The sequence below is a fragment of the Nonomuraea roseola genome, assembly GCF_039535395.1.
Classification (GTDB): Bacteria; Actinomycetota; Actinomycetes; order Streptosporangiales; family Streptosporangiaceae; genus Nonomuraea; species Nonomuraea roseola.
Genome location: NZ_BAAAXC010000015.1, coordinates 1,689,148 through 1,745,943, shown reverse-complemented (window position 1 = coordinate 1,745,943; position 56,796 = coordinate 1,689,148). Strand labels below are relative to the sequence as shown.

General features: G+C 70.6%; 49 protein-coding genes. 19 read left to right on the top strand and 30 right to left on the bottom strand.

The annotated features are described in order from the left end of the window. Positions 1–115 precede the first annotated feature (115 nt). Positions 116–289 (top strand): hypothetical protein, encoded by a 174-nt coding sequence (locus ABFX55_RS31135; RefSeq protein ID WP_346126278.1) that lies wholly within the window; start codon positions 116–118, stop codon positions 287–289. A 334-nt stretch (positions 290–623) separates the two neighbouring features. On the opposite strand, the gene ABFX55_RS31130 is transcribed toward ABFX55_RS31135, so the two are convergent. Genes ABFX55_RS31130 through ABFX55_RS31115 form a run of 4 tightly spaced genes read right to left on the bottom strand, consistent with a single transcriptional unit; the run spans position 624 to position 4,334 of the window. Continuing rightward, a complete protein-coding gene (locus tag ABFX55_RS31130) occupies positions 624–1,445 on the bottom strand; it encodes a class II fructose-bisphosphate aldolase (RefSeq protein WP_183650732.1) in 822 nt (273 codons plus the stop codon). 8 nt (positions 1,446–1,453) lie between these two features. Continuing rightward, positions 1,454–2,332: a 1-phosphofructokinase family hexose kinase gene (locus ABFX55_RS31125; RefSeq protein WP_346126277.1), complete on the bottom strand. Its 879-nt coding sequence runs from the start codon at positions 2,330–2,332 to the stop codon at positions 1,454–1,456. Continuing rightward, the gene (gene nagA, locus ABFX55_RS31120) at positions 2,332–3,465 is read right to left on the bottom strand and encodes an N-acetylglucosamine-6-phosphate deacetylase (protein WP_346126276.1); all 1,134 of its coding nucleotides are present in this window, start codon (positions 3,463–3,465) and stop codon (positions 2,332–2,334) included. The genes ABFX55_RS31125 and nagA overlap by 1 nt, the downstream gene beginning before the upstream one ends. Beyond that, complete coding sequence (locus tag ABFX55_RS31115; RefSeq protein WP_346126275.1) at positions 3,462–4,334, bottom strand: SIS domain-containing protein; 873 nt, start codon at positions 4,332–4,334, stop codon at positions 3,462–3,464. Before ABFX55_RS31115 ends, nagA begins: the two co-directional genes overlap by 4 nt. A gap of 104 nt (positions 4,335–4,438) precedes the next feature. Here ABFX55_RS31115 and ABFX55_RS31110 point away from each other — a divergent pair, with 104 nt between their 5' ends. Next, a complete protein-coding gene (locus ABFX55_RS31110) occupies positions 4,439–5,209 on the top strand; it encodes a DeoR/GlpR family DNA-binding transcription regulator (RefSeq protein ID WP_344835549.1) in 771 nt (256 codons plus the stop codon). A 34-nt stretch (positions 5,210–5,243) separates the two neighbouring features. After that, positions 5,244–6,974 carry a glycerol-3-phosphate dehydrogenase/oxidase gene (locus ABFX55_RS31105; RefSeq protein ID WP_183650724.1) on the top strand — a complete coding sequence of 577 codons (1,731 nt, stop codon included), beginning with the start codon at positions 5,244–5,246 and terminating at the stop codon, positions 6,972–6,974. A gap of 149 nt (positions 6,975–7,123) precedes the next feature. Here ABFX55_RS31105 and ABFX55_RS31100 read toward each other — a convergent pair whose 3' ends face one another. Both ABFX55_RS31100 and ABFX55_RS31095 read right to left on the bottom strand, forming a co-directional pair. Beyond that, positions 7,124–9,229, bottom strand: coding sequence for a beta-propeller domain-containing protein (locus ABFX55_RS31100; protein ID WP_346126274.1), 2,106 nt, complete (start codon positions 9,227–9,229; stop codon positions 7,124–7,126). 31 nt (positions 9,230–9,260) lie between these two features. Then, positions 9,261–11,189 carry a protein kinase domain-containing protein gene (locus ABFX55_RS31095; RefSeq protein ID WP_346126273.1) on the bottom strand — a complete coding sequence of 643 codons (1,929 nt, stop codon included), beginning with the start codon at positions 11,187–11,189 and terminating at the stop codon, positions 9,261–9,263. A 56-nt stretch (positions 11,190–11,245) separates the two neighbouring features. Between ABFX55_RS31095 and ABFX55_RS31090 the strand changes: the two genes are divergently transcribed. The 4 genes from ABFX55_RS31090 to ABFX55_RS31075 are packed head-to-tail and all read left to right on the top strand — an operon-like array spanning position 11,246 to position 16,019. After that, the gene (locus ABFX55_RS31090; RefSeq protein WP_346126272.1) at positions 11,246–12,766 is read left to right on the top strand and encodes a succinic semialdehyde dehydrogenase; all 1,521 of its coding nucleotides are present in this window, start codon (positions 11,246–11,248) and stop codon (positions 12,764–12,766) included. Next, positions 12,763–14,409 (top strand): GMC oxidoreductase, encoded by a 1,647-nt coding sequence (locus ABFX55_RS31085; RefSeq protein ID WP_346126271.1) that lies wholly within the window; start codon positions 12,763–12,765, stop codon positions 14,407–14,409. The genes ABFX55_RS31090 and ABFX55_RS31085 overlap by 4 nt, the downstream gene beginning before the upstream one ends. Next, positions 14,406–15,260, top strand: a complete 855-nt coding sequence (locus tag ABFX55_RS31080) for a PLP-dependent cysteine synthase family protein (protein ID WP_346126270.1) — start codon at positions 14,406–14,408, stop codon at positions 15,258–15,260. Before ABFX55_RS31085 ends, ABFX55_RS31080 begins: the two co-directional genes overlap by 4 nt. 15 nt (positions 15,261–15,275) lie before the next feature. Beyond that, a complete protein-coding gene (locus tag ABFX55_RS31075) occupies positions 15,276–16,019 on the top strand; it encodes an MBL fold metallo-hydrolase (RefSeq protein ID WP_346126269.1) in 744 nt (247 codons plus the stop codon). On the opposite strand, the gene ABFX55_RS31070 is transcribed toward ABFX55_RS31075, so the two are convergent. From ABFX55_RS31070 to ABFX55_RS31060, 3 genes are read right to left on the bottom strand one after another with little or no spacing between them, the layout of a single operon-like run. Next, complete coding sequence (locus ABFX55_RS31070; protein ID WP_346126268.1) at positions 16,003–16,281, bottom strand: hypothetical protein; 279 nt, start codon at positions 16,279–16,281, stop codon at positions 16,003–16,005. The two genes, ABFX55_RS31075 and ABFX55_RS31070, sit on opposite strands and share 17 nt — an antisense overlap. A 4-nt stretch (positions 16,282–16,285) precedes the next feature. Continuing rightward, complete coding sequence (locus ABFX55_RS31065; protein WP_346126267.1) at positions 16,286–16,984, bottom strand: alpha/beta fold hydrolase; 699 nt, start codon at positions 16,982–16,984, stop codon at positions 16,286–16,288. Further along, positions 16,985–18,214 carry an MFS transporter gene (locus ABFX55_RS31060; protein WP_346126266.1) on the bottom strand — a complete coding sequence of 410 codons (1,230 nt, stop codon included), beginning with the start codon at positions 18,212–18,214 and terminating at the stop codon, positions 16,985–16,987. 92 nt (positions 18,215–18,306) lie between these two features. On the opposite strand from ABFX55_RS31060, the gene ABFX55_RS31055 reads away from it, so the two are divergent. Together ABFX55_RS31055 and ABFX55_RS31050 are read left to right on the top strand one after the other, a co-directional pair. Further along, complete coding sequence (locus tag ABFX55_RS31055) at positions 18,307–19,284, top strand: LacI family DNA-binding transcriptional regulator (protein ID WP_346126265.1); 978 nt, start codon at positions 18,307–18,309, stop codon at positions 19,282–19,284. Continuing rightward, complete coding sequence (locus ABFX55_RS31050; RefSeq protein ID WP_346126264.1) at positions 19,281–20,777, top strand: DUF885 family protein; 1,497 nt, start codon at positions 19,281–19,283, stop codon at positions 20,775–20,777. Before ABFX55_RS31055 ends, ABFX55_RS31050 begins: the two co-directional genes overlap by 4 nt. Positions 20,778–20,959: 182 nt before the next feature. On the opposite strand, the gene ABFX55_RS31045 is transcribed toward ABFX55_RS31050, so the two are convergent. After that, positions 20,960–21,934 (bottom strand): helix-turn-helix transcriptional regulator, encoded by a 975-nt coding sequence (locus ABFX55_RS31045; protein ID WP_346126263.1) that lies wholly within the window; start codon positions 21,932–21,934, stop codon positions 20,960–20,962. 136 nt (positions 21,935–22,070) lie between these two features. Here ABFX55_RS31045 and ABFX55_RS31040 point away from each other — a divergent pair, with 136 nt between their 5' ends. Both ABFX55_RS31040 and ABFX55_RS31035 read left to right on the top strand, forming a co-directional pair. Continuing rightward, positions 22,071–22,466 carry a RidA family protein gene (locus ABFX55_RS31040; protein WP_346131318.1) on the top strand — a complete coding sequence of 132 codons (396 nt, stop codon included), beginning with the start codon at positions 22,071–22,073 and terminating at the stop codon, positions 22,464–22,466. Between the two features lie 77 nt (positions 22,467–22,543). Beyond that, positions 22,544–23,017 carry a DUF488 family protein, N3 subclade gene (locus ABFX55_RS31035; protein WP_346131316.1) on the top strand — a complete coding sequence of 158 codons (474 nt, stop codon included), beginning with the start codon at positions 22,544–22,546 and terminating at the stop codon, positions 23,015–23,017. 32 nt (positions 23,018–23,049) lie between these two features. On the opposite strand, the gene ABFX55_RS31030 is transcribed toward ABFX55_RS31035, so the two are convergent. After that, complete coding sequence (locus tag ABFX55_RS31030) at positions 23,050–23,772, bottom strand: SDR family NAD(P)-dependent oxidoreductase (RefSeq protein ID WP_346126262.1); 723 nt, start codon at positions 23,770–23,772, stop codon at positions 23,050–23,052. A gap of 67 nt (positions 23,773–23,839) precedes the next feature. On the opposite strand from ABFX55_RS31030, the gene ABFX55_RS31025 reads away from it, so the two are divergent. Both ABFX55_RS31025 and guaA read left to right on the top strand, forming a co-directional pair. Further along, on the top strand, positions 23,840–24,679 hold the full coding sequence (locus tag ABFX55_RS31025) for an SDR family NAD(P)-dependent oxidoreductase (RefSeq protein ID WP_346126261.1): 840 nt from the start codon (positions 23,840–23,842) through the stop codon (positions 24,677–24,679). Positions 24,680–24,730: 51 nt separating this feature from the next. Beyond that, complete coding sequence (gene guaA, locus ABFX55_RS31020; RefSeq protein ID WP_379478932.1) at positions 24,731–26,281, top strand: glutamine-hydrolyzing GMP synthase; 1,551 nt, start codon at positions 24,731–24,733, stop codon at positions 26,279–26,281. Between the two features lie 72 nt (positions 26,282–26,353). Here guaA and ABFX55_RS31015 read toward each other — a convergent pair whose 3' ends face one another. From ABFX55_RS31015 to ABFX55_RS30995, 5 genes are all read right to left on the bottom strand, one after another. Further along, a complete protein-coding gene (locus ABFX55_RS31015) occupies positions 26,354–26,890 on the bottom strand; it encodes a hypothetical protein (protein ID WP_346126259.1) in 537 nt (178 codons plus the stop codon). A gap of 69 nt (positions 26,891–26,959) precedes the next feature. Further along, the gene (locus ABFX55_RS31010) at positions 26,960–27,685 is read right to left on the bottom strand and encodes a helix-turn-helix transcriptional regulator (protein ID WP_346126258.1); all 726 of its coding nucleotides are present in this window, start codon (positions 27,683–27,685) and stop codon (positions 26,960–26,962) included. Positions 27,686–27,846: 161 nt separating this feature from the next. After that, positions 27,847–29,025, bottom strand: a complete 1,179-nt coding sequence (locus ABFX55_RS31005; RefSeq protein WP_346126257.1) for an acyltransferase family protein — start codon at positions 29,023–29,025, stop codon at positions 27,847–27,849. A 10-nt stretch (positions 29,026–29,035) separates the two neighbouring features. Beyond that, on the bottom strand, positions 29,036–30,415 hold the full coding sequence (locus ABFX55_RS31000) for a hypothetical protein (protein WP_346126256.1): 1,380 nt from the start codon (positions 30,413–30,415) through the stop codon (positions 29,036–29,038). Between the two features lie 20 nt (positions 30,416–30,435). After that, positions 30,436–31,119 carry a polysaccharide deacetylase family protein gene (locus tag ABFX55_RS30995; RefSeq protein ID WP_346126255.1) on the bottom strand — a complete coding sequence of 228 codons (684 nt, stop codon included), beginning with the start codon at positions 31,117–31,119 and terminating at the stop codon, positions 30,436–30,438. Between the two features lie 153 nt (positions 31,120–31,272). Here ABFX55_RS30995 and ABFX55_RS30990 point away from each other — a divergent pair, with 153 nt between their 5' ends. Next, complete coding sequence (locus tag ABFX55_RS30990; protein ID WP_346126254.1) at positions 31,273–31,875, top strand: acyltransferase; 603 nt, start codon at positions 31,273–31,275, stop codon at positions 31,873–31,875. Between the two features lie 2 nt (positions 31,876–31,877). Here ABFX55_RS30990 and ABFX55_RS30985 read toward each other — a convergent pair whose 3' ends face one another. The 5 genes from ABFX55_RS30985 to ABFX55_RS30965 form a co-directional block, all read right to left on the bottom strand. Further along, positions 31,878–33,161: a nucleotide sugar dehydrogenase gene (locus ABFX55_RS30985; RefSeq protein ID WP_346126253.1), complete on the bottom strand. Its 1,284-nt coding sequence runs from the start codon at positions 33,159–33,161 to the stop codon at positions 31,878–31,880. Next, on the bottom strand, positions 33,158–34,741 hold the full coding sequence (locus tag ABFX55_RS30980) for a glycosyltransferase family 2 protein (RefSeq protein ID WP_346126252.1): 1,584 nt from the start codon (positions 34,739–34,741) through the stop codon (positions 33,158–33,160). Before ABFX55_RS30980 ends, ABFX55_RS30985 begins: the two co-directional genes overlap by 4 nt. 344 nt (positions 34,742–35,085) lie before the next feature. Beyond that, entirely contained in the window at positions 35,086–37,671 is a 2,586-nt protein-coding gene (locus ABFX55_RS30975) for a glycosyltransferase (RefSeq protein WP_346126251.1), read from the bottom strand. A gap of 1 nt (position 37,672) precedes the next feature. After that, positions 37,673–38,704, bottom strand: coding sequence for a Gfo/Idh/MocA family oxidoreductase (locus tag ABFX55_RS30970; RefSeq protein ID WP_346126250.1), 1,032 nt, complete (start codon positions 38,702–38,704; stop codon positions 37,673–37,675). Beyond that, positions 38,701–39,759, bottom strand: coding sequence for a DegT/DnrJ/EryC1/StrS family aminotransferase (locus tag ABFX55_RS30965; protein ID WP_346126249.1), 1,059 nt, complete (start codon positions 39,757–39,759; stop codon positions 38,701–38,703). Before ABFX55_RS30965 ends, ABFX55_RS30970 begins: the two co-directional genes overlap by 4 nt. A 293-nt stretch (positions 39,760–40,052) precedes the next feature. Here ABFX55_RS30965 and ABFX55_RS30960 point away from each other — a divergent pair, with 293 nt between their 5' ends. The 5 genes from ABFX55_RS30960 (at position 40,053) to ABFX55_RS30940 (ending at position 46,654) form a co-directional block, all read left to right on the top strand. Further along, the gene (locus ABFX55_RS30960) at positions 40,053–40,748 is read left to right on the top strand and encodes a class I SAM-dependent methyltransferase (protein ID WP_346126248.1); all 696 of its coding nucleotides are present in this window, start codon (positions 40,053–40,055) and stop codon (positions 40,746–40,748) included. Between the two features lie 282 nt (positions 40,749–41,030). Continuing rightward, positions 41,031–41,201, top strand: coding sequence for a hypothetical protein (locus tag ABFX55_RS30955; protein ID WP_346126247.1), 171 nt, complete (start codon positions 41,031–41,033; stop codon positions 41,199–41,201). 28 nt (positions 41,202–41,229) lie between these two features. Continuing rightward, positions 41,230–44,670: a bifunctional glycosyltransferase/CDP-glycerol:glycerophosphate glycerophosphotransferase gene (locus ABFX55_RS30950; protein ID WP_346126246.1), complete on the top strand. Its 3,441-nt coding sequence runs from the start codon at positions 41,230–41,232 to the stop codon at positions 44,668–44,670. A gap of 123 nt (positions 44,671–44,793) precedes the next feature. Beyond that, a complete protein-coding gene (locus tag ABFX55_RS30945) occupies positions 44,794–45,615 on the top strand; it encodes a CDP-alcohol phosphatidyltransferase family protein (RefSeq protein ID WP_346126245.1) in 822 nt (273 codons plus the stop codon). Beyond that, complete coding sequence (locus ABFX55_RS30940; protein ID WP_346126244.1) at positions 45,608–46,654, top strand: sulfotransferase family protein; 1,047 nt, start codon at positions 45,608–45,610, stop codon at positions 46,652–46,654. The genes ABFX55_RS30945 and ABFX55_RS30940 overlap by 8 nt, the downstream gene beginning before the upstream one ends. Here the strand turns inward: ABFX55_RS30940 and ABFX55_RS30935 are convergent. The 9 genes from ABFX55_RS30935 to ABFX55_RS30890 form a co-directional block, all read right to left on the bottom strand. Beyond that, complete coding sequence (locus ABFX55_RS30935; protein ID WP_346126243.1) at positions 46,639–47,688, bottom strand: glycosyltransferase; 1,050 nt, start codon at positions 47,686–47,688, stop codon at positions 46,639–46,641. The two genes, ABFX55_RS30940 and ABFX55_RS30935, sit on opposite strands and share 16 nt — an antisense overlap. Continuing rightward, entirely contained in the window at positions 47,685–48,815 is a 1,131-nt protein-coding gene (locus ABFX55_RS30930; protein ID WP_346126242.1) for a CDP-glycerol glycerophosphotransferase family protein, read from the bottom strand. The genes ABFX55_RS30935 and ABFX55_RS30930 overlap by 4 nt, the downstream gene beginning before the upstream one ends. Beyond that, entirely contained in the window at positions 48,790–50,361 is a 1,572-nt protein-coding gene (locus tag ABFX55_RS30925) for a glycosyltransferase family 2 protein (protein ID WP_346126241.1), read from the bottom strand. Before ABFX55_RS30925 ends, ABFX55_RS30930 begins: the two co-directional genes overlap by 26 nt. A gap of 81 nt (positions 50,362–50,442) precedes the next feature. Next, the gene (locus tag ABFX55_RS30920) at positions 50,443–51,045 is read right to left on the bottom strand and encodes an SRPBCC family protein (RefSeq protein WP_428834793.1); all 603 of its coding nucleotides are present in this window, start codon (positions 51,043–51,045) and stop codon (positions 50,443–50,445) included. Beyond that, positions 50,961–52,055 (bottom strand): FAD binding domain-containing protein, encoded by a 1,095-nt coding sequence (locus tag ABFX55_RS50020; protein ID WP_428834774.1) that lies wholly within the window; start codon positions 52,053–52,055, stop codon positions 50,961–50,963. Before ABFX55_RS50020 ends, ABFX55_RS30920 begins: the two co-directional genes overlap by 85 nt. After that, positions 52,052–54,442, bottom strand: a complete 2,391-nt coding sequence (locus ABFX55_RS30905; protein WP_346126239.1) for a xanthine dehydrogenase family protein molybdopterin-binding subunit — start codon at positions 54,440–54,442, stop codon at positions 52,052–52,054. Before ABFX55_RS30905 ends, ABFX55_RS50020 begins: the two co-directional genes overlap by 4 nt. Then, the gene (locus ABFX55_RS30900; RefSeq protein WP_346126238.1) at positions 54,439–54,921 is read right to left on the bottom strand and encodes a (2Fe-2S)-binding protein; all 483 of its coding nucleotides are present in this window, start codon (positions 54,919–54,921) and stop codon (positions 54,439–54,441) included. Before ABFX55_RS30900 ends, ABFX55_RS30905 begins: the two co-directional genes overlap by 4 nt. Before the next feature lie 54 nt (positions 54,922–54,975). After that, on the bottom strand, positions 54,976–55,185 hold the full coding sequence (locus ABFX55_RS30895; RefSeq protein WP_346126237.1) for a hypothetical protein: 210 nt from the start codon (positions 55,183–55,185) through the stop codon (positions 54,976–54,978). Beyond that, on the bottom strand, positions 55,175–56,686 hold the full coding sequence (locus ABFX55_RS30890) for a PspC domain-containing protein (RefSeq protein WP_346126236.1): 1,512 nt from the start codon (positions 56,684–56,686) through the stop codon (positions 55,175–55,177). Before ABFX55_RS30890 ends, ABFX55_RS30895 begins: the two co-directional genes overlap by 11 nt. Positions 56,687–56,796: the final 110 nt, after the last annotated feature.

Sequence of the window (56,796 nt, the reverse complement as noted above, 5' to 3'; positions counted from 1 at the left end):
ACCGCGGGAGACCCGGCGGGAGACCCGGCGGGAGACACCGCGGGAGATGATGCGGGGGGGCTCGCTGGGCGACACAGCGGGCGCCGGGCGGCCGAGGACGGTGAGCAGCTCCTTCGTGAGCGACTGCTCCGAGCCCTCCGGCGACACGGCCTCGTCACCCCTGCGCAGGGGGCCGCTCCCCGGCCTGAGCGCCACGTTCCCCGAGCAGAGCGAGGAGTGCAGCGTGGTGCCTGGATCTATCGAGAACAGCCCGCTGCCCATCGGCCCGTCGGAGGCGAACACGAGGTAGCGCGCCCCCTGCGCGAACCGGTAGCCGCAGGAGGCCGAGTCGGCGTTGGTCGCCACCTCGACCGTGGCCTGCCGCTCGCCCCTGTAGACCTGGTCCACCGCGAACGTCACCACGAAGGGCGGCCTCGGCCCGAGCGGCGAGCCGGGGAGCTGCCGCAGGCCGGTGACCGTCCCCGTGAACACCGAGGCCGCGTCGCCCACCGCCGCGCGGGGCTCGAAGGGCGCGCAGCTGCAGGCGCAGGCCGCACCCGCGGGGACCAGGAGGAATCCGGCGAGGACGGCCAGGAAGGCGAGCAGGCGCATGCCCCTTCACACGTATGCCGCCGCCTGCGGGTTCAGCCCAGCACGCCGAGCAGGTGGGTGACCTCGCGGGTCACGGCGTCGCGCCCGGCCTTGAGGTACTTGCGGGAGTCGACCACCTTGGGGTCGCCGGCCAGGTACTCGCGGACCGCTCCCGTGAACGCCTTGTTGAGGTGCGTGGCGATGTTGATCTTCTTCATGCCGTGCCGTACGGCGTCGCGCAGGTTGTCGTCGGAGACGCCCGAGGAGCCGTGCAGCACCAGCGGCACCGGCACCGCGGCGGCCAGCTCCGCGATCAGCGCGAGGTCGAGCACGGCGTCCTTGGTGGTCATCGCGTGCGAGGTGCCGACGGCGACCGCCAGGGCGTCCACGCCCGTGCGGGCGACGTAGTCGACGGCCTCGTGCGGCTTGGTGCGGGCCCCCGGGGCGTGCACGCCGTCCTTGCCGCCGACCTCGCCCAGCTCGGCCTCCACCCAGACACCGTGCGCGTGGCAGTGGGCGACGACCTCGGCCGTGGCCGCGACATTCTCCTCGTCGGGCAGCGCGGAGGCGTCGAACATCACCGAGCCGAGGCCCAGCGAGACGGCCTCCTCGACCAGCGCCCTGTCGGTGGCGTGGTCGAGGTGGACGGCGACGGGCACCGCCGCGCGCCTGGCCACGGCGAGCGAGGCGAGCGCGACGGGCTCGAGGGCGCCGTGGTAGCGGACGGCGTTCTCGCTGATCTGGAGCACCACGGGCGCGCCGGCCGCCTCGGCGCCCGCGACGATGGCGGTGGCGTGCTCCAGCTGGATCACGTTGAACGCGCCGACTCCTGCCTTCGCGTGGTGGACGATCTCGGCGATTCCGACGAGAGGCATGGTGCTCCTTAAGCGATGACGATCTGGGGGTGGATGGCGTCGAACACGTCGCGGTCGAACTCGCCCGCCACCGGCGCGGCGACGGCGGCGGCGCCCAGCGCCGCGGCCCTGCGCAGCCGTTCGGGCCAGGGCGAGCCGTCGGCCAGGCCCAGCGCGAGGCCCGCCACCAGCGCGTCGCCCGCGCCGGTCGGGTTGCCCTCGACCCTGTACGGCATGCGCGCCCTGAACGTCCCCTCGGGGGTGATGGCGTGCAGGCCGTCCTCGCCCATGGAGACCACGACCGAGCCCGCGCCCCGGGCGATGAGCGCCTGCGCGCCGCCCTCGGGGAAGGCGCGGGCCAGCTCGTCCTTGTTGGGCTTGACGATCGTGGGGCGGCCCTTCGGCGCGTGGCGCAGCGGCTCGCCGTCGGCGTCGACGATCGTGGGGACCTCGGACAGGTCGGCGAGGGTGGCGTAGAAGTCGGAGGGGACGCCCCTCGGCAGGCTGCCGGAGACCACGACGACCTCGGCGCGCTTCGCCAGTTCCAGGAAGTCGGCCAGGAAGCGGTCGAGCTCGGCGGGGGTGACGTCGGGGCCCGGCTCGTTGAACAGGGCCGTGGTGCCCGAGTGGACCACCAGCGTGGTGCGGGAGTCGCCGCCGATGGGGGTGAGCGCGGACGGCAGGCCCGCCGCGTCGAGGTCGGCCCTGATGGCCTGGCCCGTGGGACCGCCCGCGAGGCCCGCCACCACGACCTCGCGGCCGAGGGCGGCGAGCACCCGCGCGACGTTGACGCCCTTGCCACCGGCACGCCTGTGCACCGCCGAGACGCGGTTCACCCCGTCCCAGTCGGCGTCGGGCACCTGGTAGGTGACGTCGAGGGCGGCGTTGAGCGTGACGGTGAGGATCATCAGGGCTCCGTGATCCAGGCGCCGCGCCGCATGACGCCGGCGACCTCGAGAGAGTCGTTCATGACGACCAGGTCGGCCGCCTTGCCCACGGCGATCGAGCCGATCGTGTCGTCGAGGCCGAGCACGCGGGCGGGCGTGAGTGAGGAGACCTCGACCGCCTCGGCCAGCGAGAGGCCGACCTGCTGGACGGCGCGGCGGAAGGCGACGTCCATGGTGAGCGTGCTGCCGGCGATCGAGCCGCCCTCGACCAGGCGGGCGACGCCGTCCTTGACGCTCACCTCCATCGAGCCGAGCACGTACGTGCCGTCGCCCATGCCGGTGGCCGCCATCGCGTCGGTGATCAGCACCGTGCGCTCGGGGCCTGCCACGGTGTAGGCCAGGCGGAGCATGGCCGGGTGGACGTGCACGCCGTCGTTGATGAGCTCGATCGTGACGCGCTCGTCCTCGAGCAGCGCCGCGATGGGGCCGGGCGTGCGGTGGCCGAGCGGGGGCAGCGCGTTGTACAGGTGGGTGGCCACCCGCGCGCCCGCGTCGATGCCGGCGATCGTCTGCTCGTAGGTGGCGTCGCTGTGACCGAGCGCGGCGATGACGCCCTCGGCCGCCGCCGTACGGATGGTGTCGAGCGCGCCAGGCAGCTCGGCGGCGATGGTCAGCATGCGCACGTGCCCGCGCCCCGCCTTGACCAGCCCGCCGAACTCCTCGGGGTCGGGACGGCGCAGCAACTTGGGGTCGTGGGCGCCGCAGCGCGCCTTGGAGATGTAGGGGCCCTCGAAGTGGATGCCCGCGAGGATCCCGTCGTCGCACAGGTCGGCGAGGGAGGAGGTGGCCGAGGCGATGTCCTCGACCGACCCCGTCACCAGGCTGGCGACCATCGTGGTGGTGCCGTGTCTCTCGTGGAGCGCGACAGCGTCACGCGCCTTGTCCTGCTCACCAGTCGGAAAGGACCCGCCCGCGCCGCCATGGTTGTGGATGTCGACGAAGCCGGGGACGACGAGTCGTCCCGCCAGGCTGTGGCCCGTTCGGGGGGCGGGTCCGTGGCCCACATGCGTGATGCGGCCGTCTTCGATGGTCAGCCACCCGTCGTGAACTCCCTCAGGGGTCGCGATACGGGCGTCGGCGAGAGTAAGGCTCATGAAGAAAGAATCACAGATCGCGTGAGGTGCATCGGCTCGTCGGGGTCGAGTCCGCGGGCGAAGGCGCGCGCGACGGCCACCCGCTGGGCGCGGATCAGCTCGGCCATCGGGTCGAGCGAGGTCTCGAAGAACGTGCCGCCGGTGGCCTCGACCTGCTGGCGCAGGCCCTCGGGCGCGGTGCCGAGCATCCAGGTGACGCGGCCGGGACCCGCGATGCTGATCGGGCCGTGGCGGTACTCCATCGCGGGGTAGGCCTCGGTCCACGACCTGGAGGCCTCGCGCATCTTCAGCGCGGCCTCCTGGGCCAGGCCGACGGACCAGCCCGCGCCGAGGAAGCTGAACTGCTCGGCCTCGACCAGCTCGGCGGCCAGCGGCGAGGCGACGGCCTCGGAGGCGTCGGCGATGGCCTTGGTGAGGTCCTCGCCGAGGCTGGCGCGCAGCAGCGCGAGCTGGGTGGTGGCGAAGCGGGTCTGGACGACCGACCGCTCGTCGGCGTAGTCGAGCACGATGACCTGGTCGGCCAGCGTCATGACGGGGGTGTTCGGGTCCGCGGTGATGGCCGTGGTCTTGGCGTCGACCCTGCCGAGCAGGTCGAGGACCTCGGTGGTCGTGCCCGAGCGCGTCAGCGCGAGCACCCTGTCGTAGGAACGGCCCAGCGGCGCCTCCGACGCGGCGAAGGCGTCGGTCTCGCCCAGCCCCGCCTGCTCGCGCAGCGTGGCGTAGGCCATCGCGATGAACCAGGAGGTGCCACAGCCGACGACGGCGACCCGCTCGCCCGGCTGGGGCAGGGCGTCGGCCGGGATGTTCTCGACGGCGCGTTGCCAGCAGCTGGGCTGGGACGCGATCTCGGCCTCCGTGTGGGTGGTCAAGGCATTCCTCCCGATTGTGTTTGTTTCTGCTCTTTTTATATCAGAATGGAGCACGACTGTGCAGTGCTGGTCGTGCGGTCCTCGGTTGTGTCACGCTTGCCTTCATGAGCCGTTATGACCGATGGAACTCGATTCTCGAACTGCTCGCGCAGGAGGGACGGCTCTCGGTCGAGGACGCTGCCGAAGCGCTCGACGTCTCCACCGCGACGATCCGCCGCGACTTCGATCAACTGGCCCAGCAGCAGATGCTCATGCGCACGCGCGGGGGCGCGGTCGCGCAGAGTGTCAGCTACGACCTGCCGCTGCGCTACAAGACGGCGAGGCACGCCGACGAGAAGCACCGCATCGCCGCCGCGGCGGCCGAGTTGGTCTCTCCCGGCGCCGTGATCGGCATGAACGGCGGCACCACCACCTCCGAGCTCGCGCGCTCCCTCGCCACCCGCTCCACGCTGGAGGCCGGGTTCACGATCGTCACCAACGCGCTGAACATCGCCTCCGAGCTCACCGTCCGCCAGCACGTGAAGATCGTCGTGACCGGCGGGGTGGCCAGGCCGCAGTCCTACGAGCTCATCGGGCCGCTGGCCGGAGGCGTGCTCGAGCAGGTGACGCTCGACGTGGCCTTCCTCGGCGTCGACGCGATCGACGTCGAGCTCGGCGCCTCCGCGCACCACGAGGGTGAGGCCTCGGTCAACAACCTGCTCATCAGCAGGGCCGCCCAGGTCGTCGTCGTGGCCGACTCCTCCAAGGTCGGCAGGCGCGCCTTCGCCAGGATCTGCCCGATCGACAGGATCGACACGCTCGTGACCGACGAGCGGCTCCCGGACGAGCATGTCGGCCGACTCAGCGAGGCGGGCGTGAAGGTGATCCGCGCGTGAGGCGTGCCGTCCGAAAGCGGGTACGTTCGAAGTCATGACGGCGAACATCGGATCCGCCCGGCTCGGCCCCGCCGAGAGATCGGCCGCGCTGGCCGCGATGGCGGAACGAGAGCTGGACGTGGTCGTCGTGGGCGGCGGCGTGGTCGGCGCGGGAGTCGCGCTCGACGCGGTCACCCGCGGCCTGTCCGTCGGGCTGGTCGAGGCGCGCGACTTCGCCTCGGGCACCTCCTCTCGCTCGTCCAAGCTGATCCACGGCGGCCTGCGCTACCTGGAACAGCTCAACTTCGAACTCGTCAGGGAGGCGCTGCAGGAGCGCGCGCTGCTGCTGCAGCGGATCGCCCCCCACCTCGTACGGCCGGTGCCGTTCCTCTTCCCGATGACGCACTTCGGCTGGGAGCGTCCCTATGTCGGGGCAGGGGTGGCGCTCTACGACACGCTCGCCTTCGCCTCGGGGATGTCCAGAGGGGTGCCAGGGCACCGCCACCTGTCGAGGAGCAGGGCGCTGCGCCTTGCCCCCGCGCTGAAGCGCACCGCCTTCACCGGCGCCGTGCAGTACTGGGACGCGCAGGTCGACGACGCCCGCTACGTGATGACCATGCTCCGCACCGCGGCGGCCTACGGCGCCTTCGTGGCGCCGCGCGCCCAGGTGGTCGGCTTCCTGCGCGAGGGCGAGCGGGTCACCGGGGTGCGCGTGCGCGACCTCGAGAACTCCACCGAGGTCGAGATCAGGGCCAGGCAGGTCGTCAACGCCACAGGGGTGTGGACCGACGACATCCAGGAGCTGGTCGGCGGGCGGGGGCAGATCCACGTCCGCGCCTCCAAGGGCATCCATCTGGTGGTGCCGCGCGACCGCATCCACTCGCTCACCGGCATCATCCTGCGCACGGAGAAGTCCGTGCTGTTCGTCATCCCGTGGGGCAGGCACTGGATCATCGGCACCACCGACACCGAGTGGACCCTCGACAAGGCCCATCCCGCCGCCTCCAAAGTCGACATCGACTACCTGCTCGACCACGTCAACGCGGTGCTCTCGGTGCCGCTGACCAGGGACGACGTCGAGGGCGTCTACGCGGGCCTGCGTCCCCTGCTGTCGGGTGAGTCCGAGGAGACCTCCAAGCTGTCGCGTGAGCACGTGGTGGCCCACCCCGTGCCTGGCCTGGTGATGATCGCCGGTGGCAAGTACACGACCTACAGGGTGATGGCCAGGGACGCCGTCGACGCCGTGGCGCACGGGCTGGACCAGCGCGTGCCCCGCTCCTGCACCGACAGGATCCCGCTGGCGGGGGCCGAGGGCTACCAGGCGCTGTGGAACGCCCGTCACCGGCTCGCGCACAACTCGGGTCTGCATGTGGCCCGCATCGAGCACCTGCTCCAGCGCTACGGCTCGCTCATCGAGGAGGTGCTCGAGCTGGTCGAGCACGACCGCTCGCTGGCCCGCCCGCTCAACGGGGCCGACGACTACCTCCGCGCGGAGATCGTCTACGCCGCCAGCCACGAGGGGGCGCGCCACCTCAACGACGTGCTGACCAGGCGCACGCACATCTCCATCGAGACCTTCCACCGCGGGCTCGCCGTGGCGCAGGAGGCCGCCGAACTGCTGGCGGGGCCGCTGGAGTGGGACGGCGACCAGGTGAAGAGGGAGGTCGAGTACTTCACCAAGCGGGTGGAGGCCGAGCGGCTGTCCCAGGAGCAGGACACCGATCATGAGGCCGACGCGATCCGCCTGGGCGCCCCCGAGATCGTCCCCGTCGCGCTGCCGACCTGAGGGTCACGCGTACTGCGGGTCCGCCTTGACGATCTTGCCGTTCGCCCAGGTGAAGTCGTGTGGGCGCGCCGGCCGTGGGTCATGGACAGCATCATGGGAAGCGTGCCCCGATGCTGTCCAAGACCTGCTTCATAACCCCCTGGTTATGGTCAGCTGAGCGGGATCCAGGACTGCTCGTCCAGCGTGTTCAGGTCGTTGACCTTGATGCCCGCCTGCGAGAGCGTCCACAGCGAGTCGCCGATCACCATCGAGCGCTGGATGCCGGGCTGGAAGCTGTGGTCGCCCTCCTTGATCTTCGGGTGCGTGATGGTGCCGACCTTGGTGACCTCGGTGTCGGAGATCTTCAGCACCATCGCCCCCGAGTCGGTCTGGTTCTCGCGGTAGCTGCTCACCGGGATGACGGCGGCGCCGGTCTTGGGCCAGTACAGAAACGCGTGCGGGTCCCATTCGGCCTCGGAGCCCGAGTCCTTCTGGAACAGCTGGGACAGCCTTCGGGGCGCGGCCGGATCGCTGACGTCGAACAGCGAGACCTGGGTGCCGAGCGTCCTGCCCTTCTCGCTGGCCTCCTGCCCGAGCCCGATGAGACGGCCGTCGCCGGCGGGGTGGAGGTAGGCCGAGTACCCGGTGATCTTGAGCTCGCCCGTGACCTTGGGCGCGGCAGGGTCGCGCAGATCGAGGGTGTAGAGGGGGTCCACCTGCCTGAAGGTCACGACGTAGCCGACAGGGCCGATGAAGCGGACGGAGTAGATGCGCTCGTCCTTGCCGAGGCCGCCGACCTCGCCGAGCTTGGCCAGGGTGTCGGCGCGCAGCACGTAGACGGCGCTCGAGCTGGTCTTCTGGTCGGCCAGGGTGGTGGCGATGCGCAGGTTGCCCTCGTGCTCCGACATCGAGTACTGGTTCAGCAGCCTGCCGGGGACCTTGCCCGAGGCGACGTACTTCGGCGCGCCTGGGCGGCTGATGTCGAAGCGGTGGACCTCGGTCTCCTCCGGCGGGATGACGGGGGAGCTGGTGGGCGCCACCGGCTCCGTGGGCGTCACCGGCTCCGTGGGCGCCACCGGCTGCGTGGGCGGGACGGCGGGCGAGGGGTCGGACGAGGTCGGCTCCTCGGCGGGCGCCAGGCCGGAGCCCGAGGAGGTGCCGGAGGTGGAGGTGGAGGCGGGAGGGGCCGAGGCGGTCGCCGAGGGCGCGGGCTCCACGGGGGTGTCCATCACCGGGGGGTCGACAGGGACGGGGAACCACCAGCGGGGGTTGCTGGTCACGTACAGGCTGGTGCCGGTGCCGTAGACGGTGTCGCCGTCGGCCGCGACGCTGATCGGGTTGGCCGCCGAGGCCGCCAGGTCCTGCGTCAGGTCGATCGAGTGGACGGTCAGCAGCGACGTCCCCGTGTAGTTCTCCGGGTGGCTGACCCGCTCGCACGGCACCGTTTCCTCGCGGGACGGGCCCGCCGCGCCGGTGATCGTGAACTTCGGCAGCCACGCGGAGATGGGGGCTCGCCGGACGACGTCCTGGTTGACCTTGAGCCGCTCGGCGCTCGACACGTCCTCGCGGGCCTGGGGGAAGACGATGTCGGGCTGGCTGCGCACGACCAGCCGTACCGTCGAGCCCACCAGGCGGGCGTCCACGTGCATGCCGTTCGGCTCGATGGTGCCGAGCAGCTTGGGCTGCTCGGCCGAGAGGTCCACGAGCGCGTACTGCGGGCCGCCCTGGGGCGCGAAGGCGCGCTTGGCGACCGCGCCGAAGGGGATGCCGCCACCGTTGAACAGCACCAGCGCCCGGTCGCCCGACACCAGCAGGTCGCCCGCCACCCACTTCTCCTTGGCCAGTTCGAGCGTGCCCGTGACCTTCCTGGTCGCGGCGTCGATGACGCGCAGCTTGCCGTTGCTGACCGTGATGACCCTCTTGCCGTCGGTCTTGACCAGGTCGGGCTCGTCGACGCCCTGCTCGTGCACGTTCGTCGTCGAGTGCTCGGCCGCGCCCGCGTTGTCCCGCGTCGCCTCGGGCACGGCCTTGCTCGCCATGTCCGCGCGCTCCATGTACATGATCTGGGGGCCGCCGAGCCCCCACTCCGTGACGCTCTTGGCGGTGTTCTCGCGCAACCCGGAGAGCATGTCGTCGCAGCCGTCGTAGGAGACCAGCTTCACGTCGCTCAGGTCGAGCGGAGCGGCCGCCGGTGGCGCGGTGACGGATGAGGAGCAGGCGGCGGTCGCCGTCGCGAGGGCCGCGGCGGTCAGTGCCGTCCGGATCAACGTCTTCATGCCTCCTACACGCGTGCCCGCTCCGAACGGTTCACGGGGATCTCGTGAAGGTCGGGCTGTATCCGACGCCGTCGGGGATGTCGACCAGCGTGCGGATCTCCTTTCCTGTGAAGTCGATGACCTCGATCCTGTCCTTGGCGGCGTTGTCGAGCTCCCAGCAGTAGAGGTGGGTCTCGTCGTACCAGCCGAGGAGCTTGTCGCAGGAGGTGGAGATCATGTGCCGCCGCTCGCCCGAGCGGCTGTCCCACACGCACAGCTCGCCGTCGGGGCACTCCGTGGCGAAGCTCGCGCCCGAGGGGGAGAAGATGTCCTGGGTCCCGGCCGGCAGGTCGCCGATGTCGCGCACGTCGCGCAGCCTTCTGCCGGAGGCGTCGAAGAACCTGAGGTCCGAGCCGTACTGGTTGACCACGCCCTCGCCGCGGCCGTCCCAGCCGAAGGAGTTCTCCGTGGTGCCGGGCACGTCGGCCATGGCGAGCTTGCCCGTGGCCACGTCGATGATGGCGAAGCCGGGGTAGACCCAGTCGTCGCCCTTGGAGCGCTCGATGTTGAGCAGAATCTTGGAGCCGTCGTTCGACCAGGCGCGGATGCTGCTGATCAGCGGCTCCTTCACGGTCTTGACGGTCGTCTTCCTGCCGGTCCGCCTGTCGGTGATGAAGATGGCGTCGTACTTGTCGGAGGTGTAGTCCTTGCCGCGCTCGGCGAGCAGGCGCCCGTCGGGGGAGAGCAGGGTCTCCCAGTTGTCCTCGTAGCGGGAGAAGCTTCCGGTCAGCGTCTTCCTGGCGTAGTTCACCCACTCCTTGGCCTTCTTGTCGTAGACCTCGTAGCTGGTGAGCCTGATCGGGTCGCCAGGACGCTCGTAGACGGTGGCCTGCGTGCCGAGCAGCCGCTGCCTGGACGGGCTGGCCGTGGGGCTGGGCGTGATCCGGGCGCTCTTCGTGGGGGAGGGCGTGCGCTCACTTGTCCGTACGGCCGGCGAGTCCGCCGCGAGGTCGACCAGCCGCCCCCACGGCACCACCACGGCGGCCACCACGACCAGCAGCGCGGCGACCCCCGCCGACAGCCCGACCACCAGCCCCGTCCTCTTCCGCCGCGGCGGCGGGTGGATCGTGGAGCGGAACTCGGGGGCATGGAACGGCCCCTGCGGCGCTCCGTGGTGGCCGGGCTGCTGCCGCAGCAGCCGCATGATGGCCTGCTCGGCCGTGGGCCGCAGCGAGGGATCCTTCGACAGGCACGCGTGCACCACCTCGCGCAGCGGCTCGTCGAGCTCCGAGACGTCGGGCGGCGCGTTCAGCACCCTGTTGATCACCGCGGGCATCGTGTCGCTGCCGAAAGGGGGACGCCCCGAGGCCGCGTAGGCGATCGTGCACGCCCACGTGAACATGTCGGCGGCAGGGCCCACCTGATGCCCGAGCAACTGCTCGGGAGCCATGAACGACGGCGTGCCCACGGGCGACGAGGTGATCGTCGAAGTGGCGTTCAGCGCCCTGGCGATGCCGAAGTCGATCACTCGGGGGCCGTCGGGCGCGATGATCACGTTGGCCGGCTTGAAGTCGCGGTGCACGATCCCCGCCTGGTGGATCGCGGCCAGGGCGGTGGCGGTCGCGATGGCCAGGCGGTGCAGCGCGGGCCCGGAGCGCGGGCCATGCTCCTGGACGACCCGCTGCAGGGTGGGTCCCTCGATGTACTCGCTGACGATGTAGGGCCTGTCGAGCTCGGAGCCCGTCGCCAGGACCTGCGCCGTGCAGAAGGCGGCCACCCGCCTGGCCACCTCGACCTCCCGCAGGAACCGCTCGGTGCTGACGGCGTCGCCCGGACGCAGCCACTTGATCGCCACGTGGGCGCCCACCGGGTCGGTGGCGAGGTAGACGACGCCCTGGCCGCCCTCGCCCAGCCTGCCCACGAGCGAGTAGCCGCCGAGTCTTGCGGGGTCTCCTGATCTGAGCGGATTGAAGGGCGCCATGACCGGAATTCTCCAGGGCCGCGATAACGGTTGAGCCACCGAATATTCTTCGAGGTATGCCGCACAGCCTGAGCCACGTCGTCTCCAGCGGGAGAACCCAGGAGATCATCGATCCCTTCACCGGCGAACCCATGGCCGCGATGCCGGTCTCCACGGCCGACGACGTGCGCGCGGCGCACGAGCGGGCGCGCGCCGCGCAGGAGGCGTGGGCCGCGCTGCCCGCCGCCGAGCGCGCCAGGCCGTTCCTGCGCCTGCACGACGCGATCCTCGACCGGCGCGCGGAGATCCTCGACATCGTCCAGCGCGAGACGGGCAAGGCCCGCAGGCACGCCTTCGAGGAGGTGCTCGACGTCGCGGGCTGCGCGCTCTACTACGCCCGCCGCGCCGCCGGGCTGCTGGCGCCCAAGGCGCGCAAGGGCATCTTCCCCGTGGCCACGAGGGTGATCGAGCTGCGCCACCCCAAGGGCGTGGTCGCGCTGATCTCGCCGTGGAACTACCCGCTCTCGCTGGGCGTGAGCGACGTCGTGCCCGCGCTGCTGGCGGGCAACGCGGTCGTCCACAAGCCCGACACCCAGACCTCCCAGTCCACGCTGTGGACCATCGACCTGCTGGTCGAGCTCGGGATGCCGCGCGAGATCTGGCAGGTCGTGCTCGGTGAGCCCGCCGACATCAGCGACGCGCTCATGGACGGCGCCGACTACGTCGCCTTCACCGGCTCCACCAAGGCCGGACGCAAGATCGCGGAGGAGGCGGCCAAGCGGCTCATCGGCTGCTCGCTCGAGCTCGGCGGCAAGAACCCGATGATCGTGCTGGACGACGCCGACCTCGACGTGGCCGCCCAGGGCGCCATCCGCGCCTGCTTCACCAACGCGGGCCAGCTGTGCATCTCCATCGAACGGCTCTACGTGCACGCGTCGGTCTTCGACGCCTTCGCCGACCGCCTGGTGCGCCAGGTCGGGGCGATGAAGCTCGGCGCCGGGCGCGACTGGTCGGTCCAGATGGGCTCGCTCACCTCGAGGCGTCAGCTCGACGGCGTCGTCGCGCACGTCACCGAGGCGGTGGACAAGGGCGCGAAGGTGCTGGCGGGCGGCAGGGCCCGTCCCGACCTCGGCCCGCTGTTCTACGAGCCGACCGTGCTGACCGGCGTCACCGAAGACATGGCGCTGTGCCGCAACGAGACCTTCGGCCCCGTGGTCAGCCTCTACCCCTACTCCACGGAGGAGGAGGTCGTCGCGCTGGCCAACGACACCATCTACGGGCTCAACGCCTCGGTGTGGACAGGCGACCCGGCGCGGGGCCGGGCGCTCGCCGCGCGCGTCAAGGCGGGCACCGTCAACATCAACGAGGGGTACGGCGCGGCCTACGCCTCCTACGACGCGCCCATGGGCGGCATGAAGGCCTCGGGCCTCGGCCGCAGGCACGGCGTCGAGGGCCTGCTCAAATTCACCGAGGTGCAGAACATCGCCACCCAGGCGTCATGGCTGGGCTTCGACCCGCCGATGGGCATGCCGTACGAGAAGTACGCCGACGTGCTGGCGGGGCTGCTCAAGACGATGAAGAAGCTGCGGCTCAAGTGAGCTTCGACGTCCTGGTCGTCGGCTCGGGCTTCGGCGGCAGCGTCTCCGCCCTGCGGCTGGCGGAGAAGGGGTACAGGGTCGGCGTCCTGGAGGCCGGCCGCAGGTTCGACGAGTCGACGCTGCCGAAGACCTCGTGGCGGGCGCGCGACTTCCTGTGGGCGCCATGGCTCGGGCTCAAGGGCATCCAGCGCATCCACGTGCTGGGCGGCCCCAAGGGCACCAGGGTCATGGTGCTGGCGGGAGCGGGCGTGGGCGGCGGCTCGCTCGTCTACGCCAACACGCTCTACGAGCCGCTCGAGCCGTTCTTCCTCGACCCGCAGTGGGCGGGCATCACCGACTGGAAGGCCGAGCTCGCGCCCTACTACGACCAGGCCAGGCGCATGCTCGGCGTGGTCGTGAACCCGACGCTGACCCGAGCGGACGAGGTCATGAAGAAGGTCGCCGCGCGCATGGGCGTCGCCGGCACCTTCAGGCCCGCGCCCGTCGGCGTCTACTTCGGCAAGGGCGGCGAGGACCCGTACTTCGGCGGAGCGGGCCCGCTGCGCGACGGCTGCGTCGAGTGCGGCGAGTGCATGACGGGCTGCCGCCACAACGCCAAGAACATGCTGACGAAGAACTACCTCCACCTCGCCGAGCGGGCGGGGGCGAAGGTCTATCCCGAGTGCACGGTCGTCTCGGTCAGGCCCGACGGCGACGGCTACCTGGTCACGGCGCACCGCACGGGGGCGCCGTGGCGGCGCCGTACGTTCAGGGCCGGGCAGGTGGTCTTCGCGGCGGGCACGTACGGCACCCAGCGCCTGCTGCACCGGCTGAAGTCGACCACCCTGCCCGGCCTCTCTCCGCGGCTGGGCGCGATGACCCGCACCAACTCCGAGGCGCTGCTCGGCTTCGAGCGGCTCTCCGCCGAAGGGCCCAAGCTCAACCACGGCGTCGCGATCACCTCCTCGATCCACCCCGACGCGCGGACCCACATCGAGCCCGTCCGTTACGGCGACGGCTCCAACGCCATGGGCCTGCTGCGCACGCTGCTGGTCGACGGCGACGGCTCGCGCCTGCGCGGCTTCGCCCGCCAGGTGGCCCGCGACCCGCTGACCGCGCTGCGCCTGCTGAACCTGCGCCGCTGGTCGGAGCGGACGCTCATCGCCCTGGTCATGCAGGCCAACGGCGACGCCATCACCACCAGGAGATCGCTGCTCGGCCTGCGCAGCGAGGGCGGGACGAACCCGACCTGGATCCCCGCGGGCCACGAGGCCGTACGGCACGCGGCCGAGGAGATCGGCGGAGTGCCCGGCGGGTCGTGGCTCGACCTGTTCGACACCCCCGCCACCGCGCACTTCCTCGGCGGCTGCGCCATCGGCGACTCCCCTGACAGCGGCGTCATCGACCCCTACCACCGGATGTACGGCTACGACGGCCTGCACGTCGTGGACGGATCGGCGGTCTCCGCCAACCTCGGCGTCAACCCCTCGCTCACCATCACCGCGCTGGCCGAGCGGGCGATGTCGTTCTGGCCGAACGCGGGCGAGCCCGATCCCAGGCCCGCCCCCGGCTCGCCGTACGTGACCCTCTCGCCGGTCGCGCCCGTGCGGCCGGCCGTTCCCGAGGCGGCTCCAGGGGCGCTCAGGCTGAAAGTGCTGTCATGAGCTGGAAGGCATGGGCGCTGGCCCTGCTGGACGAGCAGCAGGAGCCGACCCCGCTGGTGGAGTTCCCTGCGGGCGGGCCCGTCACGGTGCTGATGAAGGACGAGTCGGCCCATCCCACCGGCACCATGCGTCACAGGCACGCCAGGGCGCTGTTCCGCCAGGCGATCGCCGAAGGGCTGGTCACCGAGGGGACGACCGTGGTCGAGGCGACGGGAGGCAACGCCGCGGTGGCGCAGGCGTGGTTCGCCAGGCGGCTCGGCCTGGCGTACGTCGTGGTGATGCCGGGACAGCGCAGTGAGGAGCGGGCGCGCAGGGTGGAGGAGCTGGGCGGGGAGTGCAGGTTCGTCACGCCGCCGCTGGCGATCTACGAGGCGGCGCGCGAGATCGAGGGGCACTTCCTCGACCAGTTCGGCCGCGCGGCCGAGCACGATCTCGCCGACGAGCTGCTGGCGCAGGTCGAGCCCGACTGGGTGGTGGTCGGCGCGAACACCGGCGCCACCTCGGCCACGCTCGGCAGGCGCACCAGGGTGGCCGTGGCCGACCCCGAGAACTCCGCGTACTTCCCCGGCTGGACCCTCGACGCCGCCGACTACACGACGGGGATGCCCTCGCGGATCGAGGGGATCGGCAGGCCGCGGGTCGAGCCGGGCTTCAGGGGCGAGCTGGTCGACAGGGTGATCCCGGTGCCCGACGAGGAGAGCAGGGCTGCGGCGCGCACGATCGCCGAGGTGACGGGGCATCCGGTGGGCGACGCCTCGGGCACCGCTCTGGTCGCGGGGCTCAGGCTGGCCGAGCGCATGAAGGGCGGGCTGATCGTGACCGTGATCGGGGGAATACCCGCGAGCCGGTGAATGTCGTAGCACGGCATGGAGATTCGCTACGCGGGCGGTCCGACCGCCGTCATCGAGCTCGGTGGAGTGCGGCTGGTCGTCGATCCGACGTTCGACCCGCCTGGCGACTACCCGGTGGGCACGCGGGTGCTGACCAAGACGGCGGGTCCCGCCTTCGGCCCCGAACCCGCCGACCTGGTGCTGCTCTCGCACGACCAGCACCCCGACAACCTGGACACCTCGGGCAGGGCGTATCTGGAGACCGTCCCGCTGGTGCTGTCCACGGGGCAGGCGGCCGGACGGCTCGGCGGCGCCGTCAGGGCGCTGCCGAACTGGGAGAGCGTCGAGGTCGGCGCGCTGCGGGTGACCGGCGTTCCCGCCCAGCACGGCCCGGACGGCAGCGAGCACCTGACCGGCGAGGTCACCGGCTTCGTGCTGTCGGGCGACGGGCTGCCGACCGTGTACGTCAGCGGCGACAACGCCTCGCTCGAGGTGGTCAGGAGCATCCGCTCGCGCCTCGGCGCCGTCGACGTGGCGGTGCTGTTCGCGGGCGCGGCGCGGACGCCGCTGCTCGGCCCCGTCGATCTCACGCTGTCGAGCGAGGCGGCCGCCGAGGCCGCGCGGATCCTCGAGGCGAGCGAGGTCGTGCCGCTCCACTTCGAGCACTGGGCGCACTTCACCCAGGGCCGCTCGACGCTGGAGGAGGCCTTCGGGCGGGCGGGCCTGTCCGGCAGGCTCCGCCTGCTCAAGCCGGGCGAGCAGATCACAGTGGGTGGCTGACCCACACGTTCGGCTCCACGTAGACGGCGTCCTCCCGCATCGCGGCGAGCATCCTGCCCGACATCCCGCCGCCCAGCAGGTCGGTCCTGATGGTGATGTCGAGCGCCGAGATCGCGGTGGAGCGGGCGCCCCTCCTGCGGGTGTCCGCGCCCCACCGCACCACCGCGTCCCATCCGTCGTCGGGTAGCTCTGCGTGGGGCATCTGCCACAGGGAATCTGCCAGGTCGGGCCGCTCGGCCAGGGTGGTGATGCGGATCGTCATAGGTCTAGACATATCCGTCGAGTCCGCTCAGGAAGTCGTCGAAGAGGTGGCGGTGGATGGTGTGCTCGGCGCCCTTCACGATCCGCACCTCGAACCCCCGCTCCCGCAACTCCTCGGCGAAGGCGGGGGCGACGAGGAAGCTCGGGTCCGCGATCTGCACCAGAGACGGCGTCACGGGCGCGGGCGTGAAGTCGGTCCCGACCACCTTGCCCAGGGCGAGCGCGGTCTGCGGGTCCCAGCCCTTGAGCATCTCCACCTCGACCGCCACCTCCTCGGCGGAGAAGCCCGGGTGCATGGCCGCTATCTGCTCGGCCGTCCAGTCCTTGGCCGCCACGAAGCCGTCGGTCATCGCCACGCCGCCCTCCAGCACGGGCATCCTGAAGGCGGGGTCGGAGTAGACGGCCTTCTCCGGCAGGAGCCTGTCGACGGCGGCGGCCAGCGTGAGGCCGCCGAGGGAGTGGCCGATCGCCAGCGCGGGCGCGGACGGCACCGACTCGAGCACCGACGAGGCCATGAGCTCCACCGGGTAGGTCTCCGCCCTGGGCGAGGCGCCGTGGCCGGGCAGGTCGACGGCGATCACCCGGTAGCCGCGCTCGGCGAGCGCGGGCCCGACCCGCCACCAGCACTCCGAGCTGGCCATGATGCCGTGGATGAGCACCGCGACCCGGTCGCCTGTGCCCCATTCGCGCGTGTGCAGCTGCATTTACCTGACTCCCTTGACCGGCAGTACGGCGACCGCCCCTATGAGTGAGATGACGATGGCCACGAGCCAGAGCGAGGAGTACCCGCCGAGCCCGATGATGGCCGAGGCGATGAACGGGGCGATCATCTGTGGCCCCGCGTTCGCGATGTTGAGGATGCCCATGTCGCGGGCGGCGTCGTCCTTGCTGGGCAGGACGAGGGTCACGATGGCGATGTCCACGGCCCCGTAGGCGCCGAAGGCCGCGCCGTGGATGGCGCTGTAGATCAGCATCGAGGTCCAGCTCGGCCACAGCAGCGGCAGCGCCATCGACACGGCGGTGACGACGCCCGCGACGGTGACGAAGAGCTTGCGCCTGTCGAGCCGGTCCGACAGCGGACCGCACACCACGGTCGCCAGCACGGCGCAGATCGTCGAGACCAGTGTCGCGGTGGCGACGGCCTGTGGCGCCTCGTCCTTCGGGATGCCGATGTGGTCCTGGAAGATGAAGAGCATGAACATCAGGACCATGAAGTAGCCGAGCACCATCAGGCTGCGCCCGATGAAGACCCACAGGAAGTCGCGGTGCCCCAGCGCGGACAGGAAGTCGGCGATCGACCGCTTGGGCTTGACCGCCACCTCGTACTCGCCGGGGCGGGGGTCGTGGGTGAGGGAGACCACCAGGAGGGCGCCGAGCACGACCGCCGAGCCGTACACCAGGTAGCCGAGCGAGACGTCGCCGACGAAGAAGACGGCGACCTGGGTGCCGAACACGATCCCGACGGAGGTGGCGACGCCGAGGACGGCGGAGGCGGTGCCCCTGCGCTGCTCGGGGACGCGGTCGGGGATGATCGCGGTGAGCGCGGCCTGGTAGAGGTTCATCATGGCCTGCGCCAGCGACCAGCCGAGCAGGATCATCGGGACGGTCGAGACCTGGCTCATCAGCAGCATCGTGGCCAGCGCGGCGATCGCGCCGCCGAGGATCCAGGGATTGCGCCTGCCCCAGCGTGAGCGGGTGGTCCGGTCGGAGAGCATGCCGCCGATCGGGTTGAAGACGGTCGCGAAGACGGCGCTGACCCCGGCGACCAGGCCCACGTTGGCGACCTTGTTGGCAGGGTCGATCTCGGCGATCTGAGTCTGCACGAGCAGGCCGCCGACGCCCATGTAGAGCGCGTACATGACGGCGTTGCTCGCGCCGAGGACGGTGAGCAGCTTCGGCATGCCGTCCCGGCGGACGCCAGTGGTGGGGACCATGGCGACTCCTGACTTGATGGGGGGTGGTTATACGTATAAGCACTGGATAGCATCGAGTGACCGCACCTGACAAGAGGAATGTTCTGGATGTGATGAGCGGCAACAGGCCCGCCACGAGCATGGACGTCGCCCGAGCGGCGGGCGTCTCCCAGGCCACCGTCTCCTACGTGCTCAACGACCGGCCGGGCAGCCGGATCAGCGAGGAGACCAGGTCACGCGTCCGCGACGCGGCCGAGCGGCTCGGGTACGTCCCGCACGCGGGAGCGCGCACGCTGCGCACGGGCAGCAGCGGCGTGGTGCTGGTCGCCGTGCCCGACATCCCGCAGGGGCCGCTGGCCACCGGCCTGCTGGAGGAGCTCGACAAGGAACTGGGCGGGCGCGGCTACACCATGGTCCAGTACGGCGCCCGCCGCACGAAGGGCGTCGCGGCGGCCAAGGCGTGGGCCGAGCTCAGGCCCACCGCCGTGGTGGCCGACACCAGCAGGCTGACCAGGGCGGGCATCGAGGTGCTCAGGGCGGCGGGGGTCAAGGCGATCATCGGTATGGGACACGCGCCGGTGGACGACGTCCCTTCGCTGCTCACCGACCACGAGGGGGTGGGCGCGCTGGCCGTACGGCATCTGGTGGAGCGGGGCCGCGACCCGATCGTGGCGGTGGTGCCCCGCGAGGAGGGCATCAGGGAGATGGGGTTGGCCAGGCTGCGCGGAGCGCGGTCGGCCGGCGTCCCCGTCGCGGCGGTCGACCTGGCCTTCGACGAGGCCGAGGCGGCTGCCTTCGTGGCGGGCCTGAAGGGCGGCGAGGGCGTGTTCGCCTACAACGACGAGTACGCGATGCTGCTGCTGGCCGCTCTCCACGACGCGGGGCTGCGCGTGCCGGGCGACGTGGCGGTGATCGGCTGCGACGACCTGCCCCTCGCACGGCTGACCCGGCCGAGGCTGAGCACGGTCAGGCCCGATCTGTCGGCGGCGCCTGCCAGGATGGCCACGCTGATCGACCGGCTCGTTCGCGGCATGGCCTGCGGCGACGTAGACGTCTGGACACTCCAGCTCATCCGAAGGGACTCCACATGATCGACCTCGACGCCAGGCTGCGGGCGGTGCTCGACCTCAACCAGGCCGACGCGAGAGAGAGCGGCGGCAGGCACGAGTACGACGGCAGGGTCCAGGACCTCTCGCCCGAGGGCGTGGCCGCGGCTCTCGCGCGGGTCGGCGAGGGCCCCGCGCCCGCCGACCCCTACGACGCCGCTCACCTGGAGGTCTTCGAGGGCGCGGCGCAGGTCGTGTTCGGCGAGCTCCAGTTGCACAGGCGCAACCCGCTCTTCCACCTGTCCAACCTCGACCTGGCCTGCTACGACCGCGACTACGCGCCCGCGCCCGAGCGCGAGGCGGCCAAGGCGGCGCACCTGGCGCGGTGGCCCGAGGCGGTCGAGCACGCGATCAGCTCGCTCGACGCCGTGGCGGCGCCCGTCGCCACCTCGCTGCTCGGCGCGGTGAAGGGTCTGGCCGCAGGCATCACCGACGACGACGCGCTGAAGGCCCACGCGCGGCTGGTCGCGCACGTCGAGCGGGCCGCCGCGGTCGGCGACCCTGACGCGGCGCTCGGCGGCGAGGCGCTGGCCAGGCTGATGGGCGCCTCGGAGGGGCTGCCCGTCGATCTCGGCAGGCTCGCCGAGCGCGCCGACGCCGAGCGCGACCGCCTCCACTCGCTGCTGGCGCAGGCGTGCGCGAAGCTGGGCGAGGAGGGCAGGCCGCCGCTCGAGGTGGCCCGCGAGCTGGTCAAGCGCCACCCCGACGCCGACGGCGTCATCGAGGCGGCCAGGATCGGCACGGAGAAGGCCATCGCGTTCACCCGCGAGAAGGACCTCGTGCCCTACCACGACGGCGAGTGCCTGGTCGGGCTGGCGCCCGAGTCGCGGCGCTGGGCCATGGCGATGATGGCGTGGAACGCGCCCGGCGAGCCCGAGGGTCCCTCCTGGTACTACATCACCCCGCCGGACACCTCCTGGCCCGCTCCCGAGCAGGAGGAGTGGCTCGAGGTCTTCAGCGACACCACGCTGCCCGCCATCAACGTGCACGAGGTGGCTCCTGGGCACTTCTCCCACGGTCGCGCGCTGCGTCACGTGAGCTCCGACGTCAGGCGGCTGCTGCTGTCGATGTCGTTCGCCGAGGGCTGGGCCCACTACGGCGAGGAGCTGTGCGTCGAGGAGGGCTTCGAGGCCCACGACCCGCGCTTCGAGATCGGCGTGTGGCTCGAGGCGCTGATCAGGGTCACCAGGCTGGCCTGCGCGATCGGCGTGCACACCGGTCAGATGACGGTCGAGGAGGGCGCGCGCCGCTTCGAGAGCGACACCCATCTGGCGGGCCCTGCGGCGCTGTCCGAGGCTCGCAGGGCCACCTTCGACCCCACCTACGGCCGTTACACCTGGGGCAAGCTGCTCATCCAGGACCTGCGCGAGGAGGCGCGTTCGCAGTGGGGAGCGGGCTTCTCCCTGCGCCGTTTCCACCAGGCGATGCTCGGCCTCGGCTCGCCGCCCCTCGGCCTGCTCTCCCGCGCGCTGGGCTAGCGGCAGTGCCGGTTGGTCAAGGCGGGGGTGGTCGTGTCAAGAGGTTGAGGTCCGCTAACTGCCGCGCCGGGCGGTGACAGATGCCCTCGACGCTCCGCCGCGCCGTCCGCGGCGCGCTTGGCGTCTACCAGGATGGAGCGGTTCGAATCGCGTCGGCGGCGGCCCGCAGAAGGCGACAACTCTCAGGATGACACTCCGTAGCGGGCGGCGATCGCGGTGGCGCGGTCGCGCAGGGAGTCGCGCAACCACTGCGGGGCCAGGGCTTCCGCGTTCGTGGCGAGCTGCCACAGCGCCCATTCGGCGTGTCTCGGATCTTGGAAGGACACCTCCAGCCGCAGCCAGCCGTCTGCGTCGGCTTCCTCGGCGCGGACGGCCAGCGCGGTGCCCACCAGGTCCTCCCGCCGCGCCGGGTTCACCCGTACCAGCACGGTGACTTGGTCGCCGCCGGTCCGAAACCGCGTGCTGCGTTCCTGCCAGGCCTGGTCCAGATCGACCCGGTCTGGCCGCTGTGCGGGCTCGGTGAGTTCCTTGGCGGCCAAGATCCGGGACAGCCGGTAGGTGCGGTCCGCGCCAGACCTCGTGGCCAGCAAATAGCCCATCTCGCGTATGGTGACCAGTCCGATCGGGTCCACCGTGCGCCACTTCGGGGTCTGGTTCACAGCCGCGTAGTGGATCTGCAGCTTGTGTCCGGCGAACACCGCGCGCAGGACCTCGGCCGCTATGGCGTCAGGCACCTCCTCAGCGACCAGCCGGCGCGAGAGGAGGTCGGTCTCCGGGTCGATGAGCAGTCGCTCGGCCGCGCCGGCCGCGGTGTCCCGATAGCTTTCGGGTAGCGCGTCAACCACCTTGAGCATCGCCGAAGCGAGCGCCGAGCCGAGGCCGAATGCCTGCGCGCCGCGCCGCGATCCGGCGACCAGCAGGGCAAGGGCCTCGTCGTGGTTCAGTCCGGTGAGCTCGGTCCGGAAACCGGGCAACAACGCGAAACCGCCGTGCCGGCCGCGTTCGGCGTAGACCGGGACGCCGGCTGCGGACAGCGCCTCGATGTCGCGCAGCACGGTGCGGGTGGACACCTCCAGCTCGCGGGCCAGCTCGGACGCGGACAGCCGACCGTGCTGCCGCAGCAGCAGTACCAGCGAGACCAACCGGTCGGCACGCATGCGAAAACTGTACCGAAATACACGACACAGGATGTCGTGATTTGTTGGGAGGCTCATCAACGCGACCAAGAAGATGGCGACTACCGAGCCGACGGTCGTACGTCATGTCGACGAATCGAATGGAGCTGATGTGGCAATGGAGCGAACGGCGGTCAACCCGTGGGCGTGGTCGGTGGAGATGGGGTACAACCAGGGTGAGATCGTCTCCGGGCACACCCGGACCCTGTACTGCGCCGGGCAGACCGCGATGAGTGGCGACGGCAAGCCCCAGCATACCGATGACATGGCGGCGCAGTTGGCGCTGAGCCTCGACAATCTGGAGGCCGTGCTCGGCGAGGCCGGCATGTCCCTTGCGAACCTCGTCCGGCTCAACGTCTACACCACCGACGTCGATCGGCTTTTCCAGCACTACGGCGTGCTGGCGTCGAGGTTGGGCGTCGCAGGGGTGGCGCCGACCACCACGATGCTCGGGGTGACACGGCTGGCGATCCCCGACCTGATGGTCGAGCTCGAGGGGACCGCCGTCGCGTGATGCGACCTCGCCGCCTCCGGCAGGGCTGCCGGAGGCGGCACGAGTAGGAGGCAGGTGGGTGATTTCCGGTGCTCAGAATGGTGACCATCGGCGTCTATGGCTTCGACGGCGAGTCCTTCCTGCAACGACTGCGGCAGGCGGACGTCCGCCTTCTGCTCGACGTACGCCAGCGCCGCGGTGTCCGCGGACCCGAGTACGCCTGGGCGAACTCCCGTCGGCTGCAGGCGGCCCTCGCCCATGCCGGGATCGTCTACGAGCACCACCGCGAGCTCGCCCCGACCACCGAATTACGCCAGCTCCAGTACGCCGAGGATGACCGCCAAGGGGTCGGCAAGCGCTCGCGCCGCGAACTCGCTGCCGAGTACACCCGCCGCTACACCACCGAGATCCTCGACCGCGCCGACCTCACGCCGATCGTGTCGGCGCTGCCGAGCAGTGGGATCGCAGCGCTGCTCTGTGTCGAGCGCGACCCCGAGGCCTGCCACCGCTCGTTGATCGCCCAGCGGCTGACCGAGCAGCACCACGTCACGATCGAGCACCTGCGCCCGTAGTGACACGGCGGCGGTGGTCGCCGCCGCTGCGGCTAGCGGTCGACGGCGGTGGCGCCGCCGTCGACCACCAGGTGGGCGCCGGTGATGAAGGAGGCCTCCTCGCTCATCAGGAAGCGCACCGCGGCGGCCACCTCCTCCGGCCTGCCGAGCCTGTTGGTCAGGGCCCTGCCCTTGAACGTCTCGACGAGCTCCCCTGCCGCCCCGGCGAGCAGGGGAGTGTCGATGTAGCCGGGGCAGACCGCGTTCACCCTGATCGGGGCGAGCTCGTGCGCCATCGACCTGGTCAGGCCGAGCAGCCCCGCCTTCGAGGCGCAGTAGGCGGGGATGAACGCCTGTCCCACCAGGCCCTCGATCGAGGAGATCCCGACGATCGCGGCCGCCTCCACCTCGCGCAGCCGGGGGAGCAGCGCCTTGGTCAGCAGCGCCTGGGCGCGCAGGTTGACGTCGAGCACGAAGTCCCACGCCTGCTCGGTCAGGTCGGACACGGCCATGGGGTGGGCGACGCCCGCCGCGTGGACGAGCCCGCCGATCGGGCCGAGCGCGTCGCGGGTGGCCGCGATCGCCTGGTCGAAGGCGGAGGAGTCGGTGACGTCGACCCGAAGCCCGAGGGCCGTGGAGGCCGCCTCCGTGGCGACCTTGCCGGCCGCGGGGCCGTCGAGATCCCAGATCGCCACCGGGCGGCCGGCCTCCGCCAGCGCGAGCGCGCACGCCCTGCCGATGCCCGAGGCGCCGCCGGTAACGATTACCGCGCTCATTCGTGTCCTTTCCACGCGACGCGGATCACGCTAACGTCAGAATCAAGCGAGCGCTAGGGAGGGGCGGGTGCGAGAGCTCTCCGGCAGGGTCGCGGTGGTGACGGGCGCGGCGAGTGGCATCGGCAGGGCGCTGGCGGTGCGGTTCGCCGCGGAGGGCATGTCGTTGATGCTCGCCGACGTCGATCCGCGCGGCCTGTCCCAGACGGCCGCGATGATCTCGGGGGTCAAGGTGCTCACCCAGATCACCGACGTCTCCGACGCGCCCGCCGTCCAGCATCTGGCCAACAGGGCCTTCGGCGAGCTCGGCGCGGTGCACGTGCTGTGCAACAACGCGGGGGTCTTCCAGGGCGGCAGGATCTGGACCCGCACAGAGGAGGACGTCGCCTGGCTGCTCGGCGTCAACCTCTGGGGCGTGCTGCACGGCATCCGCGAGTTCGTGCCGCGCATGATCGAGCAGGGCACCGAGGGGCACATCGTCAACACCGTCTCCGTCGCGGGGCTGTTCGCGGGCGCCAACACCGGCGGTCACGCGGTCACCAAGTACGCGGCCCTCGCCGCCTCGCAGTCCCTCGCCCTCGACCTGGCGCAGATCGGCTCCAAGCTGCGCGTCACCGCGCTGTGCCCGGGAGGGGTCCGCACCGGCATCAGCCGCTCCGAGCGCGTCAGGCCCGCCGACCTGGTCGTGGCCCGCACCCGCGACGACCTCACCTCCCAGGAGTGGCTCGACGGGATGCTGGAGAAGGGCATGGAGCCGGCCGAGGTGGCCGACGCCACCGTCGAGGCCATCAGGCAGGAGCACTTCCTCGTCCTCACCCATCCCGGCTACGACGACAGCCTGCGCGAGCAGACGACGGCCCTGCTGGCGGGCCTGCTTCCCGAGCCGCCCGACGGCGAGCCTCGCCCCTAGCGGTCCGGATACACTGGGAGCACCGCATTCACCTGCTTGGGGGTTTTCTCGGTGTCTGAATTCGACACAGTGCTCGTGGTCGACTTCGGTGCGCAATACGCACAGCTCATCGCCAGGCGAGTGCGCGAGTGCCACGTCTACTCCGAGATCGTCCCCTCGACGATGCCGGTCGAGGAGATGCTGGCCAAGAAGCCGAAGGCGATCATCCTGTCCGGCGGCCCTTCCTCGGTCTACGCCGAGGGCGCGCCCGCCGTTCCTGTCGGCCTGTTCGAGACCGGGGTGCCGACCTTCGGCATCTGCTACGGCTTCCAGGCCATGGCCCAGACTCTGGGCGGCGAGGTGGCCCGCACCGGCATCGCCGAGTACGGCGGCACCGAGCTGCGCGTCGGCACGGAGGGCGTGCTCTTCTCGGGTCTGCCCGCCAAGCAGACCGTCTGGATGTCCCACGGCGACAGCGTCGCCGCGGCGCCCGAGGGCTTCACCGTCACCGCCGCCACCGACGAGACGCCGGTGGCCGCCTTCGAACACCCGGGCAAGGGCCTGTACGGCGTGCAGTTCCACCCCGAGGTGCTCCACTCCGACCACGGCCAGACCGTGCTGAAGCACTTCCTCGACGCGGCGGGCTGCCGTCCCTCGTGGACGATGCTCAACATCGTCGAGGACGCCGTCGCCGCCGTCCAGCAGCAGATCGGGCCCGAGGGCCGCGCCATCTGCGCCCTGTCGGGAGGCGTCGACTCGGCGGTCGCCGCCGCGATCGTCCAGCGCGCCATCGGCGACCGGCTGACCTGCGTCTTCGTCGACCACGGCCTGCTGCGCAAGGGCGAGGCCGAGCAGGTCGAGCGCGACTTCGTCGCCGTCACCGGGGTCAAGCTCCGCGTCGTCGACGCCGCCGACCGCTTCCTCAAGGCGCTCGACGGGGTCACCGACCCCGAGGAGAAGCGCAAGATCATCGGCCGCGAGTTCATCCGCGTCTTCGAGGACGAGCAGCGCGCCATCATGTCCGAGGGCCCCGTCGACTTCCTCGTCCAGGGCACCCTCTACCCCGACGTGGTCGAGTCGGGCGGCGGCACGGGCACCGCCAACATCAAGTCGCACCACAACGTCGGCGGCCTGCCGGAGGACCTGCAGTTCTCGCTGGTCGAGCCGCTGCGCACGCTGTTCAAGGACGAGGTGCGCAGGGCGGGCGAGGAGCTCGGCCTGCCGGCGGCGATGGTCTGGCGCCAGCCGTTCCCCGGGCCGGGGCTCGGCATCCGCATCATCGGCTCGGTCACCCAGGACCGCCTCGACATCCTGCGTGAGGCCGACGCCATCGCCCGTGAGGAGCTGTCCAGGGCGGGGCTCGACCGCGAGATCTGGCAGTGCCCCGTGGTGCTGCTGGCCGACGTCCGCTCGGTGGGCGTCCAGGGCGACGGCCGCACCTACGGTCACCCGGTGGTGCTGCGCCCGGTGACCTCGGAGGACGCGATGACGGCCGACTGGGCGCGGGTGCCCTACGACGTGCTGTCGCGCATCTCGACCCGCATCACCAACGAGGTGCGAGAGGTCAACAGGGTGGTGGTCGACGTGACCAGCAAGCCGCCCGGCACGATCGAGTGGGAGTAACGATCACGAAAGGGAGAGCCGCGGAATCGCATTCCGCGGCTCTCCCTTTTCGCTTCTCTGCCGGCCGCTCGCCTAGGCCGTCCCCGCCGCCACATTGCGCCAGCCGAAGGTGACGGCCCCGGCCAGGAGCACGGCGCCGGACAGCACGCCGCTGACGATCGGCACCCACGACACGGCGGCCGTCGACGCGAGCACGAGACCGACGGCGCCGAGCAGCGTGAGAACCACGCCGGGTACGGCGATGCCCCAGTCCTTCCAGATCGGCGCCAGCGCGATGAAGTGCACGCCGACCACGAACGCCACCCAGGCCACGTTGGTCTGCTCAGGACGTTCCCAGGCGGCCAGCACCCGGATCCCGCCGAAGAGCAGGATCGCTTCGGCGGCGACGACGATCAGGTAACCGCGGCTGAACATGTTCCGCCGCGAGCCCGCGGCGGGCCGCTCCTTCCTGGCGGTGACCAGCCACATGGCGAGCACGCCGGCGGCCGCCAGGCAGGCGGCCACCCGCAGCAGGTTCACGGTCACGGTGTTCAGCGGGCTCTGCGCGTTGACGACGACGAACACCGCGCCGAAGACCGCGCCGACCAGCAATCCAGTCATTCGTTGCATGGCCTCATTGAAGTCCGCGCCGGCTCGCGGCCGCATGGGGGCTGGGACGAGGCCGAGGTAGGCCTGGCACTACCTCGCCGTGCCGCGCAGGTAGGCCAGCACCGCCAGCACCCGCCGGTTGTCGTCCTCGGTGGCGGGGAGCGCGAGCTTGGCGAACACGCTTGCCACGTGCTTCCCGACGGCCGCCTCGGTGATCGACAGGGAGCGGGCCACGGCGCTGTTGGAGCGCCCCTCGGCGATGAGGGCGAGCACCTCGCGCTCGCGCGGGGTGAGCCGGTGCGCCTGCTCGGTGACCTCTCTGCCCTTGGCCCAGGTCTGCTCGAACAGGTCGATGAGGGTGGCGATCAGACTCTGCTGCCTGATCACCAGGGCGCCGGGCGAGTAGGCGACGGGGGTGATACGGAGGAAGGCCACCGCGCGGTCGAAGATGAGCAGCTGCTGGACCGGCTCGTCGACGACCCTGTGCAGGTCACCGGCGGCGTGCAGCTCTCTGATCCGAGCCGCTTTGCGGGGGTCGTCCAACACGCTCGCGTGGATGATCGTGCGCATCTCCATGCCCTGCTGCAGGGCGTCGAGCACGCTGCGCCTGCTCTGCTGCTCCTGGCGGCCCTTCTCGGGCGAGCCCACCGGGTGCATGGCGCGCAGCTCCCGGGCCGTGCGGGCGGCCTGCGCGATCTGCTGCCGGACGAGCTCGCTGTCCTCCAGGCGCTCGACGTCGACGGGGATGCCGCGTAGCTCGCCCACCACCTCTTCCAGCCGATGGGCAAGCTGGGCCAACGACACGCTCTCGTCCACACGCCTCCTTCGCCGACCGCGCCGGCCACACCGGCGGCGGGATCATGCTTGCCCATTCTGACCTGTCTGATTCGTCCCCTGCCAGCGGACGTGGCCCTGATCGTTGGCGGGGACGCGCCGCCCTGGAGCTGTATGAGGCGACGCTGACGCTCACCGACTGGTCATGACGACACAGTGCGTGTGTCGCGCGGTCGAGAGAGCTCTACGACGCCACCCACTGACCTGCTGACCAGCCGCCTGCCGTACCGCTGGGCGGGCAGTTCGACGAAGCGGTAGGTGAGCCAGCTCGCGCCCAGGATCAGCGCGAACAGCGCGAGGGCGAGGGCGACCTGGACGGGCCACGGCAGCAGCCTGGTGTCGCCGAGCACCAGCAGCGCCAGCTTGAGCAGCGGCACGTGCACGAGGTAGACCGAGTAGCTGACCAGGCCGAGCCAGGCGAGCACGCGCGGCATGGCTCGCTCGCGCAGCGCGAAGAAGAGCGCGAACGTGGCCGCGGCCAGCCCCATCGTGGCCAGGTTCGTGAGGCCGTTGAAGGTCACCGGCTTGAGGAACGGCACCACCACGATCAGCGTCGCCACCCCCGCCACCGGCCACAGGCCCGAGCTCTGGCCGTGCTGCCAGCGGTAGATCGCGGTGCCGGTGAACATCACCGAGAGGATCATCGCGCCCTGCCAGGTCTCCCTGCTGCCGATCCAGATGAGCGCGACGGCCAGGACGGCCAGCGCCACCCCGCCTGCGGTACGCAGGGAGCGGGAGCCGTACAGGACGCAGCCGAGGCCGGCCGCGACCACGGCCAGCACCACCAGGGGCGCCCACGGGCCGTCGAGCAGGTGGCCCTCGCGCGGCATCGTGAAGGCGACCAGGCTCGCCAGCGCCGCGAACGCCAGCGCGAACAGTCCGCTGCGCCGGTGCACCCCCGCCACGAACAGGCCCGTGACCAGCAGGTAGAAGACCATCTCGTAGGAGAGCGTCCACATCGGCTCGACCAGGCCCGCCGAACCCGTGACCTCCATGAGCATCGTGAGGTGGGCGAAGAAGTCGGCGTCGCCGCGCAACGGCAGCAGCGGCGCCAGCGCGAGTGTGATCACGATGACCAGCAGGTAGAGCGGGTAGAGGCGGAACAGCCTGCTGATCCAGAACGCCTTCACCTCGCCCCTGCGCTCCAGCGAGGCGGGGATGATGTAGCCGCTGACGAGGAAGAACACCAGGACCCCGTAGATCCCGAGGTTCATCCAGCGGGGCCGCAGCCCGTCGAGGAAGTGGTAGTTGAGGTGCTCGACGAGGACGGCCGTCGCGCCCACGCCACGAAGGGCGTCGAGCCACGCCAGCCGTCTTGTCATTCCGCGGAGTTTACCCGCGTCCCGCGCGCCAGAAGCGGACGAGCAGGGGAAGCATGAGGAAGCCGATGAAGACGGGCGAGGCCATGTAGCGGAAGTCCTGGGCAGAGATGTTGGCGAGGACCGCCGTCTGCTGGCCGATCATCGCGGCCGCGATCCCGAACACCCACCGGTTGCCCCGCAGCCAGGACGCGACCGCCAGCGCCAGGTAGGAGGCGTAGCACCAGATCGGCCCCCGCCACAGCAGCCAGTCGAGGTCGGGCTCGTAGGAGGCCCGCAGCCACCGGGTGGCGAGGTCGTTGAGCGGCGCCGACAGCGGGCTCAGGTTGAAGCTCTCCAGCTCGGGGTGGCGTTCGATCGCGTAGGGGCCGACGTACTCCCACGTGAACCACCGGTGTGAGAAGTGGTAGGTCTCGCCGCCCTCCGACCACCGGTCGGCCCCAGGACGCCAGGCGATCGCCCCTCTGCACAGCCGGGTCTTGATCACCTGGTCGGGCGCCTCCATCAGGATGCGCTGCCACAGCGCCATCACCTGCGGGGCCAGCTCGTCGGAGCGCCGCCAGTCGAAGTCCTCGCGCCAGATCAGCGGGTTGATCGTGTTGCAGTTGGCCCCCCTCCACCAGCGCTCCAGGGGGGCGATCTCGGCCATCAGCGCCACGTCCTGCGTGGTGAACAGGTCCGTGCGCTCCTTCCACGCGACCGCGATGTCGCCGTAGGCGGTGTGGTAGACGAACGTGCGCGACGGCGGCACGATCCCGACCTGCGGAAGGACCAGGTGGGTCAGCAGCACGGGCACGCCGACCGCGACCAGGCCTGTCGCGGCCAGCCGCGCCCTCGCGCCCTTCCCGATGATCAGCAGCACCACGACCATGATCGCCACTACCAGGAACCCGTTGGCCCTGAACAGCCCGGCGCCCAGCATGGTCGCGCCGAGACCGATCAGCGTCGCTCTGGTCGGCCCCCTGTCCTTGGCGATGCGCGCGGTGACGGCGGTGATGGCGATGACGCAGGCGGTGAACGGCACGTCCTTCCAGAACGTCACCGCGAACGCCCCGAACGGCGGCGCCAAGGGCAGCAGCACGGCGGCGATCGTCGTCGGCAGGCGCGGCGCTCCGAGGCGCTTGAGCTCCTGAGCGAGGAAGGCGATCGCCGCGGCCATGGCGGTCGTCTGCAGGAACGTCACGACGCCGACCCCGCCCGTGACCTTCACGCTCAGCCACAACAGCGCGTCGTAGAGGACCGAGTGGTCGCTGACCCACGGCCCTTCGAGGGTGTGGGTCAGGTAGAGCGCGGAGTCGCGGCTGAACAGGCCAGGGTAGAAGGCAGCCCACCACAGCAGGAGCACGATCTGGATGAAGAGGAATGTCCTCGCCGTGGAACGTTCGACCGTCACACGCGATATTGTCCAGGGATCTACGGGTAGGTCGTTCCGGGGGTGAGCTTACGCCCCTTGAGCAGGGTCGACACCGTCACCAGGTGGTAACCGCGCTTCTTCAGCTCCTTGATCAGCGAGGGCATCACCTGGACGGTCTGCGGCACCACGTCGTGCATGAGGATGACGCCGTCCCGCTTGGCCAGCCGGAGAACCGCCGACCTGATCTTCTTCTGGTCGCGCAGCTTCCAGTCGAGCGTGGTGCCGGTCCACAGCACCTGCGCCATCCCCTCGTCTCCCGCCAGCTCCCGCACCCTGTCATCGGTGTTCCCGTACGGCGGGCGGAACATCCGGGGCGTCCTGCCGGTGAGCGAGGAGATCGCCTCCTGGGTGGCCCTCAGCTCCTGGGTGATCTCCTCGTCGAAGAGCGTGGGGAGGCTGGGATGGGACCAGGTGTGGTTGCCGATCTCGTGGCCTTCGCGGGCCATGCGCTTCACGAGCGCGGGCCGCAGCTCCACGTGCTTGCCCATGAGGAAGAACGTGGCCTTGGCCTTGTTCTTCTTGAGCGTCGACAGGAGCGTTCCAGTGGCAGGGCCTGGGCCGTCGTCGAAGGTGAGGGCCAGGCACTTCACCTTCGCGCAGTCGACCTTGGGGGCGGCCTGCGCGGGGAGCGCCGGCAGCAGCGCCACGATCGCTCCAGCGAGGACGAGTCCACGCACCAACATCCGGCGCCTCCAGCGACGAGGGGAATCACATCTCGTCCATGGTGCCGCATTCCGGACGGCTCCGGGCCGGCAGACGGCTGCCTCGGGGGCGGGGGAGCGAGCTTCGACTAGCCTGAATTCCGGCAAGAACCAGCACGGGAGAAATGGCGACCCATGGACAACAGAATCGCCGATACCGCCCAGGTGGACGAAAGCGCCCAGATCGGGTCTGGGGTCAGCGTGTGGGATCTCGCCCAGGTGCGAGAGAACGCGCGTCTGGGCGACGGCTGCATTCTGGGACGGGGCGCTTATGTCGGGCCAGGGGTGCGACTCGGAAACAACGTGAAAATCCAGAATTACGCGCTCGTATATGAACCGGCCGCGCTGGCCGACGGTGTTTTCGTCGGGCCCGCCGCCGTCCTCACCAATGACCGCAATCCGCGCTCCGTCAGCGCCGACGGCCAGGTGAAGGACGGCGACGACTGGACGGCCGTCGGCGTCGTCGTCGAGGAGGGCGCGTCGCTGGGAGCCAGGTCCGTCTGCGTGGCGCCGGTGCGGGTGGGCCGCTGGGCCATGGTCGCCGCAGGGGCCGTCGTGACCAGGGACGTGCCCGACTACGCCCTGGTGGCGGGGGTTCCGGCGAAGAGGATCGGCTGGGTGGGCAGGGCGGGCGTCCGCCTGGAGGCCAAGGACGGCGAGGCGGACGTGTGGGTCTGCCCCGAGACGGGGCTGACCTACGTCCGCGACTCCGCCGACCGGCTCAGCGAACGCCCCTGAGACTAGGCGCCGATCACCAGGCGCCGCACTCCCCGCCACCGCTCGGGCGCGGTCACCCGCCGCCCGTCGACCAGCACCCGCACGCCGGGCAGGTCCTCCGCGCCGAGCGTGCGGTACTCCAGGTGGTCGGCCTGCACGATCGCCGCGGTGACGGGCTCGCCCTGCCACGGTTTCAGCCCCATGGCCGCGATCTCCCCGGTCGAGAACAGCGGATCGGCGACGTACGCCGTGGCCCCCAGCTCCCGTAGCCTCGCCACGGTGGGGAACACGCCGGAGAAGGCGCTCTCCTTCACCCCTCCGCGGTAGGCCACGCCGAGGACGAGCACCTGCGCGCCCGCCAGCTCGCCGTAGGCCGCCTCCAGCATGCCGACGACGTAGGCGGGCATCGCGGCGTTGGCCTCCCTCGCGGCGCGGACCACGCTCGCGTCGGGGTCGCCCCACAGGTAGATCTGCGGATACACCGGGATGCAGTGCCCCCCGACGGCGATGCCGGGCTGGTGGATCTGGCTGTAGGGCTGGGTGTTGCACGCCTCGATGACGCGCGCCACGTCGATGCCCCGGCGCGCGGCGAACCTCGCGAACTGGTTGGCCAGTGCGATGTTGACGTCCCTGTAGGTGGTCTCGGCCAGCTTGGCCAGCTCGGCGGCCTCCGTGGAGCCGAGATCCCAGACCCCGTTGGGTTTCTTGAGCATGGGACGGGTGTCGAAGTCGAGAGCGGACTCGTAGAAGGCCACCCCGTGCTCGGCCGACCGCTCGCAGATCCCGCCCACGAGCTTGGGGTAGCGCCGCAGGTCGGCGAAGACCCTGCCGGTCAGCACCCGCTCGGGGCTGAAGACCAGGTGGAAGTCGAGTCCGGCCGTCAGCCCCGAACCCGACTCCAGCATGGGACCCCATCTGTTCCTGGTGGTCCCGACGGGATGAGTCGTCTCGTAGCTGACCAGCGTGCCGGGGCGCAGGCCCCTGGCGACCGCCTGGGTGGCGGCGTCCATCGACGCGAAGTCGGGCGCGCCCTCGGCGTCCACGTGGAGCGGCACCACCACGACGACCACGTCACTGCCTGCGACGGCCGCCGTCGTGTCGCGGGTGGCGGACAGCAGGCCGCTGTGCACAGCCTCCTTCAGCCTGACGTCCAGGTCCTTCTCGCCGGGAAACGGCTCCTCGCCGGCGTTGACCAGGTCGACGACGCGCTCGTCGACGTCCGCCCCGACGACCCGGTGGCCCTTGCCGCAGAACTGCACCGCGAGCGGAAGGCCGATCTTCCCGAGACCGACGACGCACACGTTCATGCGTGCCTCCTTCTCCGCGTACGGCGCAGCGCCCGCCTTATCGCCTTGAGCCGCGACATCCTGCTGACGAAGATCTTCAGATTGCCCTGCGCATCGTCGCCGAGGGTGATCCTGAAGGCCTTTCCTCCGCGCCACCGGACGACAGAGGTCGACGGTCCTGGAAGCTGTGGAAGGGGGAGCTGGTAGGTCACGTTCGCGACCCTGACGTACAGCCGGGGGACGAAGATCTTCGCGCGGTCGGCCCTGCGCTTCGTCAGCGACGCGTACGGGACGTGGACTTTGATCGCGAGGTGGTCGTCGTGCTGCTCGGCGGAGACCGGCTCGGCGAACGGCGGCACGTGGCCCTCGGCGAGCTTGTAGCAGCCGGTGATGTCCTCGTCCTGGCTCCTGCCCTTGCGCACAGGAAGGAAGGCCACACGCACCGAGGAAGCGCCGACCAGCGGGAGGCGCCCGGCCAGGATGCCGTCCTCGTCGCGGACGACGTCGTCGACCCGCAGGAGCCCTGCCGCGCTGCCCGTCAGCGCGAAGTGGTGATTCGGCAGGGTGCCGAACCCGGGCAGCGCCTCGTAGACGCCGTCTCCCGTGACGACCACCGCCGACCCGGCGCCGTCCCGCTCGCGGCGGATGAGCTCCCTGAGCTCGTCGGCGAGCCCCGCCTGCGCCAGCAGGAGCTTCACCCTGCGCGTGCGGTCGAGCTTGGCGAGGATGCCAGGGGTGAGGTACGCCTCGGCGAGAGCGCCCACACCCGCGCACACGTCGTCCTGCCGCTCCCGCTCCAGGGTGAGGAAGTCCTGGTCGAGCAGCTTGGACAGCTCCCACGTGAAGTGCCGCCTCAGCACGGCGTCTCTGCGCGTCCCCCGCTCTATCAGCGACGCCGCCGACTTCATGACCTCGGCCGCGCACCGCAGCCTGGTCAGCTGCGAGGTGCTGGAGCCGACGTTGCTCGCGTCGTCCCTGCGCACGGCGTAGTAGTAGTCGTAGTCGGCCAGGACGCTGATCCGCCGGGCGCGGACACAGGCCTCCAGGGTGAACGGCTGGTCGCTCCAGACCGGCATGTGCTCGGGGAAGCGCAGCCCGTGCCGTTCGACGAGCTCCCTGCGGAACAGCTTGTTGTTGGACAGCGCCCACGGCAGCGGCGAATCGTCGAGCGTGATCTCGGGCCTGGTGTGCTCGTAGACGGCCCGGCTGAGGTTCCTGCCGTTCACCCCGATGGTACGGCCGAGCACCACGTCCGAGTCGTAGGTGTCGGCGGCCGACACCAGCCGCTCGAGCGCCTCGGGGCCGAGGTGGTCGCCGGCTCCGAGGAAGAAGACGTACCTGCCGGTGGCCATGGACAGCGCCCTGTTGCTCGGCTGGGCAGGGCCTCCCGAGTTCTCCTGCGTGAGCACGGTGAACAACCCCGGATACAGCTCGGCGAAGCGTTGGAGCTCCTTGTCGCCGCCGTCGGTGGAGCCGCCGTCCACGGCGAGGACCTGTATCCGGTCGAGCCCGATGGTCTGCGAGACGACCGAGTCCAGGCATTCCGTCAGGTACGGCATGGTGTTGTAGACCGCGATGATCACGCTGACGTCCGCTTGCATGTTGCGCTACTCTCCGGAGTTGAATGGTTGCATTTCGTTGCTGATGTGATCTGTTGTCGGACTCGGCGTGGTCGGCGCCCGGCCGCGACGCGTCACGCCTGACCGACCACGCGGCCGGCCTGTTGCTCGCGCCGACCCGGCGGGCCGTGGCGCACCTGGCCCACGAGGGCCTGGCCGAACGCGCGGCCCTCGTGGGAGCTGTGATGGTCGACGTGCCTGGCGGTCAGAGACCTCGCCGACCTTTCCGTGCCGGCAGCGCACCTGTCCCACGCTCGGCCGTCCTTCGGCACGGGCGACACGGCGGTGAAGGTGGCGTCGCTGCTCGCGGCGCGCCGATCCGGCGGTCACCGAAGGAACCCCGCCAGGGCCCTGACGGTCTGGGCGCCGTCATGGTAGGCGCGGGCGAAGGCCGCGGACTCGACCCCGATCCGCGCCGTGGCGTCCCTGTCGTCCAGCAGGCGCTCCATGGCGGCGCCGATCGTGTCCACGGTGGCGTTGACGATGGGCGGCACGGGCACGCCGCCGCCGTAGGCGCTCTCTGACAGGTAGGCCATCACGGGCTTGCCCGCTGCCATCCCCTCGCAGGCGAAGGTGCCGTAGCTGCCGATGGCGAACTGGTCGACCACGATGTCGGCCTCCCGCACCAGCGCGCGCATCTGTGACCAGGAGACGTTCTCGGCCAGCTGGAAGTCGATGACGCCACGCTCGTGCAGGCCGGTGAGCGCGGGAAGGATACGCGCGGTCCCCTTGGTCCACCGCTTGGACGGCGCGTGGAGCACCTTGGGCCTGCTTCTGCGCATCACGGGCGCGTCGCAGGCCCAGGCGTTCACGTCCACGACCAGCGGCGCCCATATCGCCTGTGGCAGGTCGTCCAGGAGATCGGGTGTGGTCACGAAGACGGGCAGCCCGCACTCCCTCGCGATCCTGTGGTTGTGCTCGGTGACCGCGGTGAGCCGCCTCACCACCTCCTCGGGGGCGTCGTGGAACAGCGAGTGCTCGTGCCGTTCCATGTGCCGCAGGGGGTGGCGGACCTCGCTGCCGTGGGCGAGGAGCGCGACCTTGATGCCCGCCCTGCGCAGCGCGGGCAGGTCGCCGTCCACGTGCTCGCCGTTGAGCCTGCCCAGGATCGGCAGGAAGGCGTCGGCCAGCAGGTGGGTGTAGCGGCCGAGGGTCCGCTGGATCTGCGCGATCTGCGTCTCCCTGCGCCCGAAGGCAGCGGGGTCGAGGTAGTGGTCGGCGGGATAGTCGAAGGGAGAGTCGGGACGCTTCAGCATCACCACCTCCATCGAGACGTCGCCGCGCTCCTTGCTGATGGCCTGCGCGAAGGCGGCCAGCTGGCCCGCGTGGTTCGCGGGGCCGAGGCCGAGCCTGATCGGGGTGGCGCGGAGCGGGGTCCAGCCGCCGTCCGTCACGCTCCCCATCCGCTCACGCGCGTCCCACGGCACGACCGAGGAGGGCGGGGGCGGGGTGAGACCCGACAGGTCGCGGTAGAGCTGCAGCAGGATCGAGCACTGGTACTCCCACGACAGCTCCTTGAGGATGGCCTCGGAGATGTTCTCGGCCAGCTCCTTCTTCCTCGACAGGCCACGCCGTACGGCGGCGGCGAAGGCGGGCACGTCTCCCGAGGAGAAGACCTCGCCCACCCCGTGGGCGTTGACGTAGGTGGCGACGGTGCGCACGTCGCTGACCACCAGCGCGAGCCCCGCGTGCAGGTACTCCGCCAGCTTGGTCGGCAGCGACATCTCGTGGTTCGGCAGCCGCTTCGAGCAGATCAGACCCAGGTCGGCGGTGGAGAGGTAGTCGGCGACGTCGGCCTGCGGCACGTAGGGGACCACATGGACGCGATCCCTGACGCCGATCCGCTCGGCGAGCTCCAGCAGCTCCCTGAGCACCGCGTTCTTGCGCCCCGACACGATCGCCAGATGGACGTTCGGCAGCGAGGTCAGCGAGGCGACGGCCGTGTCGACACTGCGGTCCCTGTCCATCCAGCCCGAGTAGACGAGCAGGGGCGTGTCGGGGCCGAGACCGCAGGCGGCGCGGACGCTGGCGGAGCTCTCACCACGGCCGACGGCCTCTCTGATCGGCGTGTTGCGCACGACCAGCGGCGTGGAGGGCAGGTGATACTGCTGCCGCAGCACCTCGGCGATCTCGGGAGAGACCGTGACGACGGCGTCCGCCCTGCCGATGAACTGCCGCTCGAGGTCGTGATAGGCGCTCGTCCTGAGCTCCGTGTGCCAGTCCGCGCCCCTGACGTACTCGTGGGCGTCGTAGAGCCACCGGCAGGTGATCCCGCGCGAGCGCAACCGCGCGGCGCTCTGGGCGGCCACGCCGATCATGGTGATGTCGTTGGCGTGGATCACATGGGGCCGCAGGTCGTCGAGGACCGCCCCGAAGGCCAGCTCGAGGTCGATGAGCTCGGGCATGTCCCTGCGCCACTCGCCGACCGGCGTGTGCTTCCTGCGGTTGCGCCTGCGCTCCCACCTGAAGGCGCGGACGCGCGCCTGGTGGACGTGCCTGCCCAGGCGGATCCACAGCCGCCTGGTGTGGCGGGACAGGGCTCCGCTCGCTCCCGCGCTGTAGGTCCAGCCGATGTGGGCGCGCTGCTCCCTGACCCAGACCCGGTGCGCCGTCCGGTAGCGGGCCAAGGCCCTCTCGTCGGGCAGGCCCCACTGTGTGATTCTGGCGCGCGGGCCTCGCCGCTGGCGCTTCACCCACGCGTGCTTACGCATGACGTTGTCGACGGCGACTCTGATGACCCGTACGGGACCGAACGACGAGTATTCGGTCTCACCACCGGCGGCCCGCCCGACGAGCGTGACCTCCCACCCGTCGCGGGCCGCGGCGAGGGCGGTCTTCTGGACTCTGGAGTCACCGGTGATGGCGTTGCCCACGATGACGGCGAGCCGGGGCCGGGCGGCAGGTGATGGCATGTCAGTGCGCTTTCTGTGTCTCGAGGCGGTGGTGGCCGCTCAGGTGCACGGTCACGCCCTCGTGGGCGGAGCGCAGCACCGCGATGGACACCGCCACCGTGCGAAGGCCGTTGTCGAGCGTCACGATGTCGGCGGGCAGGCCGAGCACCGCGTCGCGGAACCGCTCGTGCTCGACCTGGAGGGGCTCCCGCTTGAGGATGGCGTAGCGGATCATGTCTCCCTCGGAGACGCCCCTGAAGGCGCTCAGCGCCTCCCACTCGGTGTGACCGGTCCCGTTGGAGTAGAAGGTGAGGTCGGCGGTGAGGGTGTCGGCCACGAAGCACCCGAGGTCGCCCGTGACGATCGTGGAGCGCTCCTTGAGCGGGCTCAGCCAGTTGACCAGGTGGTTGGCGACGGCCGACCGTTCGAGCTGGCCGACGACGGCCACCATGTCCTCGTAGGCCCGCCCGCTCCTGGAGATCGTGCGGGCCGACACCGACAGGTAGTCCTGTCCCGTGACCCAGCTCGTGAGGTCGATGTCGTGGGTGGCCAGGTCCTTGACCACGCCGACGTCGGTGATCCGGTTGGGGAAGGGGCCCTGGCGGCGGGTGGCGACCTGGAACACCTCGCCGAGCTCTCCCGCCTCCAGCCTGTCGCGGAGGCTGAGCAGCGCGGGGTTGAAGCGCTCGATGTGACCCACCGCGGCCACCAGCCCTCGTGAACGGAAGGCCGTCACGAGCCGGTCCGCGGCGTCGACCGTGTGCGCCAGCGGCTTCTCGATCAGGGCGCAGACGCCCGCCGCGGCCAGGCGCAGGCCGACCTCCTCGTGCGTGGCCGTGGGCGTGGCCACCACGGCGTAGTCGATGCCGAGGGTGAGCAGGTCGTCGAGGTCGGTGAGGAGGGGGACGCCGTGGAAGGGCGCGATCTTCGAGGCCAGCGGGTCGCTGACGCCGGCCAGGCACACGCCTTCCAGCCCCGACAGCACGCGGGCGTGGTGGCGCCCCATCGCGCCGAGCCCGATCAGCCCGGCGCGCAGCGTCCTTCCTCGGCTCACAGCAGGCTCCCCGCCTCGTTGACCGCCTCGGCGACGCGGTCGAGCTGGGCGGGCGTGAGCGACGGGTGGACCGGCAGCGACACCACCTCGGCGACCGCGCACTCGGTCTCGGGGAGCGCCAGGTGCCCGTGCTCGGGCAGGTACGGCCTCAGCCGGTGGACGGGGGTCAGGTAGTAGACCGCGCTGCCCACGCCCAGCTCCGACAGCCGCTGCTGGAAGCGGTCGCGCTCGCCGGGCACGCGCAGCGTGTACTGGTGGTAGACGTGCGTCGCGCCGTCGGCCACGAAGGGCGTCGGCAGCGCGGTGATGCGCGCGTCGAGACTCTTGGCGTTCCTGACGCGCTGCTCCGTCCACCCGGGCAGCTGCTCGAGCTGCACCCTGCCGATGGCGGCGGCCACGTCGGTCATGCGCAGGTTCGCGCCGACGATCTCGTTGGCGTAGCGCGCCTCCATGCCCTGGTTGCGCAGGAGACGGAGCCTGCGGGCCAGGTTCGCGTCGGCGGTGGCGATCATGCCGCCCTCCAGGGCGTGCATGTTCTTGGTCGGATAGAAGCTGAAGCAGCCTGCCGCGCCGAAGGAGCCCGCGGGCTTGCCGTCCAGCGCCGCGCCGTGGGCCTGGCACGCGTCCTCGACGATGGCCAGGCCGTGCCGGTCGGCGAGGGCCTGGAGGTCGTCCATGGGGGCGGGGTGACCGTACAGGTGGACGGGCATGATGGCCGCGGTGCGCGGGCTGATCGCCGCTGCGACCGCGTCGGGCGCCAGGCAGTAGGTGGCGGGGTCGATGTCGGCGAAGACCGGATCGGCGCCGACGAGCCGCACCGCGTTGGCGGTGGCGGCGAAGGTGAACGAGGGCACGATGACCTCGTCGGCCGGGCCGATGCCCAGCGCCATGAGGGTCAGGTGCAGTGCCGAGGTGCCCGAGTTGACGGCGACGCAGTGCCTGTCCGCGACCATGGAGGAGAACTCGTGCTCGAAGGCGGCCACCTCTGGGCCCTGGACGACCCGGCCGCTGCGTAGCACGCGCACGGCCGCCGCTATTTCCGCCTCGCCGATCACAGGCTGTGCAAGTGGAATTGGCGCCGTTTGCCGATTATGCACAGGGGCACTCCCCGTCCGAGCGGATAAATGGCTTGGAACCAGAGAGCGACTGTAAACCCAGCGCTCGCCGAGCCCGGTGCCGTTGCCTTTCGGTGGACATAAATTTGCCCGGCGTTGACTCCCTTCGCCGATGGCCGATCCCGTCAGGTAAAGAACTGCCAGGATTGATTCCTGCTGCTGTTCAACGAGACGTCCGCAGCCGGTGACGCGACCAGAATGCCGAGGACGAGAAGCGGCTACAGGGAGTAAAGATGGATGCCGTCGAAATCGACCGGGCGATGCGTCTCGAAGACCGCAACTGGTGGCACCGCGAGCGACGGGCCCTCCTCGCCCGGCGGTTGCGCCGCCTCGGCACGCCCGGTCGTGCGGTGGATCTCGGGGCGGCGGGCGGCGGCAACACGCGGGTTCTCGTCGATCACGGTTGGCAGGCCCTCGCCGTCGACTGCTCGGAGGCGGCGGTCGACCACGCCAGGTCCAGGGGCGTGGAGGCGATGTGGGGTGACATCAGGAACCTGCCCCTGCCCTCGGACGAGTTCGACCTGGTCGTCGCCTTCGACGTGCTCGAGCACATCGACGACGACGCGGCGGCGGCCACCGAGATCAACAGGCTGCTGAGGTCCGGCGGCACCGCGCTGATCGCCGTGCCGTGCGACATGCGCCTGTGGTCGGCGAGCGACGTCGCCCTCGGCCGTGAGCGCCGCTACACCAGGGACTCCCTGTCCATGCTCCTGCTCGACGCCGGACTCACGATCGAGCGGATGTGGAGCTGGAACGTGCTGCTGCGGCCGGCCCTCCGGTGGCGCGGGCGCAAGGCCGCCTGTCGCGGCCTGGAGGAGCCGTCTCCACTGGTGAACGGCGTGCTCGGCGCGGTCGTGTGGTCGGAGCGGATTCTCCCTGTCGGCCGCCTGCCGGGAATCTCCCTGATGGCCGAAGCGCGCTCGCATTGACGCCGCGAAAGTGAGGATCACGGATGAACATGGTTTCCCCTGCCCATGCCGCCGGCCTGGTCCGTCCATTCGCGGAGCCGGTCACCGTGAATGTCGTCGTTCCGGTCCCCGGTAATGGGCCGAAGCTTTTCGGACGCATTCGATCCCGCCATTCTTTTCAGCAGTGCCGTTTCGCATCCGGATGGCGTAGCACTATTGCCGGCGACGGCAACACCGAATTCGCCGAGGCCGTTCCCGGCATTCACGCGATGCCACTCCGGGGGTGCGAAAAGGGTTCGCGGCGTGGATCTCGAGGCCGTCGCCCGGGCGGCCCTCGCCTTCGGCGGCGTGCGTTCGGCCGTCGTCCGGGTCACGCTCGCGGCGCCCGGCGGGCCGTTCCCCGTGCCGTCCGCGCATGTCTGGATCGGTGACCCGGTGGCCTGCCACCGGACCACCCGATGTTACCCACAGTAGTCATGTCATTTCCCTGAGGAGTGTCCGCATGTCCACGATCTTGAGCATCGTTGTGCCCTTCTGCAACGTGGAGCACTATCTCGACGAATGTCTGGAATCCATTGCCACGCAGACGCTTTCCGACATCGAGGTCTTCCTGGTCGACGACGGCTCCACCGACAACAGCGCCGTCATCGCGAAGGCCAGGGTGGCGAGGGACAGCAGGTTCCAGCTGATACAGCAGGAGAACCGCGGTCCTGGCCTGGCCCGCAACGCGGGGCTCGACCGGGTCGCGGGCAGATACCTGACCTTCGCCGACGGCGACGACATCGTGCCGGCCGGCGCCTACGAGGCGCTGGTCGGGTCCCTGGAGAGCACGGGCTCCGACCTCGCCTGCGGTGCCGTGCGCCGCCTGTCGGGGGGCCAGGAGGTGCCCTCGTGGCTGCACGACAAGGCCCTGCCTCCGGCGGTGCAGCGCACGCACGTGCGCCACCACCCTCAACTGCTGCGCGACCGCACGGTGTGGAACAAGGTGTACCGGCGCTCGTTCTGGGAGTCCAGGGGCTTCCGCTTCCCCGCCGGCATCTACGAGGACGTCGCGCTCGCCGTGGCCGCCCACGTGCACGCGGAGACGGTCGACGTCCTCGACGACGTCGTCTACCTGTGGCGCAGGCGCGACCGCGGAGAGCTGTCCACGACGCAGAACCGCGCGGAGCTCAGCAACCTGCGGGCCCGTTTCGACGCGCTGGAGGAACTGCGCTCGGTCGTGGCCGCCCATCTGCCCGAACTCCTGCCCGGGCTCGACACGCAGGTGCTCGAGGCGGACGTGATGATCGCCGTCGAGGCGGTCACCTCGATGCAGGAGGACGAGCGCGAGGCGGCGCTCGACCGGGTGCGGCCCTTCCTCGCCTCCGCCGATTTGGACCTGCTCATGGCGCTGCCCGTCGCGGACCGGGTCAAGCTGTATCTGGCGCGCCAGCGCAGGGTCGACGCGCTGCGCGAGGTCTTCGGCCTCGAGCGCGAGGGCCTGCCGGCGGTGAAGGGAGTCCGCAAGGGGATCTTCCGTCCGAAGCTGTACCTGACCTATCCCTTCTTCGGCAACCGCAAGGTGAAGGTGCCGGCCAGGCTGTACGAGGTCGACGAGGAGCTGGAGCTCCACACCAGGGTCGACAGGGCCTGCTGGGAGGAGGGCGGCCTGGCGATCGAGGGGTTCGCCTACATCGACCGGCTGGAGATGACCGACCCGGACTCGTCGGAGCTGCGGCTGGAGCTGCGCAACGCGAAGACCACTGACGTGATCGAGCTGACGAGCGAGCGGGTCGCCCGCCCCGACGTGACGGCCAGAGCAGGGCACGCCGCGGTCTGCTACGACTGGTCGGGTTTCAGGGCGCGGATCAACTTCGGCGATCGGCTCCTGCGCAGACCGGGGAACTGGGAGCTCTGGATCACGGTGGAGTCGCACGGGCTCCAGCGGTCGAGCAGGATCTCGGGCCCCGTCCACGGCCATGTCGACGTGTGGCTCGACAGCGACCTGCGGATGCGCGTCCCGCCGAGGACGAGGGGGCAGCGCTTCCAGATCAGGATGAGCACCCCTGTGGCCGTGGTGGACCAGGCCGTGGCGGGCGCGTCGGGATTCGAGCTGAGCTGCAGGATCGGCTCGCGTTCTGGCGGCGCGGCCGAGGTCATCCTGAGCGGCGCCGGCGACCTGGCCATCCCCGTCGAGCTGGACGCCGAGGGCGCCTTCGACGTCGTGATCCCCTACGAGTCGCTGCTCCGGGACCCGCACGGCGACGATCCGCGCTGGGAGATCGTCGTGGCCGCGGGCGGCGCGTCCTCGCGCCTGGCGAGTCCCGACGGGGTGTCGGCGCGGTGGATCACGCCGTCGGGCGCCGAGCTGGCGGTGGAGGTGACGAGGTACGGCTTCCTGGCCGCCATCTGGCGTGAGACGCGCCCGATCGTCGACACGCTCGAATGGGACGCCGAGGGCCGCCTCGTCCTGTCCGGTGAGCACGTCCAGGACGCGCGGCCCGGGAGGCTGCTGGTGTGCCGCCGCCGTTCGACGGAGACCAGGACGGTGCCGCTCGAGTGGGTGGGCGCTCGCTTCCACGCGCGGCTGCCGGTGGCGGAGCTGCCGTCGCAGGGCGGGGAGCTCCCGCTGGCGAGCGGGTTGTGGGATCTCCTCATGGAGGTCGAGGACGGGGTCGTCCCCCTCAGAGTGAAGCCCACCACGATCGGCACGCTGTCGGAGTATCGCGTCGCGGGATCGCACGACTTCTGCGTGACCTCTCAGGAGGGGGAGGCGCTCGCGCTGCGCTCACGCGTGGCGCTGGGCCCCGACGAGCGCGGCAGGTACGCCCAGCGCCTGCTGCGTGAGAGGACCGGCTCCCTGCCGCTGAAGCGCGACATCGTGCTCTTCGACAGTTACGAGGGCAGGCAGTTCTCCTGCAACCCCAGGGCCGTCTTCGAGGAGTTGCGCCGCCGTGACGTCGGCGCGGAGCTGGTGTGGGTCTCCAGGGACGGACAGTTCGCCACGCCCGAGGGCGCCGAGGTGGTCATGAAGGGCTCCCGCCGCCACCACGAGGTCCGCAGCTCCGCGGGGCTCGTCGTCAGCAACTGGTCGCAGCGGGAGATCCCGGGCAAGCCCGCGGGCCAGCTGTACATGCAGACCTGGCACGGGACCCCGCTCAAGAAGCTCGGCTACGACCTGAAGGTCACGCCGTTCAGGCGGGCGGAGACCTTCAAGTGGATCAAGGAGGACGTGCCGCTGTGGGACTTCCTGGTCTCGCCCAGCGCCTTCGCCACGACCATCATGCGCCGCGCCTACGACTACGGAGGCGAGGTCCTGGAGGTGGGCTACCCCCGCAACGACCTGCTGAAGGCGGCCGACCGCGAGGAGCGCGCGCAGGCCGTGCGCAGGCGTCTCGGCATCGAGCCCGGCAAGAAGGTGGTGCTCTACGCGCCCACCTGGCGTGACGACCAGCACGTGGGGGTGGGCAAGCGGCTCTTCCAGTTGGAGCTCGACCTCGAGCGCGCCAGGCAGGCGCTGGGGGACGACCACGTCTTCCTGGTGCGCGCCCACTACCTGGTGACCGACAGACCCGCCTTCCCCGAGGGGAACTTCGCGATCGACGTCACCCACTATCCCGACATCGCGGAGCTCTACCTGATCTCCGACGTGCTGGTCACCGACTATTCCTCGGCGATGTTCGACTACTGCAACACGGGCCGACCGATGATCTTCTTCACCTATGACCTCGCGAACTACAGGGACGAGGCGCGCGGCTTCTACTTCGACTTCGAGGCCGAGGCTCCTGGGCCGATCGTGGAGGAGTCGGACCAGGTGATCGAGGCGATAGCGGGCCTCAGGGACGTCGAAGACACGTTCGCGGGCAAGTACAAATCCTTCGTGGACGCCTACTGCCCGCACGACGACGGCAGGGCCTCCGAGAGAGTGGTGGACCGCATCATCTCGACCGGAATGTTCGGATAGAAGGCCCCAATCGATCTACCTAGGCAATGCCAGGTGGGGAGAGAGTCAAGAAGCGGCATGGACATTCTCCAATAGTTCCAGAGAGTAATCGAAGGGCAACACCCCGTCGCCATGCTGGAATCCATGAGGACCTATTCGCTCGATGACGTCTACGCGACACGCAAGCGGAGAGACTCCTGGTGGACCGTGTACTTCGTGGACCCGGCCGCCTGCCGGGTCGCGATGCTCGTGGCCAACCACACAGCGATCACACCCAACGGGCTCACGGTCTTCTCTCTGATCCTGGGCATGGGGTCGGCGGTGTGCCTGGGGGTCAACCAGCTCGCCGCGGGCGCGGTGCTCTTCTACCTGAGCTTCATGATCGACTGCGTTGACGGCAAGATCGCCAGGTTGAAGGGCACGGGGACACCGTTCGGCCTGTGGCTCGACTACGTGGGCGACAGGATCAGGGTGGTCTGCTGCGCCGCGGGACTGGCCTACGGCCAGTACGCGGCCACGGGAAGCGTCGACTTCATCCTGCTGGGCGCGACGGTGGCCGTCCTCGACCTGTTCAGGTACGTCAACGCACCGCAGATGAAGCGGGTCAGGGAGACGATCAGGGAAGGGCTCGCGCCCACGTCCACGGAGGTGCCGCCGGCGCCGCGCGTGCCAGGGCCGAAGCGGTCGAGGGGCCCGCTTCGGCGGTTCAACCGGTCCCTGGCCCGCCGCAGGGTCAGGTCTCACCTGATCAGCGGTATCGAGTTCCACGCGGCGGTCTTCGTGGTGGCGCCGCTGATCGGGCAGGCGGCGCTGATCCCTGTGACGGCGGTCGCCAGCATCCTGCTCCTGGCCAACGAGATCTTCCTTGTCTATCGGATGTGGCTCTTCACTCGCCGCAACGCCGCGGTCCCCAAGCCGCTGGAGAGTCGAGAGCACGCGCTAATCGGGGGTTCACCAAATGTCTGACAGGCCGGTATTCGTCATTGGCTGTCCACGCTCGGGCACCACGATGCTGCAGCTCATGCTGAGCTCGCATCCCAGGCTCGCGGTGCCGCCGGAGACCAGGTTCCTGGTCCCCGTCTACTACAAGCGCCGCACGTTCGGCGACATGCGGCTCGCGGACAAGCGCCGCGCCCTTGCCGAGTACATCGCAGGCGACCGCAGCACGAAGTTCCGCGAGCTCGGCATCGACAAGGACGACTACATCCGGCAGGTGGTCGAGGGCCCCGGCTCGCTCGGCTCGGTGGTCGGCACCACGTTCAGGATGTACTCCGACCGCTTCGGCAAGCCCAGGTGGGGCGACAAGCGTCCGAGCTACGTCAAGCAGGTGGACATGCTGACCAGGCTCTTCCCCGACGCGCAGTTCATCCACCTCATCAGGGACGGCCGCGACTGCGTCGCCTCCCTGAAGGAGATGCCCTGGTACACGCTCAACTCCTTCCACGCCATCTCCACGTGGGCCGAGGCGATCGACGCGGGCAAGAGGCTCCGCAGGACGATGTCCGAGGACAGCTACTACGAGCTGCGCTACGAGGACCTGACCGACGACCCGTCGACGGAGCTGAAGAAGCTCTGCCACTTCCTCGACGAGGACTACGACCCCGCGATGTGCTCGCCGCGCGAGGCCGCCAGCCATGCGGTGCCGGTCCACAAGGTGTGGCACAGCAACACGCACGGCGAGGTCACCAGGGCGCGGGTGGGCAGCTGGGCCAAGCGCCTGGACAGCTGGGAGATCAGGCTGGCCGAGCAGGCGCTCGGTGACAGGCTCGAGGACCACGGCTACGAGCTGTCGGGCGCGCCGAAGGCCGCCAAGGAGCACATGCTGAGGTTCCAGAAGACCATGCAGAAGCGGCGTGGGTCGCGCATGCGCAAGCTCATGCGCGACCGCATCAACAGGCTGCGCGAGCAGGGCCCCGTTCCCGCGCTGCTGACCTCGGGACAGCTCGCGCTGGCCGGGCTTCCGCAGCAGCGCGCCGAGTCGGAGCTGCCTCAGCGCGTCATGTGAGCGAAGAGCTGTTCCCAGCGGTCGAGGACGCGTTCGAGTCCGAACGTCTCGGCCCTGACCCGAGCGGCGGCGCCGAGGCGCCGCCGCTCGTCGTATGAGCGCATCAGCGTGCCAAGCCTGTCGGCGAAGGCGGCCACGTCACCTGGAGGGGCCAGGAGCCCGCCGGTGGAGCGCACGCCGCCCGAGACGTCGAAGGCGACCGAGGGCACCCCGTGCGCGGCCGACTCCAGCATCACCAGAGGCAGTCCCTCGTGCTCGCTCGACAGCGCGACGATCGAGGCGGCCAGGTACTCCCGCGTCATGCCGGAGGCCGGCAGGCGCCCTCTGAACACCACCCTGTCCTCGACGCCCTCGCGGCGGGCGTGCGAGCGCAGCCGCTCGTCCTCGGGGCCGTCGCCGATCAGGTGGAGCTCCCAAGGCGGCGCCGAGGCCATGGCGAAGGCGCTGATCAGCCGGTCGAACCGCTTGACGCCCGCCAGCCTTCCCACACCCAGCACCCTGTGCGCCTCCAGCGAGGAGACTGCGCCGGGCCAGATCGTCAGCGGGTTGGGCAGCGACCACGTGTTGGGCAGCAGCGCGTGCTCGGAGAACAGCCACGCGTCGTCCTCGCTGAGGAAGACCGCCTGGTCGAGCTCTCCGTAGTGCCGCCTGATGGCGCCCAGGTGCGAGCAGATGCGAGCGTGGGCGTAGGAGCCGTGGTACTGCCCGATCAGCCGCATCCTGCCAGGCAGCCGCCCTGACAGGCGCGACACCACCCCTGGCGAGGTGAGGACGGCGAAGCCCGGCCCGATCTGCCCGAGCACCCTGTCCAGCCTGCGCCTCTCGAAGCGGGAGGGCCGCGACGACCTGTTGATCACGTGCTGCCGGTAGAGCGGCCTTGAGACGTAGCGGAACGGGTCGGCAGCCCTGTGCAGGCCGATCACGTGCACGTCGTACCCGCGGCCCGCCAGCCCCTGGGCGAGGGTGTGGGTGACCTGCTGGATCCCGCCGAGCGTGTCGGCGTCCATGCACGCGAAGACCAGCGATCTGTTCACCGCGCCCCCCGCAGGAAGGGCCGCGAGGGGACCCCTGGGGTCGGCGGCGCCGAGAAGAACGTTTCCACCACCCTGGCGGAGGCGTCGCCGCGCTCGTCCTCGCACCACAACCGGTGGAAGGCGGCGTACTTGTCGGCGAAGGAGGCGTGGACGGCGGGCAGGTTCCTCAGGCACTCGATCAGCTCGGCGTCGGTGGTGACGCACGGCCCCGGCGCGATGGCGGGCAGGTCGGTGTTGACGCCGCGCTCGGTCAGCCGGTACTCGTCCCAGTCGTCGATGAAGAACAGCATCGGCTTGCCCGTCACCGCGTAGTCGCACATCACGGAGGAGTAGTCCGTCAGCAGCGCGTCGGACAGCAGCATCAGGTCGTTGATCTCCGAGTACGACCCCACGGGCCTGACGAAGTGGCGCACGTGCTGGGGCACCCTGAAGCGTTCGACCGGGTGCATGCGCAGCAGCAGCACCCACTCCTCGGCCAGCGCGTCGGCCAGCGCCTCCAGGTCGACCCTGACCGAGATGCCCGAGCTCTTGGCACCGTCGCGGTAGGTGGGCGCGTAGAGCAGGATCCTGCGGTCGGGCGGGATCTCCAGGCGCTCGCGCAGCCCGGCGGGAACCCTGCCGTGCACCAGGGCGTCGCAGCGCGGCGAGCCGTACCGCAGGACGGGGCCCGAGTAGCCGAGGGCGGGCACGAAGTAGCGGGAGAACTCGGCGCTGGGGGAGATGAGCGCGTCCCACCTGGCGACGGCCCTACGCCACTGCTCGCGCGGTCCGGGGAAGTCGGCGCGCAGGTCGGGGGCGTCGAAGCCGATCGACTTGATGCCCTGGCCGTGCCAGGTCTGCAGGTAGCGGGTGCCGCGCGGCTTGGGGTAGTCGAGGGGGAAGCCGTGGCTGTCGACCCAGATGCCCGCGCGGGCCATGGTCCAGACGTATCGCCAGCTGCCGCGCCGTACCAGGGCGGCGTCTCGCGGGAAGGAGACGCGTCCGCGGGCGACCGACCAGACCGCGCTCACCGGCAGCCCGCGGCGCCGTACCTCCTCATAGACGGCGCGCGGGCTGCCGGTGTATCCCTTACCGCAGTCGGCCTCGAACAGCGCGAGATCCCTACGCGGCGGGACTACCCTGATCAACGCCTTGTACACCTTCAGCTTGATCTTCGGGTTGCTCAGCTTCCTGAGGACGGAGCGCTTGACCCTGGCCAGCGCCACATGAGGGGTGCGCTTCGGGCTCAGGCGCAGCAGCCCGGCCGGGCCCTCGGCCGTGACGCGCACGTGGTCGAGGTCGATCGCCTCCATGGTGGGGTCGGCCATCAGCCGGTCGGAGGTGGTCAGCCCGTCGGGCCTGGTGAAGGCGATGCGCGGGTCGCAGCGCCCGCGCAGCTTCGCCAGGTCGACGGTGACCTCGCTCTCGTAGCCGCCCTCGGCCGACGGGCGCACCTCCATCGGCACGCTGATGCCCCCCGCACCTGAGAGAGGCCGTCCAGTCGCGCAGCACGCCGAAGGGGTCGTAGGTGCGGACGGACAGCCGCAGCCGCGTGCCCTGTCCCACGGCCTCGACCACCTCGTGCCGCAGCCTGGAGGCGGTGTAGGGCAGCTCGGCCATGCGCAGCCTGGTGATGTCCAGGCCGGGGGAGGGCGTGGGGCCCCAGTAGGTGCGCCCGTCGCGCACGGTCGCCACGCGCGGCGGAGCCATGGGGCCGTTCAGCGACCTGGCCGCCACCCTCAGCTCCTCGATCCTGTCGGAGAGGATCAGATGGCAGCAGACCTTGACCATCGGGTCGATCCCATCCATCACCTCCTCCGGCACCTGCTCCAGGTACGGCCTGACGACCGAGGCGAACTCCTTGGCCCAGAGCAGGTCGCGCGAGGGCATCGGGTTGAGGTAGACCCGCAGGTCCTGGCGCAGGAAGCGGCGCTGCCTGTCGGGGACGAGGTCGTCGCACCCGTGCGCGCGCAGGATGTCGTCGCTGCGCCTGGCGGCCTCCATCCTGTGGCGGACGTTGTCCATCTCCTTGATGCTCAGCGAGATGGAGCCGGTCGCCGGCGCCCTGTGCCAGTGGTAGACCACCCACGGCACCACCGCGAACCTGCGCGACACGGCGTACATCTCGGCGCCGAAGACGTGGTCCTCGTAGTGGATGTCCTCGGGGAAGCGCAGCGCGTTGCGGCGCAGGAACTCCACGTCGAAGAGCTTGTTGGTGCAGAAGCAGTCGAGGAAGAGCTCCGGCTCCTCGCGGATCCCCTCGACGACCCTCCGCTTCCTGAACAAGTAGGGGTAGTACCGCTGCCGCCGCCCGCCAGGCTCGAACACCCTGGAGATCTGCCCCGAGACGAAGTCGGCCCCCGTCCGCTCGATCTCGGTCAGCAGGCTCTTGCACGCGTGCCTGGGCAGGGTGTCGTCACTGTCCAGGAACAGGACGTACGGTGACAGCGCCGCGTCGAGCCCCTCGTTGCGCGGCGCGCCGCAGCCGCCCGAGTTGACCGCCCGCCGCACGTAGCGCACGCGGGGGTCGGCGCGCATGAGCTCGGCGGCGACCCTCGGCGTGTCGTCGGTGCTCGCGTCGTCGGAGATGACTACTTCGAGGTCGTGGAGGGTCTGGTCGAGCGCGGAACGCACGGCCCTCGGCAGGCGGTCGGCGTCGTTGTAGGCGATCACGACAACGGTGCACTCCGGCATGCCTGTTCTCCCCCGAGATCTCGATGCTCGAGGTCAGACATTCCCTCAGGACCGGTGGTGTGTCCCTACTTGAGTGGGTTTTTACCGGACAATACGCCTGATCAGCCATACAAGGAACAGAAGACCAGCAATCGCTCCGGCGACCGGGGCCACCCGCTTGAGCAGCGGTGTACCCGCGATCTCGAGCAGGTCGAGCGCCTCCTCGTCGGGCGTGAGCGAGGTGCGCAGGGTGCCGCTAGGCCTGGCGTCCTCCTCGTCGAGTTCGGGCACCGCGGCGAGATGGCGCTCCTCGGACTGGCTCTCGCCCAGCAGCTCGGCCAGGTTCTCCGCGAACCTGTCGATCAGCTTGCCGCCCACCTCCGCCATGACGCCCCTCCCGAACTGCGCGGGCCTGCCCGTGACGTTGAACGAGGACTCCACCCGCACCGCGGTCGCCTCGCCCGCGGGGGTCAGGCGCGCGGTGACCGACGCGCTGGCGGTGCCGGAGCCGCGCGCCTCCTTGCCCGAGGCCTGCAGCGTGAGGGTGTAGGCGTCCTTGTCGACGTCCTCGAAGCGGGCGGTGCCCCTGTAGGTGACGGTGATGGGGCCGACCTTCACCTTCATCCTGCCGGTGAACTCCTCGCCTTCGACGATGTCGAGCGTGGCCCCCGGCAGGCACGGGGCCACCCGCTCGACGTCGAGCAGCGCCGCCCACGCCTGCTCGATCGGGACAGGGACCGTGAACTCGTGCTCGAACCGCATCGCCATTGATCCGCTCCTTCCGCCTGTCTGTGGTCCCAGACTCGCGCCTGGGGCCTCCGCTGACCACCCCGTGGGTTGTGGGCGTCCCCTGAGGGACGCCCACGCGACGTCAGGGCCTGCCCGCAGCCGCGTTCACCGCCCTGTGAGTCAGCACCTGGGCCAGGTGCCTTCGGTAGTCGGCCTGGGCGTGCAGGTCGGAGGTGGGCGAGGTGCCCTCGGCCGCCTCCTCGCACGCCTGCCGTACGGCCTCGCCCAGCTCGACGCCCTGCAGCGCGCTCTCGACCGCGCGGGCGCGCACGGGAGTGGGGGCCCATGTTGGTCAGCCCGATCCTGGCCTCCTGGATCGAGCCGTTGGCCCGGCGGACCGCCGCGGCCACGCCGACGATCGCCCAGGCCTGGGCGGTGCGGTGGAACTTCTCGTAGTGGAAGCCCCAGCCGGGACCGAGCTTGGGCACCTTCACCCCGACCAGGATCTCGCCCGGCTCCAGCGCCGGCTCCAGGTAGTCGAGGAAGAAGTCGGCCGCGGGGATCTGCCTGGTGGAGGTGACCATCACGCACTCCAGCGCGAGGGCCACGGCCGGCAGGTCTCCAGCGGGGTCGGCGTGGGCGAGCGAGCCGCCGAAGGTGCCGCGGTGCCGTACGGCGGGGTCGGCGACAGTGGCGGCGGCCAGCGCCACGAGCGGGCAGCCCGCGATGACCGCGGGCGAGCGCAGCACCTCGTCATGGGTGGCCATCGCGCCGATGAAGACGTGGTCGCGCTCGTCGAGGATGCCGGTCAGCTCCTCCAGGCGGCTGACGTCGACCAGCAGCGAGGGGTAGGCCAGGCGCAGGCGCAGCAGCGGCAGCAGTGACTGGCCGCCCGCCAGCACCTTCGCCTCCTCGTCCGAGGCCAGCGCCTCGCTCGCCTCCTGCAGCGAGCCTGGCCTGAGGTAGTCGAACTGGGCCGGGATCATCGGATGGCCCTCCAGATCCGTTCGGGCGTGCAGGGCATCTGGATGTCGTGCACGCCGTGCGGGCGCAGGGCGTCCACGACGGCGTTGACGACGGCGGGCGTGGAGGCGATGGTGCCCGCCTCCCCGACGCCCTTGACGCCGAGCGGGTTGGAGGTCGCCGGCGACTCGGTCCTGTCGGTGACGAAGTCGGGCAGGTCCGCGGCCGTGGGGATCAGGTAGTCGGCCATCGTCGTGGTGAGCAGGTTGCCCTCGGAGTCGTGGACGGCCTCCTCGTACAGCGCCTGCGCGATGCCCTGGGCGAGACCGCCGTGCACCTGACCCTCGACGATCAGCGGGTTGATGACGTGACCGACGTCGTCCACCGCCACGTACTTGCGGATCCTGGCCATGCCCGTCTCGGTGTCGACCTCGATCGCGCACAGGTGGGTGCCGTGCGGGAAGGAGAAGTTCTCGGGATCGAACGTGGCGTCGGCGTCGAGCCTGGGCTCCACCCCCTCGGGCAGGTCGTGCGCGGCGAAGGCGGCGAGCGCGAGCTCCTGGATCGTCTTGCTCGACTCCGTCCCCTTGACCTTGAACGCGCCCTGGAAGAACTCGAGGTCGTCGGGCGAGCACTCCAGCGTGTGCGCGGCCAGTCTCCTCGCCTTGTCCTTCACCTTCTCGCACGCCTGCAGGACGGCCATGCCGCCGACGACAAGGGAGCGCGAGCCGTAGGTGTCCATGCCCTTGTGCGAGATCGCGGTGTCGCCGTGGACGACCGCGATGTCGTCGAACGGCACGCCCAGCGAGTCGGCCACGATCTGGCTCCAGGCGGTCTCGTGACCCTGCCCGTGCGGCGAGGTGCCGGTGACGACCTCGACCTTGCCCGTGGGCAGCATGCGCACCGAACCGTGCTCCCATCCGCCCGCGCCGTAGCTGAGCGAGCCGAGCACCCTGCTGGGCGCCAGGCCGCACATCTCGGTGTAGGTGCTGACGCCGATGCCGAGCTGGACGGGGTCGCCCCTGTCGCGCCTGTCGGACTGCTCGGCGCGCAACTTGTCGTAGCCGAACAGCGACAGTGCCTTCTCGGTCGCGGCCTCGTAGTTGCCCGAGTCGTAGGTGAGCCCCGCGATCGTGGTGTACGGGAACTCCTCATGCCTGATCCAGTTGCGCCTGCGCACCTCGATGGGGTCGAGGTTCAGCTCGGCCGCCAGCTCGTCCATGACCCGCTCGATGGCGTAGGTCGCCTCGGGACGGCCGGCGCCCCTGTAGGCGTCGGTCGGCATCTTGGTGGTGAAGACGCCCGTGCAGTCGAAGCTGTAGGCGTCCATCTTGTAGATGCCGTTGTACATGAAGGCCCCGAGCAGCGGCACGCCCGGCGTGACCAGCATGAGGTAGGCGCCCATGTCGGCGAGCAGCTCGACCTTCACGCCCCTGACGCGCCCGTCGGCCTCGGCGGCCAGCGCGATGTGCTGGACCTGGTCGCGTCCGTGGTGCACGGTCAGGTTGCCCTCCGAGCGCGACTCGGTCCACTTGACCGGCTTGCCGAGCCTTCTCGTGAGCAGCAGGCAGAGCACCTCCTCCGCGGTGACCTGCAGCTTGGAGCCGAACCCTCCGCCCACGTCGGGGGCGACCACGCGCAGCCTGTGCTCGGGGATGCCGGTGGTCAGCGCCAGCATCACGCGCAGCACGTGCGGGATCTGGGTCGAGGACCACAGCGTGAAGGACTCGCCGTCGGTGGTGGCGGCGACCGCCCTCGGCTCCATCGCCGTCGGGATCAGCCGCTGCTGGACGTAGGTGCGGTCGATGAGCACCGGCGCGTCCCTGAAGGCCGCGTCGATGTCACCCTGGGCGAAGGTCCAGGTGAAGGCGCGGTTGCCGCTTTCGTGCACCTTCGGGCTCGCCTCGGTGAGCGCCTCGGCCATGTCGAGGACGGGAGGCAGCGGCTCGTAGTCGACGTCGATCGCGTCCAGCGCGTCGGCCGCCAGGTAGCGGTCGGTGGCCACCACGCAGGCGACGGCCTCGCCCGGGTAGCGGACCTCCCGCACGGCCATCGGCGGGTGGTCGGGGATGACGATGTCCTCGGTCACCGGCCACGCGCACGGCAGGCTACCCTGCTCGTCGGCGACGTCCTGACCGCTGAAGACGGCTACCACACCCGGCATGTCGCGCGCGGCGGAGACGTCGACGCCCACGATGCGCGCATGGGCCATGGGGCTGCGCTTGAAGGCGACGTGCAGCAGCCCGGGAAGCTGGATGTTGTCGGTCCAGGTGGTGCGCCCGGCCAGCAGCCTGGCGTCCTCCTTGCGCCTGCGCGCCCTGCCGACCTCGCGGGTGCTGTCGGGCTCGGACAGCTGCCCGCTCTCGGCGATCTGCTGGGCGACCACGCCCGCGTCGAGCTCTTCGGTCATGGCGTCGTCACCGCCTGCCCCATGCTCTGGGCGCCCCGCCGTACCGCTCTGACGATGTTGCAGTAGCCCGTGCACCTGCAGAGGTTGCCCTCCAGGCCGTGCCTGATGGTCTCCTCCGACGGGTCGGGGTCCTCCCTGAGCAGGTCGATCGCGGCCATGACCATGCCCGGCGTGCAGTAGCCGCACTGGAGTGCGTGCTCCTCGTGGAAGGCCCGCTGCATGGGGTGCATGGTCCCCGCGGTCGCGAGGCCCTCGATCGTGACGATGTCGCTGCCGTCGGCCTGTACGGCCAGCACCGAGCAGCTCTTGACGCTCTTCCCGTCGAGCATGACCGTGCAGGCGCCGCAGTTGCTGGTGTCGCACCCGACGGGGGTGCCGGTCTTGCCCAGCCGGTCTCGGAGAAGGTGCACGAGGAGGAGCCTGGGCTCCACGTCCTCCTCGTATCGGATTCCGTCGACGGTGACAGCGATTCGAGGCATACGTCCTCCCTCAATAGCGGGGGTGATTCGAACGTACGCCTATGAATCGATCGGTCACAAGCGCCTGACGGACCTCGCGACGATGGCTATCACCCCTGCGAACCCCAGGCCGCCGACGAGCAGCGCCCAGAGCAGCAGCGCGTCACTGATCACACCGCTCACCAGCAGGATGCCGAGGACCAGGAACAGGATGCCGCTGAGCAGGGCCATCCAGTCGGTCCTGTGCAGCAGCCGCTGCCGCTCCGGGCTCGTCTCACGCGCCAACGCGCACCTCCAGGTCGCCGACGCCGCCCTTGAGGTTCAGCACGATCGTCGGCACCTTGCCCTCGGATCTCACCTCGGGTTCGAGCACCCTGTTCACCTCGAGGTCGGTGCCGCCCTCGACGGACTGGCCGATGGAGATGTCGCCCACCCTGGAGGTCGCGTGCACCTCCACCCGAGCCGTCGGCGGCACGATGACGACGAGCTCGCCCACCGACAGCGTCGCTCTGAAGGTGGTCTTGGCCCCCGGAGGGAGCTCCAGCTCGGTCAGGTCGAGCGTGCCGTCGCCGATGCCCACCTCGTAGACACGGGCCGACTCGGCCACGCTCGTCGGGCTCCACGTGGCGCTGCCGATCTTCCTCGGCAGATGGCCGAACATCAGGCCCGCCCCGATGACCAGGGCCAGGACGGTGCCCAGCGCGACGAGCCCGGCGCCACGGCCGAACCAGGTGGCCACCAGCAGCCCTGCGCCGACGGTGATGAGCATGGCACCACCCACGGCGGTGAGGCTGGGGGTGGCGGATCCAGAGGTGGCTTGGGCCGCCACGACGATCCCTCCAACGATCATTGCGAGCAGGACGGTGACCACGCCGGTGAACGACCTGCGTCGCCTGGGGCGCGGGGTGGGGACCTGCTCGCCGTAGTGGCTCAGGTCATAGGGCGAGTAGCCGGCCCGCCTGCGGGGATCGAGCGGCTGGTAGGGGCCGCGCGGCGCGAACGGCTCGCCGTAGGAGGGCAGAGGGGGCAGCGGCGCCACCGGCGCCTCGTTCACCCTGGTAGGGGTCTGGGGCACCTGATTCACCCTGGTGGGGGTCTCGGACGCCTCGTTCACCCGGGTGGGCGCCTCGGTCTCCGCCTGGGCCTCCGCCTCTGAAGACGCGGAGGCGTTGAAGGCCGCGCTCTCCATGGAGGGCATGGACTCGGGGCGAGGCTCGTGGTGGACGGCGGGCGGCTCGTGCCGCATGGGAGCCGGCTCCCTGCGGACGGCGGGCGGCTGCGGCCGTACCGGCATCGGCTCGGGGACGACGGGCTCGGGCGCGATCGGCTCGGTCCTGCGGTTGAGCCGCTCGGGCAGGGAGCGGGCCAGCGCGGGCAGGTCGAGGCCCCGGGCGTGCGCGGTCAGCAGCGTGATCGCCATCAGCGTGGCGACCACCAGCGTGCCGGTGCCCAGCCACACCGTGGCGATGTTGATGATGAGGCCGAACCCCGCGACGCCGGTCAGCAGCGCGAACACGGTCTCGGCGTCGAAGTCGCGCCTGGTCCACGTCTCGACGTGGCCGGGGCGGCCGTTGGACTCCTTCATCAGCAGGAAGGCCGCGATGTAGAGGAACAACCCGATGCCGGAGCCGAGCACCAGCATGGCGAAACCGATCCGGTAGACCACCGGATCGATGCGCGTGTAACGGCCGAGCCCCGCGCACACGCCAGTGATCATCCGGCCCTCGCCGCTGCGCTTGAGCACACGAGGCGGGGCTGCCTGGTCGGTGGGCGGTGCTTCGGTCATGGCACCATCGTGGCGCGGAAGCCCAGGATGCGCATCCGGGACTCCCCTGAGGAGACCCTGGGGCTGCTCCCTGATGTCCGGCACGTCCGCGACGTGTGACTATGGCCATG

Bases quoted from the DNA above. Each gene is read 5' to 3' on its own strand.
- ABFX55_RS31130 (WP_183650732.1), bottom strand. From the start codon at position 1,445: ATGCCTCTCGTCGGAATCGCCGAGATCGTCCACCACGCGAAGGCAGGA.
- ABFX55_RS31125 (WP_346126277.1), bottom strand. From the start codon at position 2,332: ATGATCCTCACCGTCACGCTCAACGCCGCCCTCGACGTCACCTACCAG.
- nagA (WP_346126276.1), bottom strand. From the start codon at position 3,465: ATGAGCCTTACTCTCGCCGACGCCCGTATCGCGACCCCTGAGGGAGTT.
- ABFX55_RS31110 (WP_344835549.1), top strand. From the start codon at position 4,439: ATGAGCCGTTATGACCGATGGAACTCGATTCTCGAACTGCTCGCGCAG.
- ABFX55_RS31105 (WP_183650724.1), top strand. From the start codon at position 5,244: ATGACGGCGAACATCGGATCCGCCCGGCTCGGCCCCGCCGAGAGATCG.
- ABFX55_RS31100 (WP_346126274.1), bottom strand. From the start codon at position 9,229: ATGAAGACGTTGATCCGGACGGCACTGACCGCCGCGGCCCTCGCGACG.
- ABFX55_RS31095 (WP_346126273.1), bottom strand. From the start codon at position 11,189: ATGGCGCCCTTCAATCCGCTCAGATCAGGAGACCCCGCAAGACTCGGC.
- ABFX55_RS31090 (WP_346126272.1), top strand. From the start codon at position 11,246: ATGCCGCACAGCCTGAGCCACGTCGTCTCCAGCGGGAGAACCCAGGAG.
- ABFX55_RS31080 (WP_346126270.1), top strand. From the start codon at position 14,406: ATGAGCTGGAAGGCATGGGCGCTGGCCCTGCTGGACGAGCAGCAGGAG.
- ABFX55_RS31075 (WP_346126269.1), top strand. From the start codon at position 15,276: ATGGAGATTCGCTACGCGGGCGGTCCGACCGCCGTCATCGAGCTCGGT.
- ABFX55_RS31070 (WP_346126268.1), bottom strand. From the start codon at position 16,281: ATGACGATCCGCATCACCACCCTGGCCGAGCGGCCCGACCTGGCAGAT.
- ABFX55_RS31065 (WP_346126267.1), bottom strand. From the start codon at position 16,984: ATGCAGCTGCACACGCGCGAATGGGGCACAGGCGACCGGGTCGCGGTG.
- ABFX55_RS31060 (WP_346126266.1), bottom strand. From the start codon at position 18,214: ATGGTCCCCACCACTGGCGTCCGCCGGGACGGCATGCCGAAGCTGCTC.
- ABFX55_RS31055 (WP_346126265.1), top strand. From the start codon at position 18,307: ATGAGCGGCAACAGGCCCGCCACGAGCATGGACGTCGCCCGAGCGGCG.
- ABFX55_RS31050 (WP_346126264.1), top strand. From the start codon at position 19,281: ATGATCGACCTCGACGCCAGGCTGCGGGCGGTGCTCGACCTCAACCAG.
- ABFX55_RS31045 (WP_346126263.1), bottom strand. From the start codon at position 21,934: ATGCGTGCCGACCGGTTGGTCTCGCTGGTACTGCTGCTGCGGCAGCAC.
- ABFX55_RS31040 (WP_346131318.1), top strand. From the start codon at position 22,071: ATGGAGCGAACGGCGGTCAACCCGTGGGCGTGGTCGGTGGAGATGGGG.
- ABFX55_RS31035 (WP_346131316.1), top strand. From the start codon at position 22,544: ATGGTGACCATCGGCGTCTATGGCTTCGACGGCGAGTCCTTCCTGCAA.
- ABFX55_RS31030 (WP_346126262.1), bottom strand. From the start codon at position 23,772: ATGAGCGCGGTAATCGTTACCGGCGGCGCCTCGGGCATCGGCAGGGCG.
- ABFX55_RS31015 (WP_346126259.1), bottom strand. From the start codon at position 26,890: ATGCAACGAATGACTGGATTGCTGGTCGGCGCGGTCTTCGGCGCGGTG.
- ABFX55_RS31005 (WP_346126257.1), bottom strand. From the start codon at position 29,025: ATGACAAGACGGCTGGCGTGGCTCGACGCCCTTCGTGGCGTGGGCGCG.
- ABFX55_RS30995 (WP_346126255.1), bottom strand. From the start codon at position 31,119: ATGTTGGTGCGTGGACTCGTCCTCGCTGGAGCGATCGTGGCGCTGCTG.
- ABFX55_RS30990 (WP_346126254.1), top strand. From the start codon at position 31,273: ATGGACAACAGAATCGCCGATACCGCCCAGGTGGACGAAAGCGCCCAG.
- ABFX55_RS30985 (WP_346126253.1), bottom strand. From the start codon at position 33,161: ATGAACGTGTGCGTCGTCGGTCTCGGGAAGATCGGCCTTCCGCTCGCG.
- ABFX55_RS30980 (WP_346126252.1), bottom strand. From the start codon at position 34,741: ATGCAAGCGGACGTCAGCGTGATCATCGCGGTCTACAACACCATGCCG.
- ABFX55_RS30975 (WP_346126251.1), bottom strand. From the start codon at position 37,671: ATGCCATCACCTGCCGCCCGGCCCCGGCTCGCCGTCATCGTGGGCAAC.
- ABFX55_RS30960 (WP_346126248.1), top strand. From the start codon at position 40,053: ATGGATGCCGTCGAAATCGACCGGGCGATGCGTCTCGAAGACCGCAAC.
- ABFX55_RS30950 (WP_346126246.1), top strand. From the start codon at position 41,230: ATGTCCACGATCTTGAGCATCGTTGTGCCCTTCTGCAACGTGGAGCAC.
- ABFX55_RS30945 (WP_346126245.1), top strand. From the start codon at position 44,794: ATGAGGACCTATTCGCTCGATGACGTCTACGCGACACGCAAGCGGAGA.
- ABFX55_RS30940 (WP_346126244.1), top strand. From the start codon at position 45,608: ATGTCTGACAGGCCGGTATTCGTCATTGGCTGTCCACGCTCGGGCACC.
- ABFX55_RS30925 (WP_346126241.1), bottom strand. From the start codon at position 50,361: ATGCCGGAGTGCACCGTTGTCGTGATCGCCTACAACGACGCCGACCGC.
- ABFX55_RS50020 (WP_428834774.1), bottom strand. From the start codon at position 52,055: ATGATCCCGGCCCAGTTCGACTACCTCAGGCCAGGCTCGCTGCAGGAG.
- ABFX55_RS30905 (WP_346126239.1), bottom strand. From the start codon at position 54,442: ATGACCGAAGAGCTCGACGCGGGCGTGGTCGCCCAGCAGATCGCCGAG.
- ABFX55_RS30900 (WP_346126238.1), bottom strand. From the start codon at position 54,921: ATGCCTCGAATCGCTGTCACCGTCGACGGAATCCGATACGAGGAGGAC.
- ABFX55_RS30890 (WP_346126236.1), bottom strand. From the start codon at position 56,686: ATGACCGAAGCACCGCCCACCGACCAGGCAGCCCCGCCTCGTGTGCTC.